This is a genomic window from Streptomyces lincolnensis (genome assembly GCF_021173675.1).
Taxonomy (GTDB): domain Bacteria; phylum Actinomycetota; class Actinomycetes; order Streptomycetales; family Streptomycetaceae; genus Streptomyces; species Streptomyces lincolnensis_B.
The window spans coordinates 57,672-114,292 of the sequence record NZ_JAIHON010000011.1 but is presented as its reverse complement, the minus strand read 5'-3'; the positions used below and the strand labels follow the sequence as shown (position 1 = coordinate 114,292).

The following is a 56,621-nucleotide window of genomic DNA, read 5'->3' as shown; positions in this document are numbered from 1 at the left end:
GAGCTGTACGGCGTCAACCCCGAGGTCGGCCACGAGCAGATGGCCGGGCTGAACTTCCCGCACGGCATCGCGCAGGCCCTGTGGGCGGGCAAGCTCTTCCACATCGACCTCAACGGCCAGTCCGGCATCAAGTACGACCAGGACCTGCGCTTCGGCGCCGGCGACCTGCGCTCCGCCTTCTGGCTGGTCGACCTCCTGGAGAGCGCCGGCTACGCGGGCCCGAAGCACTTCGACTTCAAGCCGCCGCGGACCGAGGACCTCGACGGCGTGTGGGCGTCGGCCGCGGGCTGCATGCGCAACTACCTCATCCTCAAGGAGCGCGCGTCCGCCTTCCGCGCCGACCCGGAGGTCCAGGAGGCCCTGCGCGCCTCCCGCCTGGACGAGCTGGCACAGCCCACCGCGGCCGACGGCCTCAAGGCGCTGCTCGCGGACCGCGCGGCCTTCGAGGAGTTCGACGTGGAGGCGGCCGCCGCGCGCGGCATGGCCTTCGAGCGGCTCGACCAGCTGGCGATGGACCACCTGCTGGGCGCGCGCGGCTGACACGCGCGCGTGTACTCGGTTTGCTCGGTGCGCTCGGTTCGTGAGTGATCGCGCTTCGCGACCCCCGTACGGAATGTTCCGGAATCATGCGGTCCACGGCATGAGCCCGTATCAACTCCCGTACGGGGGTCGCGGCATGACCGCTTCGAGGCGACTCTGGACGGTATGGGCATCCCGCCGGTACCCCCTCAGCCGCCCGGCCCACCGGGTGACACGCCGCCTCAGGGCGGCGGTTTCGGACCGCCTCCCGACGATCACGGACGCACCTCCTACGGCGGCACCCCGCCGACCCGGCCGATGGGCCCCGTGGGTGATCCGGGCCCCGACGGTCCCAGAAGGCGCCGGAGCCCGCTCTTCGCCGTGCTGGCCCTGATCGTGGCCGCGGTGGCGATCGGCGCCGTGGTCCTGATGTCGTCGGGCAGCGAGGACTCCAAGGACGACAAGCCGGCCCCGGAGAGCACCAGCGGCTCTCCCAGGCCGTCGTTCAGTCTCCCGACCGAACTCCCCAGTGAGCTGCCCTCGCAGTTCCCCACGGAGCTGCCGAGCGGCTTCCCCAGCGACCTGCCCAGCGATCTCGAATCCCTGATCCCGTCGCTGCCGGAGGAAGTGTTCCCGTAGGGTCCCGTCCGCCGCACGCCCGCCGGCCGCGCGCCGGGGTCAGATGCCGTGCGGCAGCCGCACGTACGTCACCGTCGTCTCCACCCCGCTGTCGACCAGCCGGCCCCGGGCGTCGAACGCGCCCGCGCCGTCCGTCATCCCGAAGTCGTTGTCGTTGATCACAGCGAGCGTGTCATGGTCCACGCGCGCGACACCCTCGATCTTCCCGGGCACCCCGGCGACCGTCCCCAGGTCGACGACGAGCCGCTTGCCGAGCATCGGGACGCCCGAGGCCGCCGGGTCCTCGAGCTGCTCCAGCGACGGCGACGTCGTGTCGTCGTCCCAGCGGCTGCCGAGGATGTCCGCGGTCCTCTCCAGCCGCACGAGCTGAAGCCGTGCCGCCTTGTCGGTGCGCTCCTCGACCAGCAGCCGGTCACCGCCCACGGCGACCACGGAGGAGATCTTGAGCTCGGAGGTGTCGTCCTCGCCCGGATCCACCACGTCCACCGGGTCGAAGCGGTACGCGTACTCCGCGGTGACCGCCTTCTTCTTCGGCGAGAAACGCAGCAGCCGCGTGGTCCGGGAGGCCTCGCCGGAGCCCGTGTCCGGCACCGACAGCGGGCTCTGCAGAGCGATCACCAGATCGCCGCCCGGCAGCTGGGCGAGCCCCTCGAAACCGCGGTTGATCTTCCGATGCAGGTAGACGGACGGCAGGGCCTCCACCACCGGGTAGTCGGTACCGGTGAGATCGAGTCCCTCGGGCACGTACCGCGTGAGGACCCTCCCGCGCGCGGAGACGTGGACCAGGCTGGGGCCGTACTCGTCGACGAGCCAGAAACTCCCGTCCCCGGCGCGCACGATGCCCTCGGTGTCCAGCCCGTTCGGGTTGTACGCCACCGAGGCCGTCGCGTTGTAGTCGTAAGGCGCCTCGTCACGCCCCGCCTGGTTCGACAGGCCGGTGACCGCCGTGCCGGAGGCCGTGGTGACCGGAATCGCGTCCAGCACCCTCACCGTGTCGCCGGACACTCGGATCCTCACGATCGCCGGGTCGAAGCCCGGCACCGGGAACGTGCGGCGCTTGGTGCCGTCCACCTTGATCTGGCCGTTTGGGCCGCGGTCGGTCACCGTCCAGAACTCGCCCTTGCGGCCCGCCGGGTAGATATCGCTGCCGATGCCGCCGAGGTCCACGCCCCGGTCGTCGCCCACCGTGCCGGGCAGCAGCGCGTTGCTGAACGCGCCCAGAGGGATGTCGCCGAGCGTCGCCGTCCGCACGACGTGCGCCTTCCCGGCGGGCGCGGCCTCGGCGGGGCCCGCCGCGATCAAGGCGGCGATCAGGGCGAGGGGCACGCCCGCCGCGGCGACGCGTCCGGCGGGGCGTCGACCGGTGGCATACGGGGACATCGGGCCTCCTGAGGGGCAAGTTCGGTGACAGCGGCCAGATTTGGGCCCCGCGCGAAACGCCGTACGACCGCCGGGTGAACGCGGGGCGTCGACCGCTCGGCGAGCACAACTCGCCGGTTCAGCGGAACTCGTCGGTTCAGACGCCCTCGTCGTGCCCGGCGGCGGTCTCCACACAGGCGAGCGCGGTCGCGGGATCCTGGGCCGCCCCGCCCGCCGGGACCCAGTGCCCCTGTTCCTTCCGGTACGGCCACCAGCGGCCGTCGCGGCCCAGGCGGAGCTGGCCGGGCGCGCCGACCACCGTCCACCGGTTGCCGGTCGCCCGCAGGACGGGCCGTTCGTCCTCCTCCCAGGCCGCGTCCAGAGCGGCACGCGCGCGTGCGAGCGTTTCGCCCTCGACGCCCCACTCCTCCTCGCACACCGCCAGCGCAGCTACTCCGCCGAGCCGCCACGCACGCACGGCCAGGGCGAGTTGGTCCCGGCCGCGTCCGGAGCCGTCGGCGAGCCGGACGGTCACGGCCTCCTCGGGGTCGCCGGCTGCCAGGCGGACGGCATCCTGGGCCACCGTCAACCCCGTTTCCGGCGCCGTTTCGGCCCGCAGCGCGTCGGCGAGCAGCCGGCGAGCCTCCACGGCGGTCCGCGCGGCCAGGAACTCCAGCGCGGCCGGGTCGACACCGGGTGCGGGCGAGGCCTCGGTGTCCAGGGACGGCGGTACGCCCGGCCTTTCGGGCAGCCCGGCGAGGGCGGGCAGCGGAGGCAGGATGCCGCCGGCCGCGTAGGCCTCGGCCGCGTCCACGCCCGCCGGCCCGGCCGTCGACGGGTCGGGCGTGGCGCTGCGCTCCTGGAGGGCGTCCAGCAGGGGACGCTCGGCGCGTCCCCGCATCAGCAGCAGGACGAAGGGATCCTGGTCCAGCAGCCGCGCCACCTGATGGCACAGGGCGACCGTGTGCCCGCAGTGGTCCCAGGTGCCGCAGTCGCACTCCGGCTCCAGTTCGCCCATGCCCGGCAGCAGGTCGATGCCGGCCGCCGCCGCGTCCTCGACCAGGTGCGGCGGCATGTCGCGGTCCAGCAGCGCCGCGACATGCCCGGACCGCTCCACCGCCATGCCGAGGAAGCGGTCCCACTGCTCGTCGGACAGCTCCGCGAGCAGCACATCGGCCCGGTGCGCCGCGCCGTCATGGTCCTGGACCACGGCGGTGATCCGCCCCGGCCGCACCGACACCGCGCCGACCGCTCCCGCGCGCGCGAGCCTGCGGCCCGCCTTAACCTGCACCGAGTCCAGCGCCGTGTCCTCCAGCGCCTTCAGCCAGGCCCGGCCCCACCACGTCTGCGCGAAGGCCCGCCCCTGCGCGGGCGGCAACGCGGCGAACGTCCGTTCTGCTTCTGTATCCGTGTACTCGTTCATCGCTCTCCCCCTCGCAGCGCGACCAGATCGGCCAGCTCCGCGTCCGTCAGTTCCGTGAACGCCGCCTCGCCCGCGCCCAGGACGGCGTCCGCCAGCTCCCTCTTGCGGTCGAGCATGGCGGCGATGCGGTCCTCGATGGTCCCCTCGGCGATCAGCCGGTGCACCTGCACGGGCCGGGTCTGGCCGATGCGGTACGCGCGGTCCGTGGCCTGTGCCTCGACGGCCGGGTTCCACCAGCGGTCGTAGTGCACGACATGTTCGGCCCGGGTGAGGTTCAGCCCCGTGCCCGCGGCCTTCAACGACAGCAGGAAGACCGGCACCTCACCGTCCTGGAACCGTCGCACCATCGCCTCCCGCCGCGGCACCGGCGTCCCGCCGTGCAGGAACTGCGAGGCCACGCCACGGGCCGACAGGTGCCGCTCGATCAGGCGGGCCATCGCCACGTACTGCGTGAAGACCAGGACGCCCGCGCCCTCGGCGAGGATGGTGTCGAGGAGTTCGTCCAGGAGCTCCAGCTTCCCCGAGCGCCCGGTGATGGTCGGCCGGTCCTCCTTGAGGAACTGCGCCGGGTGGTTGCAGATCTGCTTCAGCCCCGTCAGCAGCTTCACGATCAGTCCGCGGCGGGCCATGGTGTCCGCGCCGGAGATCTCCGCGAGCGTCTCGCGCACCACCGCCTCGTACAGCCCCGCCTGTTCGGGGGTGAGCGAGACGGCGCGGTCGGTCTCGGTCTTCGGCGGCAGCTCCGGGGCGATCCCCGGATCCGACTTGCGGCGGCGCAGCAGGAAGGGGCGCACGAGCCGGGCGAGCCGTTCGGCGGCGGCCGGGTCCTGCCCGCTCTCGACGGCCTGCGCGTACCGCGTGCGGAAGGTGCCGAGCCGTCCCAGCAGTCCCGGGGTCGTCCAGTCGAGGATCGCCCACAGTTCCGACAGGTTGTTCTCCACCGGCGTGCCGGTGAGCGCCACGCGTGCGCGTGCGCCGATGGAACGCAGCTCTCGGGCGGTCGCCGAGTACGGGTTCTTCACGTGCTGGGCCTCGTCCGCCACGACCATGCCCCACGGCACCCCGGCGAGCCGGGCCGCGTCCAGGCGCATCGTGCCGTACGTGGTGAGCACGAACTCCCCGTCGGCCAGGGCGTCCAGGCCGCGCCGCGCCCCGTGGAAGCGGCGCACCGGCGTGCCGGGCGCGAATTTCTCGATCTCGCGCTGCCAGTTGCCCATCAGGGACGTGGGACACACCACGAGGGTGGGACCGGCGGACGCGGCCTCGGTCTGCCGGTGCAGATGCAGCGCGATCAGGGTGATCGTCTTGCCCAGGCCCATGTCGTCGGCCAGACAGCAGCCCAGACCCAGGGACGTCGTCCGGACCAGCCAGCTCAGTCCGCGCCGCTGGTAGTCCCGCAGCGTGGCGTCGAGAGCGGCCGGCTGACCGACCGGCTCCTGCGCCTCGGGGTCCTCAAGACGCTCCCGCAGGGCCGCCAGCCAGCCCGTGGGCTCCACCTCGACCCGGCCGCCGTCGACCTCCGTCGAGCCCGTCAGCGCGGCGCTCAGCGCGTCGATGGGGGTCACCTTGCGGTCCTGCCGGGCGCGGGCCCGGCGCACCTCGTGGGGATCGACCAGGACCCACTGGTCGCGCAGCCGTACGACGGGACGGTCGGCCTCGGCGAGACGGTCCAGTTCCCCGCGGGTGAGGTGCCGGTCGCCCAGGGCGAACCGCCAGTCGAAGGCGATGAGCGCGTCGACGGACAGGAACGACGGCGTGTCCGAGGAGACGCTGTCGGGCCTCGCCTTCTCGTCGGGGGGACCGACCACCGCGCGGGTGGTCAGTTCGCGGGCCAGCTCCTTGGGCCAGTGCACCGCCACCGCGGCCCCCGACAGGGCCCGGCCGCCTTCTCCGAGCAGGTCGGTGACCTCCTCGTCGGCCAGGTCGACGGCATCGGGCACGGCCGCCGACAGCAGCGGCGCGAGCGGTGGCCAGGCGCGGGCGGCGCGGCGCAGCGCGAGCAGGGCGTCCATCCGCGCGCGTGGGCCGAAGCCCCCGCTCGCGGCCACGGAGCCCCGCCACACCTCGGCGGCGTCCGCGACGAGCGTCGGATCGCTCACGCTGTGCACCTGGAGCACCGCCCGGAACGCGAGCGCCGGGGCGTCGGGTGCCTCTTCCGCCGCCTCCTCCGCCTCGTCGGGCAGGCCCGTCACCTCGACCCGCAGCGAGAGCCGTACGCCCACGTCGTGACCGGCGGCGACGTCGGCCGCCCAGGCGCGCTGCTCGGGCAGCCGACGTGGTTCCGGGGCCGCGTAGGCGGGGCCGCCCGTCGCCAACGGGGCGGCGGGGGACCGGGGCAGGGCGTCGGCCACCGCGTCCAGGAAGGCGCGCAGCAGCTCCTCCGGCTCGCGCAGCCGCGGCGGCCCGGCGCCGTCCAGGGGCACGGCGTGCGCCTCGGGAGGCATCGCCGCGGCCAGTCGCCGCAGGGCCTCGACGTCCTCCGGCCCGAGGGGACCCACCCGCCAGGCGTCGTGGTCCTGCGCGGACAGGCCGGGCAGCAGCAGCCCGCGGGCGACGAAGTGCAGCGCCAGCACGGCCGCGGCACCCCAGAAGGCCGTGCTGCGGTCCGCGTGATCGAGGGCACGCGTGCGCGTGAGGATCGGCAGGGCGGCGCGCGCGGGTACCAGGACGGCGGGCACGCTCACCCGGTCGGCTCCGTCGTCGCCGGGCACGACGACGGTCAGCTCCGCACCCGTCCCGGCCGCGACAGCGGGCGGCGGGTCGCCGTCGGGCCGCCAGAAGGCGACGGTGCCGGTCCGGGCCGGATCGCCGGGCACGAACACGGCACAGCATGCGGCGAGTTCGGAGAGCTCGTCCGGCGTTGCCGGGGGAATCCTCTGCACAGGGATGCCCTACTCCTCAAGTTTGACTACTGTGGGACGGAGTCGCCGAGGGTACAGCAGTCCGGCGGCACGTTCGGCATGGCTGGGATGTGATCCGCGTCATGGCGCGGGTGGGGTGTCGTCAACCCCCCTGTCGCACGGTGCTGGCCCCAGCCCGCACACGGGGGGTGCCCTCATGGTCGCGGCAGGTCACCGGTCCGTACGTTTCCTCAGGTCAGCGCATTTTCCTGAGAGAGCCGGAGCCCGGACATGTCCCAGACCACCCCAGCCCTCGCCGTCCGCCCAGGCGGAGCATCCGGCTCACCGGCCGGCGGCAGCGAGTTCAGCCCTCTGCTGCGCGCGGTCAGGAGTCAGGGCCTCCTGGAGCGCCGCCACGGCTGGTACGCGCGCGTCATCGCCCTCAACACGCTCGCTCTGGCCGCCGTCGCCACGGGAATCGTCCTCATCGGCAACTCCTGGTGGACGTTACTGCTCGCGCCCGTGCTGGCGGTGTTCGGCGCACGCACGGCCTTCATAGGCCACGACGCCGGCCACGCGCAGATCACCGGCAACAAGGCGGTCGGCCGTCTCATCGGCCTCGTCCACGGCAACCTGCTGCTGGGAATGAGCTACTCCTGGTGGAACCACAAGCACAACCGCCACCACGCCAACCCCAACCACATCGACAAGGACCCCGACGTCGCCGCCGACGTGCTCGTGTTCACCGGAGAGCAGGCCAAGGCGCGGACGGGCTTCCGGCGCTGGCTCACCCGTCACCAGGCATGGCTGTTCTTCCCGCTCACCCTCCTCGAAGGCATCGCCCTGAAGATCCACGGTTTCCGGGACCTGCGTCGGCAGTCGCCAGGGGAGCGCTCCGTCGAGGCCCTGCTGCTGATCGGCCACGTCGCCGGCTACGCGGTGCTCCTGCTCACAGCCATGTCTCCCGGCAAGGCCCTGGCCTTCGCCGCCCTCCACCAGGCCCTCTTCGGCCTGCATCTGGGGCTGTCCTTCGCGCCCAACCACAAGGGCATGGAGATGCCCGATCCGGACGGCGTCCCCTGGGGCCACCTGCGCCGCCAGGTCCTCACCTCGCGCAACATCCGCGGCGGCGCCGTGACCGACTGGTTCCTCGGCGGCCTCAATTACCAGATCGAGCACCACCTGTTCCCCAGCATGCCCCGACCCCATCTGCGGCTCGCCCGTCCGCTGGTGCGCTCCCACTGCCGAGAACTGGGTATCCCCTACGCGGAGACCGGGCTCGTCGACTCCTACCGACAGGCCCTGGGCCACATGCACGAGGTGGGGGAGCCCCTGCGTGCCGGATAGGGGCGGACCTCGGGGATGTCTCAGGGGTGTCTCAGGGTCGCGATCCGGAACCGTGGGAGGCGCGGACCCGTTTTTCTGGACAGAGAGCGGCAGTGGCCGCGAAGGAGGCGACGCACATGTCGAAGAACGCGAAGATCGCCGCAGGAGGTGTGGCTGCCGGACTGCTCCTGTGGATCTGGCTGCCGTGGTGGGCGGCGCTCCTGATAGTCGTGGGAGTCCCGGCCGCCGCGTACCTCACGCTCGACCCCTCGCAGCGGCGCAGGCTGCGCCGTGTCACACGCAAGGAGCTCGGCCGCTGACGCACCACCGTGGCGGAACGCCCCGGCCCGCGAGGTGCAACACCCTCCCGGGCGGGGGCGTGCGGCGCCGCTCCTCAGGGCGTCACAGCGGACGTACGGCCATCTTGTCGAGTGCCTCCAGCAGGCCCGGAAGCTCCGGCCCCCGGCCCACCGGCAGGACCTCGCCGGGCTCGTCGTCGAGCAGGACGAACGCGATGTCGTCGGTCCTGGCCACGAGTGACCAACCGGGACCGTCGGCACGCAGGGTCCGTGCGTCCCCCGGCGCGAAGGACGACCTGACCCGGCCGAGCGGCGGCGGCGCGTCCACATAGGCGCGGGCCTCCGCCAGAACCCGTCGGATACCGCTGTGACCGCTCGTGGGCGCCTCCTGCTCGCCCTCCCGCCCCATGGTCCCGGTGGAGTCGCCGGCGGCGGCTGTCCCCGAGGCGGATCCACCGGACGGAGTCGCGAACGCCGAGTCGTCGATCTGCTCCCGCCACACCGCCCACTGGAGCGCGATCTCGTCGGCCCCCAGCCGCCGCTGGGCCGGGCCCCACGTCGAGGTGTCCGGTGGGGTCAGCGGATCGCACTCCGCGATCTCCGGGGCGGGGTCGTGCGGCGCCGGCACGCCCGGGGCCGCGACGGCCACGTCGAGAGGCCAGCCGGGCAGGGCGGCGACCACCGTGCGCTCGTCCGGCGACAGATCGTGCTCCATGCCGCAGTCCCACGACGCGATGGCGACGGCGACCAGGGAGACGTCGTCCACGACGACCGTCCAGCGGGCACCCTCACCGTCCTGGCCGAGCACCAGGCCGTACCCGTCGGCCAGAGGCGCGAGCCCCAGTGCCGCGCAGGCCTCCGGATAGTCGTCGCCCAGCACGCTCGGGAACTTCGCCGGCGTCAGCAGCGCCGCCGTCAGCACATAGAGCGCGTCCTCCGCGGCGGCGACGGTGTCCTCGTCCGTCCCGGCCATCCCAGCCTCCCCATCGGTTCGTCCAACGGCGCGCACCCTAGTGCGCCCGGAAGGAGCTTGTCACGGCTCCCCAGCCCACCCGGAGCTGCCGTTTTCCGGCCGGTCGGGGCGAAAGCGGCCATCTCGCCGCGGTCCGTCAGGCCGCCGGAAGCCCGAGCAGCGCCCGCGCCACCGTCCGAGGTGACTCGTCGCGCTCCCGTGCGAGGGCGATCACGGCCCGGCACGCCAGCTCGTTCACCCCGAACGACAGGGCCTCCGGCGACACCCAGCCGGCGGCCTCGTCGATCCGCTCCTGGTCGTCCTCCGCGCAGGCCGAGACATACGCGGCGGCGGCCTCGAAGAGATTGTGCGGGCGGGCCTCCCGGCCGGTCTTCGTCTCGGAACGCAAGGAGTTGAGGAATCTGGTACCGGACTTGCGGACCCTGCCGAACATGCTGACCACCTTCCCCCTGTGTGGTTGCCATGGCTGACCGTCATCTCGTGCTACTCAACGTAGAGTTGGAGCCCGGACGGCAGAAGGGGGAGCGGGCCGGGAAGCGCCTCCGACAGCCCGCGCCACGCGCGCGTGCCGGAGAGCGTCGGCCCCCCTGTCAGCCCTCGCGGACGGCCAGCGCCAGGAAGCGGTCGTCCTCGTCGACGTACGACGTCAGACGCCACCCGGAACCGGCCAGCAGCGGACGGAGGTTCGGCTCGGCGCGCAGGTCGTCCGGGGTGATCCGCCGGCCCTGGCGCGCGGCGAGGGCGGCCCTGCCGATCGGGTGGAACAGGGCCAGGACGCCGCCGGGACGTACCACCCGGGCCAACTCCCGCACGTTCTCGGCCGGGTGGGCCAGGTGGGAGATCAGCCCGGCACCGAACACCGCGTCGAGCGATGCGGAGCGCAGCGGAAGGGCCGCCACGTCTGCCAGCACCAGCCGCCCGTCGCGGTCCCGTCCGGCCCGTACGGCGGCTTGCAGCATGGCCGGCGTCAGATCGGCCCCGACCACCACCCCGGAGGCCCCCACGGCCGCGCGCAGCGGCGTCAGGGCCCGCCCGGTGCCGCAGCCGGCGTCGAGCACCCGGTCGCCCTCGCGCAGCCCGAGCTCGGCGACCGCGGCGGCGTAGGCCGGGCCGTCGTCGGGAAATCGGCTGTCCCAGTCGGCGGCGCGGGCCGCGAAGAACTCCTGCACACGCGTGTGGTCGTCGCTCATGTTCCGCATGATCCCTCACCGGCACGGATGACGCCCGGGTGCACACGTTCGAGCGTGACGCGATCGTTCCGGTACCTCTCTACGTCATATTCCAACACCTTTCGAAATGCGCCCCCTTTGCGCGCCCTTGCCCGGACTAGCGTCCCGGGGTCATGGGACACCTGGACCACGCCGCCCTGGGGTGGCTGACCCCCGCGCTCTCGTACGTGATGGCCTGCATAGGGGCCGCGCTCGGGCTGCGCTGTACCGTCCGCGCGCTCGGCGCGACCGGACGCTCGCGCCGCAACTGGCTCATCACGGCGGCCTCCGCGATCGGCACCGGCATCTGGACCATGCACTTCGTGGCCATGCTCGGCTTCAGCGTCACCGGTACCGACATCCGCTACGACGTACCGCTCACGATCGTGAGCCTCCTCGTCGCCATGATCGTCGTCTGTGCCGGCGTCTTCGCCGTCGGCTACGGGCGCGACCGCACCCGCGCCCTCTTCCTCGGCGGACTCACCACCGGACTCGGCGTGGCCAGCATGCACTACCTCGGCATGGCGGCGGTCCGCCTGCACGGCGACGTCGGCTACGACCCCGTCCTCGTCGGACTCTCCGTCCTGATCGCCGTCGTCGCGGCCACCGCCGCCCTGTGGGCGGCCCTCAACATCAAGTCACCCGTCGCCGTCACCATCGCCTCCCTGATCATGGGGGCGGCGGTGAGCAGCATGCACTACACCGGGATGTTCGCGGTGAGCGTGCGGGTGGCGCCCTCGGACGCGGCCCTGTCCGGGGCCACGGCCATGCAGTTCATCTTTCCCCTCGCCGTCGGCCTCGGGTCCTACCTCTTCCTGACCTCCGCCTTCGTCGCGCTGTCGCCCACGACGGGGGAGCGCCGGGCCTCCGCCTCCGCCCAGCGTCCGGTCGAGAGCACGGCCCGCTAGCGGCGGCCCGCACCCGGCACTGCCCGGACCACCACCGCCCGGACGACATCCCCGACCCACTCCCGAGCGAGGAGGCCATGCGTACACCGCGTAGGACCCCCACAGCAGGCGCCCCGACGCCGCTCCAGCCCACCGCGCGCGGCCGCCGCGCCCACGCCGGACCACCGGCCGAGGAACACCCGGACGAGCCGGTCGACGCGGCGGCGCAGGACACGCCCACGCCCGCGGGACCGTGGCGGCTGCGGCCGCGGACCGTACGGGCCAAGATCGTCTGCCTGCTGATGGTCCCGGTCGTCTCCCTGCTCGCCCTGTGGGCGTACGCGACCGTCACCACCGCCCAGGACGTCTCCCGGCTGCGCCAGCTCCAGCGCGTGGACTCCATGATCCGCACCCCCGTCGCCGAGGCCGTGGCCGCGCTCCAGAACGAGCGGGCGGCCGCCGTCCGCTACGCGACCGACCCGTCCACCACACGGAGCGGCGACCTGAAGACCCTCGCCCGGCGCACGGACCGCGCGGTGGCCGCGCTGCGGCTCGGTGACGACAGCACCGTCGCCGACAGCGAGGAACTGCCCGCCGGAGTGGCCCAGCGGCTCGAGACGTTCGTCACCGGCGCCGAGCAACTGCGCCCGCTGCGGACCGCCGTACTCGACCACAGGGCGGGCTGGGACGAGACGTACGGGCGCTACACCGTGACCATCGCGAGCGCCTTCGGGGTGGGCGGTGCCCTCACCGGCATCCAGGACGCCGAACTCGGCTCCGACGCGCGCGTACTGCTCGAATTCTCCCGCGCGAGCGAGGCGTTGGCCCAGGAGGACGTCGTCCTCGGCAGCGCGCGCCTCACCGGATCCCTGTCGGGCGAGCGACTGCGGCTGTTCACCGGCGCCGTGGACACCCGCCGCACCCTGACCCAGTCGGCCGTGGCCGACCTGCGCGGCTCCGAACGCGCCGCCTGGACCGGCCTCGCCGACGGCAGCGCCTATGCCGCCGTGCGCACCGCGGAGGACAAGATCCTCGCGGTCGGCTCGGGCAGCCGGGCGGTCCAGGCCGTACCGGAAGCCACCTGGGCGGGCGCCCACGCGCGCGTGCAGGACGGCATGCGGACGATCGCGGAGGACGCGGGACGAGGCGTCGCCGACCGGGCCGACCCCTTCACCCGGGGGCTGCTCACCCCGGCCGGTGCCGCCGTGCTCCTCGGCCTCGTCGCCGTGGCCGCCTCCCTCGTGATCTCCGTACGCATCGGACGCGGCCTGGTCGTCGAACTGGTCAGCCTGCGCAACAGCGCGCTGGAGATCGCCCGGCGCAAACTCCCCGAGGCCATGCGGAAACTGCGCGCGGGCGAGGAGATCGACGTCCGCGCGGAGGCCCCGCCGGGGACACCGGCGGAGGACGAGGCCGGGCAGGTCGCCGAGGCGCTCGGCACCGTCCACCGAGCGGCCCTGCGCGCCGCCGTCGAACGCGCCGAACTCGCCAGCGGCATCTCCGGCGTCTTCGTCAACCTCGCCCGCCGCAGCCAGGTCCTGGTCCACCGGCAGCTGAGCCTCCTCGACAGCATGGAACGCCGCTCCGACGACCCGAACGAGCTCAGCGACCTCTTCCGGCTCGACCACCTCACCACCCGGATGCGGCGCCACGCCGAGAGCCTGATCATCCTCTCCGGGGCCGCGCCCGGCCGTGCCTGGCGCATGCCGGTCTCCCTGACGAACGTGGTCCGCGCGGCCGTCTCCGAAGTCGAGGACTACGCGCGCGTGGAGGTACGGCAACTGCCCGACGCGTCCGTCGTCGGCGCGGCCGTCGCCGACCTCACCCACCTCCTGGCGGAGATCATCGAGAACGCCGCCCAGTTCTCGCCTCCCCACACGCGCGTGCGCGTCACCGGCGAACCCGTGGGCAACGGCTACGCCGTCGAGGTCGAGGACCGCGGCCTGGGCATGGGCAAGGAGACCCTCGCCGAGGCCAACCGGCGCATCGAACAGTCCGAGACGCTCGACCTGTTCGACAGCGACCGACTCGGCCTCTTCGTGGTCAGCAGGCTCGCGGCCCGGCACGACATCAAGGTGCACCTGCGCACCTCGCCCTACGGCGGCACCACCGCGGTCGTGCTGCTGCCCACGGCCCTGCTGCACGCCGGCGCGGCGGAACGTTCCCTCCGCAAACCGGCGGACGCGGAACGGGAGTCGGAACACGTGTACGCGCGCGTGTCCGCCGCCCAGCACCAGGAGTCCGTCCCCTCGGCGGCCGAGCGCCCTGCCCTGGTGGCTCCCGCCCCGGGCGCGGCGGCCGGCGGCAGGGACGAGCACCCGCCCCCCGGAGTCGCCACCCTGCGTCTGCACCGTCCCCCGGACAGCTCCCCGGACCCTTCCGGCCCCGCGGACCCGCCCGAGGACGCCGAGGACTCCATGGACTCCGAGGACCTGCCCCGCCGGGTACGGCAGGCCAGCCTCGCTCCCCAGCTGCGCGAGCGGCCGTCGGAGGAACCCGCCCAGGCACCCGCCGCCGGCGACGACGAGCGCACCCCCGAAGTCGTACGGGACCGCATGGCGGCGTACCGGGACGGCTGGGCCCGCGGCGGCGGGCGGCAACCAGGACGCGGCGCCACACCGGATGCCCCAGCGGGCAGAGACAGCATCGAAGGAGACCGCGGATGATCCAGGACCCGAGCATGAGGGCCGCCGGGCGGTCCGGCGAACTCGACTGGCTGCTGGACGACATGGTGCTGCGGGTGCACGAGGTACGGCACGCCGTGGTGCTGTCCAACGACGGGCTGGCCGTCGGCGCGTCGACCGACCTGCGCCGCGAGGACGCCGAACACCTGGCCGCGGTCGCCTCCGGCTTCCACAGTCTGGCCAAGGGCGCCGGCCGCCACTTCGGGGCCGGAGGCGTACGGCAGACGCTGGTGGAGATGGACGACGGCTTCCTGTTCGTGGCCGCCGCGGGCGACGGCTCCTGCCTGGCCGTTCTCACCTCGGTGACCGCCGACATCGGCCTGGTCGCCTACGAGATGGCACGACTGGTCAAGCGCGTCGGCGAGCACTTGTACACCCCGACGCGCGTCGGCGCGCGGCCGCCCGCCGCCGGATGAGGCACGAAGGCGATCCACGCTCATGACCGATGACATGACAGGCGCCCCGCGCGAGCCGGGCAGCCAGTGGTACGACGGCGAAGCCGGCCCCCTGGTGCGTCCGTACGCCATGACCGGCGGACGCACCAAACCGGGCCCCACCGGGGTGCGCTTCGACCTGATCGCCCTCGTCACGCTGGACGCCGGCGCGCCCGGCGTCGACGACGACACCGGCCTCGGGCCGGAACACCGGTGCCTGATCGACCTGTGCCGCACGGAGACGCAGTCGGTCGCGGAACTCGCCGCCGGAGCCGACCTGCCCGTGGGCGTGGTCAGGGTGCTCCTCGGCGACCTCCTGGAGATCGGCTGCGTCACCGTCAGCCGACCCGTGCCGCCCGCGCAGCTTCCCGACGAACGGATTCTGCGCGAGGTGATCGAAGGACTGCGGGCGCTGTAGATGAACGTTCAGAACCAGGAAAACATCAGAACCAGGAAAAAAGCGGTCCAATGCCCCGAAGGGGAGCCCCAGTTGCCATGATGCTGCCTTCGCACACCGACGTCGACCGCTGCCGGCCCTCACGAGAGAAGTGAACGATGGTCTCCGAGCACTCCGACGCCCCGGGCGGCGACACGACCGCCCTCGCGCTGAAGATACTGGTCGCCGGCGGGTTCGGCGTGGGCAAGACCACCCTGGTCGGCGCCGTCAGCGAGATCCGGCCGCTGCGCACCGAGGAACTCCTCAGCGAGGCCGGGCAGTCGGTGGACGACACCGACGGCGTGGACCAGAAGGTCACCACGACGGTCGCCATGGACTTCGGCCGCATCACCATCCGCTCCGGACTCTCCCTGTACCTCTTCGGCACCCCCGGTCAGGACCGCTTCTGGTTCCTGTGGGACGAGTTGTCACAGGGAGCTCTCGGCGCCGTGGTCCTCGCCGACACCCGTCGCCTGGAGGACTGCTTCCCGGCGGTGGACTACTTCGAGCACCGGCACATCCCGTTCGTGGTCGCCGTCAACTGCTTCACCGGCTCCCGGACGTACGGCGCGCACGACGTCTCCCGCGCCCTCGATCTCGACCAGGGCACACCCGTCGTGCTCTGCGACGCACGTGACCGCGATTCGGGAAAGGAGGTACTGATCCGGCTGGTCGAGTACGCCGGGCGGATGCACACCGCCCGGCTGCTCGACTCGGTGGGCTGACCACAGGACTCGGGGGCCGGCCCACCTCCCGGTGTCCGCCGGACGGTTCCTAGTCCGCGACGGCCTTCTGTGCCAGCACCTTGTCGATCTTCACGCGGACGAGGAGTTCACCCGGCACGCCGTTGCGGGCGCCGAACTCCTCGCCCCGTTCCTCGCCCATGTACCGCGCTCCTATCCGGCCCGCCCAGTGGCGGACCTCGTCGAGATCCTCCGAGATCCGCGCACTGCCCTGCAGTACCACGTAGTCGAAGGGCGGCCGGTCGTCGTCCACGCACAACGCGACCCGGCCGTCCCGGATCAGATTGCGCCCTTTGACCGTGGCCTTGCCGGTGTTGAACACCAGGTCGTCCCCGTCCAGCAGGAACCAGATCGGAGCCACGTGCGGACTCCCGTCGGCCCGGACGGTCGACAGCTTCCCGGTGCGGGTGCCCTGCGAGACGAACTCGCGCCATTCCGTGTCGGTCATCTTCTGTGCCATGCCCCCATCCTCCTTGCCCGGACGCCGGTCGTGGGGAAGGCTTGCGGGGGGTGATCCTCCGGACAGGAGGAGACGTCACACGGGGAGCAGGGGAAACATGACGCAGAACCAGGGGCTCGACTGGCTGCTGGACGACCTGACCGAGCGCGTCGAACACGTGCGACACGCACTGGTCCTGTCCAACGACGGGCTGGTGACGGGAGCGAGCACAGGACTGCGCCGCGAGGACGCCGAACATCTCGCGGCCGTCTCGTCCGGACTGCACAGCCTGGCCAAGGGCTCGGGACGGCACTTCGGCGCGGGCCGGGTGCGCCAGACGATGATCGAGTTCGACGACGCGGTCCTGTTCGTCACCGCCGCGGGCACCGGCAGCTGTCTGTGCGTGCTCAGCGGCGCGGAGGCCGACATCGGCCAGATCGCCTACGAGATGACCCTCCTGGTCAACCGCGTCGGCGAACACCTCGACGTGGACGCCCGACAGCCCGAGCGAAACCCGGTCGCGGACATCTGACCTGCGCCTTCGTCGCCCCGAGCGGAGTTATCCACAGGCTCGCCACGCGATTCGCCGAACCGGCTACGGTTTTTGTCACGGCGAACGCACACAGCGTGAGCACTCACTTCACTCCACGGGGGAGACGACCATGTCGACCGGCACCATCACCACACCGCACCTCGCTTCCCGCACACCCAGTCGTGCCGCCCGCGAACTGGGGCTGAAGCGAGGCGAGTTCGACCTCGCCGTACATCTCGGCCTCGTCCGGACCCTGCCCGACGAGGGAGGCGGAGGCCGCCGCGTCCCACGCTCGGAGATCGAGCGCCTGCAAGCCGACAAGAACTTCCCCGACTCCTTGCGGGCCCGCGTGAAAACGGTGGGCACCACGGAGGGCGCGACCCTCATGGACGTCCCCGTCGGCAGGTTCGCCCGCCTCGCCCGACTGGGCCTGGTGACACCGGTGACCTACTACCTCAACCGCTACCGCGCCGTGGTCTGGCTGTATCTGGCCGAGGAACTACGGCAGTTCGCGGCCGACGAGAAGAACACCCCTCTGCTGAACGCCCGGATGCCCGAGAACCTGCGCGGCCAACTGGAGGCGGGCGTGGACCTGCGCCCGCGCAACTGGCGCGGACGCCACCTGGGTTTCCTGCTGCGGCAGGCGGACGACGCGTGGCAGCGCGCCGGGATCCTGGCCGGATTCCTGGAGCCGGCGCACATCTCCCAGGTCGTCCCGGACCCCTACGAACGCTCCCACCTGAACCGCTTCCGCCCAGCGCCGCCGGCCCATGGCGCGCCCGGCTCACCTGCCGCCAACCTCGCCGTGCGGATCATGACGGCGGACGACCCGGACGAGATCGCCTGGCTGAGGGCCGAACTGGCCGCGACGCTGGAGGAAGCACGCAGAAACCGCCCGGCGCCTCGTCCCGCGCCGAAGGAGGCCCGTGCCGCGGTGGAGCCGGCGGCATCGGTACCGCAGCTGCCTGCGGTACCGATGCCGCCGCGCCGACTGCTGGGCTGGCTGCGGCGCCGCAGCCACCGTGCCACCAGCCTCTGAACGAAGGTGACGGGCCGCCGTGTCCCCCTACAGCTCCCTGAAGAGCCCCTCCTGGACGACCGATACGAGCAGCCGCCCCTCCAGGTCGTAGATCCGGCCGCGGGCCAGCCCCCGGCCGCCCGTCGCGATCGGTGACTCCTGGTCGTACAGGAACCACTCGTCCGCGCGGAACGGCCGGTGGAACCACATGGCGTGGTCCAGCGAGGCGATGTCGAAGCTCCGCGGGCCCCACAGGGGCTCTACCGGGATGCGGACGGCGTCCAGGAGGGTCATGTCACTGGCGTACGTCAGCGCGCAGGTGTGCACGACCGGGTCGTCGCCGAGCGGCCCGACCGCGCGCATCCACACCGCGCTGCGCGGCTCGGCGTCCTCGACCTCCTGCGAGGTCCAGCGCAGCCGGTCCACATAGCGGATGTCGAAGGGCTGGCGGCGCGCCATCCGCTCCAGGTGCTCGGGCAGCGCGCCCATGTGCTCCCGGATCTCCTCCGTGACCGTCGGCAGCGACTCGGGGTCCGGGACCTTCCGGGCCGGCGGCAACTGGTGCTCGAAGCTCCCCTGTTCAGGCTTGTGGAAGGAGGCGGTGAGATTGAAGATCGTGCGGCCCTGCTGCACGGCGGTGACCCGGCGCGTGGTGAACGACCTGCCGTCCCGCACCCGTTCGACCTGGTACACGATCGGCACGCCCGGCCGGCCGGGACGCAGGAAGTACGCGTGCAGCGAGTGCACCGGCCGGTCGCCCTCGGTGGTGCGGGCGGCGGCGACCAGCGCCTGTCCGGCCACCTGGCCGCCGAACACCCGCTGCAGCGACTCCTGGGGACTGCGGCCGCGGAAGATGTTGACCTCGATCGGCTCCAGGTCGAGCAGGTCGACCAGCTTCTCCGCCGGGTTCGTCATGGGTGGGATTCTCCTGTGCTCACAGCTGGCCGACATCGGTGACACGGACGACGGCGCGGCCCTCCGCGTCGGAGGCGGCGAGGTCCACCTCCGCGCTGATGCCCCAGTCGTGATCGTCGTTCGGGTCGTCGAAGATCTGGCGGACGCGCCACAGGCCGTGCTGCGGCTCCTCCTCGATCACCAGCAGCTTGGGGCCACGGGCGTCGGGTCCGGTGCCGAGGTCGTCGTACTCGTCCCAGTACTTGTCCATCGCCTCGCCCCAGGCATCCGCGTCCCAGCCGGACTCGGAGTCCATCTCGCCCAGCTCCTCGACCTGGTCCAGGGCGGCCAGCTCGACGCGGCGGAACAGGGCGTTGCGGACCAGGACACGGAAGGCGCGCGCGTTGGCGGTGACCGGCTTGACCTCGTCGGCCTTCTCCTGGGCCTCCTCGGCGGTCATCACCTCCGGGTTGGCGAGCTGCTCCCACTCGTCCAGCAGACTGGAGTCGACCTGGCGCACCATCTCGCCCAGCCACTCGATCAGGTCCTGCAGGTCCTCGGACTTCAGGTCGTCCGGGATGTTGTGGTCCAGGGTCTTGTAGGCGCTGGCCAGGTAGCGCAGGACAATGCCCTCGGTGCGGGCGAGCTCGTAGAAGGAGACCAACTCCGTGAACGACATCGCCCGTTCGTACATGTCGCGGATGACGGACTTCGGGGAGAGCGGATGGTCGCCGACCCAGGGGTGGCTCTTGCGGTAGGTGTCGTAGGCGTGGAAGAGCAGCTCTTCCAGGGGCTTGGGGTAGGTGATGTCCTGGAGGCGCTCCATGCGCTCCTCGTACTCGACGCCGTCCGCCTTCATCGCGGCCACGGCCTCGCCCTTGGCCTTGTTCATCTGGGCGGCGAGGATCTGCCGGGGATCGTCCAGGGTGGATTCCACGACGGACACCATGTCCAGGGCGTAGGACGGCGACTCGGGGTCGAGCAGCTCGAACGCGGCCAGTGCGAAGGTGGACAGCGGCTGGTTCAGCGCGAAGTCCTGCTGGAGGTCGACCGTGAGACGCACGATGCGGCCGCTGGCGTCCGGCTCGTCGAGCTTCTCGACGATGCCGCCGTCCAGCAGCGAGCGGTAGATCGCGATGGCCCGCCGGATGTGCCTGAGCTGCTGCTTGCGCGGCTCGTGGTTGTCCTCCAGCAGGTGCCGCATCGCCTCGAAGGCGTTGCCGGGGCGGGCGATCACCGACAGCAGCATCGTGTGTGTCACCCGGAAGCGCGAGGTCAGCGGCTCCGGCTCGGAGGTGATGAGCTTCTCGAAGGTGTTCTCCGTCCACCCCACGAAGCCCTCGGGCGCCTTCTTGCGGACGACCTTGCGGCGCTTCTTGGGGTCGTCTCCGGCCTTGGCGAGCGCCTTCTCGTTCTCGACCACGTGCTCGGGAGCCTGCGCGACCACGAATCCCGCCGTGTCGAAGCCCGCGCGTCCGGCACGGCCCGCGATCTGGTGGAACTCCCGCGCGCGCAGGGTGCGCACGCGCGTTCCGTCGTACTTGGTCAGAGCGGTGAACAGCACGGTCCGGATAGGGACGTTGACGCCCACACCGAGCGTGTCCGTGCCGCAGATGACCTTCAGCAGACCCGCCTGGGCGAGCTTCTCCACCAGGCGCCGGTACTTGGGCAGCATGCCGGCGTGATGGACGCCGATGCCGTGCCGCACGTAACGGGAGAGGTTGCGGCCGAACTTGGTGGTGAAGCGGAAGTTGCCGATCAGCTCGGCGATCTGATCCTTCTCCTCGCGCGTGCACATGTTGATGCTCATCAGCGCCTGCGCCCGCTCCACGGCCTGCGCCTGCGTGAAGTGCACGATGTAGACCGGCGCCTGCCTGGTCTCCAGCAGCTCCGTCAGCGTCTCGGTGAGCGGAGTGAGCTTGTACTCGTAGGAGAGCGGCACCGGACGGGTCGCCGAGCGGACCACCGAGGTCGGTTTGCCGGTGCGTCGGGTGAGGTCCTTCTCGAACATCGAGACGTCGCCGAGGGTGGCCGACATCAGGATGAACTGCGCCTGCGGCAGCTCCAGGATGGGGATCTGCCAGGCCCAGCCGCGGTCGGCCTCCGCGTAGAAGTGGAACTCGTCCATGACGACCTGGCCGACGTCGGCGTTCCTGCCGTCGCGCAGGGCGATCGAGGCGAGCACCTCGGCGGTGCAGCAGATGACGGGGGCATCGGCGTTGACGGACGCGTCACCGGTCAGCATGCCGACGTTCTCCGTGCCGAAGAGCTTGCACAGCTCGAAGAACTTCTCCGACACCAGCGCCTTGATCGGCGCCGTGTAGAAGGTGACCTCGTCACGGGCGAGCGCGGCGAAGTGGGCACCCGCCGCGATCATGCTCTTGCCGGACCCGGTGGGCGTCGACACGATCACGTTCGCACCCGAGACGACCTCGATCAGCGCCTCCTCCTGGTGCGGGTAGAGCGTGAGCCCGCGCTCCTGGGCCCACCCCTCGAAGGCTTCGTAGAGGGCGTCCGGGTCGGCGGTCGGCGGCAGCTGATCGATGAGGGTCACCCACCCATCTTGCCTGCCCCGACGCCCCACAGGGGAATCGGCTGCGGGCACGAAGATCGCGAACGCTACGCTGTGTCGCCGACGACACGTCAGCGAACCCGGTCAACTGGACAGCGGCACACGAGGAATGGGGCGGGCAACGGCGATGATGGGACCAGCGCACTCACTGTCGGGGGCCGCCGCCTGGCTCGGCGTAGGAGCGGCGGCAGCCGCGGCCGGGCACACCATGCCCTGGCCGGTTCTGCTGGCCGGAGCCCTGATCTGCGCGGGCGCCGCGCTCGCCCCCGACCTCGATCACAAGGCGGCCACCATCTCGCGGGCCTTCGGTCCCATCTCCCGCGGCCTGTGCGAGATCGTCGACAAGCTCTCCTACGCCGTCTACAAGGCCACCAGGAAGCAGGGCGACCCGCGCCGCTCCGGCGGGCACCGCACCCTCACGCACACCTGGCTGTGGGCCGTACTGATCGGCGCGGGCGCCTCGGCGGCGGCGGTCACCGGTGGCCGCTGGGCGGTTCTCGCGCTCCTGTTCGTGCACATGGTGCTGGCCATCGAGGGCCTGCTGTGGCGGGCGACCCGGGGCTCCAGCGCCGACGTCCTGGTCTGGCTGCTGGCCGCGACCAGCTCGTGGATCCTCGCCGGTGTCCTGGACAAGCCGGGCAACGGCTCGGACTGGCTGTTCACGGCGCCGGGGCAGGAGTACCTGTGGCTGGGGCTGCCGATCCTGCTGGGGGCGCTGGTCCACGACATCGGGGACGCCCTGACGGTCTCCGGCTGCCCGATCCTGTGGCCGATCCCGGTGGGCCGCAAGCGCTGGTACCCCATCGGCCCGCCCAAGGTGATGCGGTTCCGGGCGGGCAGCTGGGTGGAGCTGAAGGTGCTGATGCCGGCGTTCATGCTGCTCGGCGGGGTGGGCTGCGCGGCGGCGCTCAACTTCATCTGAGCGGCCCGCCCGGTCAGGCCCGTTCCGCACGGCGCCCCACGCGAGCAGGCTGCACGCCGGCGGGCCGCCGCGGCCGCTCACGAGCCGCCGGAACCCTGTCAGCCGCCGGAGCCCGGGCTTCCGCCAGAACCCTGGTTTCCGCCGGAGGCCTGGCCCGATCCGTCGCCGTATCGACGCTCGAACCGGGCGACGCGGCCCTCGGAGTCCACGGTGCGCGCCTTGCCGGTGTAGAAGGGGTGGCTCTCGGAGGAGATCTCCACGTCCACCACGGGGTAGGTCTCGCCGTCGTCCCAGTCGATGGTCTGATCGCTGGTCGCGGTGGACCGGGTCAGGAAGGCGTAGCCGGCGGCCCGGTCGCGGAAGACGACGGGGCGGTAGTCGGGGTGCTTGTCCTGCTGCATACGTGCTCCTCGTGCGGCCTCGGCGGCGGGTTCGGTGGCGTGGGCGTGGGGCGGGGCAGGTCAGCCGGACAGGGCGTCCTCGTCGACGATGTGCATCGCGGCCTCCTCGGCGGAGGCGGCGGCGCCGTCGATGCCCACGTCCGTGGCGACGAGCGCGCTCTCCTCGTCCTCGTGGGCGCCTTCGTCGGGGGCGACGAGGCGGCCGGAGCGGACGCTGCCGACCTCGTTGTCCAGGAGCTCGCCGTCGGTGCCGTCGCAGTCGCCGATCCCGTCGCCGTCGGGTGCGACGAGGTCCGGCTGCTCCTCGGCGAGCCGCTGGTCGAGTGTCTCGCCCTGCCTGCGTTCGGCGGCGGTCACGCCGGTGTGCTCCACCGCCCACGGCCGTTCCGGAGGGGACCAGCCCCGGTCGAGGGGGTCGTCGACGCCGTCGTTGTCCAGGGTGTCCTCCGCGTCGAGCAGACCGGCGTCGTCCTGGATCTCGGATCCGTCGGGCTGGTAGACGTCGTCTCCCCAACCGTCGGCGCTGTTCACGGGTACCTCCAGGTGGTGGGGACGGGCCCGGTGTCGCCGCGCTCGACGGTGGACCGCCGGGGCACGGGGCACAGACCGCACCCGGGGAACCCGACCGTCCCCGGGCACTCCCCGAGCCGGTGCCGATATCCAGCCTTCCACCCCTTTTCGGGACCGCGCAACGGCACGGCACGAGGAGAGACCCGGCACCGTGAGGCCCGGCCCGGGCCCACCATGCCCGGAGCGGGGCCGGGACCGAGGTCAGGCGTCTGCGGGTGGTCGGGGACCACGGTCCTTCTCCACTCCGGTCGCCGGCCCGCCCCACCAGCGGCCGACGGCCGGCGGGCGTCCCCAGCCGCCGGCCGCCGCCAGACACCCTCCGCCGGCTGCCGCCAGACACCCTCCGCCGGCTGCCGCCAGACACCCTCCGCCGGCTGCCGCCAGACACCCTCCGCCGGCTGCCGCCAGACACCCTCCGCCGGCTGCCGCCAGACACCCTCCGCCGGCCGCCGCCAGACACCCTCCGTCGGCCGCCACTGTGAGACGTCCTCCGCCGCCTGTCACCTCGCGAAGGCCCCGGCAAGGCGTGGCCGTCCGGCGACACCCGACCCGACAGCCTCCGCACCACACACCCACCCGACAGCTGCCCGAAGCGAAGGCTCCGCTCGGCAGTCACCCCCGAGCCGAGCCCCCGCTCACCCCGAGCCGAACCCTCGCTCACCCCAACCCAAGCCCTCCCTCATCCCGAGCCGAGCCCCGCTCACCCCCGGCCCCCACTCACCTCACCCGTGCCACGACCGCCACAGCGCCGCATACGCGCCGTCCGCCGCGACCAGCTCGTCGTGGCTGCCCAGCTCGCTGATCCGGCCGTTCTCGACGACGGCGATGATGTCGGCGTCGTGGGCGGTGTGGAGGCGGTGGGCGATGGCGACGACTGTGCGGCCGTCGAGGACGCGGGCGAGGGAGCGTTCCAGATGGCGTGCGGCCCGGGGGTCGAGGAGGGAGGTCGCCTCGTCCAGGACGAGGGTGTGCGGGTCGGCGAGCACCAGCCGGGCCAGGGCGATCTGCTGGGCCTGGGCCGGGGTGAGGACCAGGCCGCCGGAGCCGACCTCGGTGTCCAGACCGTCGTCCAGGGCGCGCGCCCAGACGTCCGCGTCCACCGCGCCCAGCGCGGCCCACAGCTCGGCGTCGGCCGCGTCCGTGCGGGCGAGGAGCAGGTTGTCGCGCAGGGAGCCCACGAAGACGTGGTGCTCCTGGTTGACCAGGGCGACGTGCGAGCGCACGCGTTCCGCCGGCATCCGGGAGAGTTCGGCGCCGCCCAGGGTGATCCGGCCGGTCCGGGGTCCGTAGATCCCGGCGAGCAGCCTGCCGAGGGTGGACTTGCCCGCGCCGGAGGGCCCGACCAGCGCCAACCGGGTGCCGGGGGCGACCTCCAGGGACACCTTGCGCAGCACGTCGACCCCTTCGAGGTAGCCGAAGTGCACCTTGTCCGCCTGCACATGGCGCCCGTCGGGGGCCAGCGTGTCGTCCCCGGCGTCGGGCTCGATGTCCCGCACGCCGACCAGCCGGGCCAGCGACACCTCCGCCACCTGGAGCTCGTCGTACCAGCGCAGGATGAGCCCGACGGGGTCGACGAGCATCTGGGCGATCAGCGCGCCCGTCGTCATCTGCCCGATGTCGATCCAGCCCTGGAGCACGAACACGCCGCCGACCATCAGCACCGAGGTGAGGACGGTGACATGGGTGATGTTGACGACCGGGAAGAGCACCGACCGCAGCCAGAGGGTGTAGCGCTCCCAGGCCGTCCACTCCTTGATGCGGCGCTCCGAGTGGGCGATGCGGCGCGCGGCGAGGCGGTGGGCCTCGACGGTGCGCCCGGCGTCCACGGTCTCCGTGAGCGCGGCCGCGACGGCGGCGTACCCGGCGGACTCCGAGCGGTAGGCCGACGGCGCCCGCCTGAAGTACCAGCGGCAACCGACCACCAGCAGGGGCACGGCGAACAGCACCGCGCCCGCCAGCGGTGGTGCGGTGATGACGAGCCCGCCCAGCAGGAGGGCCGCCCACACCACGCCGATGGCCAGCTGGGGCACGGCCTCGCGCATCGCGTTGGACAGCCGGTCGATGTCCGTGGTGATCCGGGACAGCAGGTCACCGGTGCCGGCCCGTTCCAGGACACCCGGCGGCAGGCCGACCGACCGGACGAGGAAGTCCTCGCGCAGGTCGGCCAGCATCCGCTCGCCGAGCATCGCCCCGCGCAGCCGCACCTCCCGGACGAACACCGCCTGGATGGTCAGTGCGAGCAGGAACAGCCCGGCCGTCAGGCCCAGATGGAGTTCACGGGCCTCCTCCGACACCCGTTCCACGAGCCCGCCCAGCAGCCACGGACCGGCCATCGAGGCGATGACGGCCACCGTGTTGACACCGACGAGGAGCAGGAAGGCACGCCGATGCCGGCGGAACAGTTCGGCCACGTAGACGCGTACGGTCGCGGTGGCGCCGACGGGCAGGGTGTTCGCCGTCGTCGGGGCCGCCGGGTCGTACGCCGGTGGCGCCACGCCGATCATGCTGTCTCCTCGATCTCTTCCAGTTCGTCCATCTCGTCCATGTCGCTCATGTCGTCCAGTTCCACCAGTGCGCCGCTCACGGTGGCCTCCTCGTCGGTCTCGCGGGTCACGACCGCCCGGTACCGCGGGTCCTTGCGCACCAGGTCGCGATGCACGCCGACCGCCGTGACCTCGCCCTCGTGGACCAGCACGACCCGGTCGGCGCGGTCCAGGAGCAGGGGCGAGGAGGTGAAGACGACGGTCGTGCGGCCCTCGCGCAGCTCCCGCACTCCGGCCGCGATCCGGGCCTCGGTGTGCGAGTCGACGGCGGAGGTCGGCTCGTCCAGGACGAGCACCCCCGGGTCCGTGATCAGCGACCGGGCCAGGGCCAGGCGCTGGCGCTGGCCGCCGGACAGGGAGCGCCCGCGTTCGGTGATGCGGGCGTCCATCGGGTCCGCGGCGCCGACCGAGCCCTGGGCGAGAGCCGCCAGCACGTCGTCGCACTGCGCGGCCGCCAGCGCCTCCTCGGCACCGACCTTGCCCGACGCGGGCACGTCGAGCAGCTCACGCAGGGTGCCGGACAGCAGCACCGGGTCCTTGTCCTGGACGAGGACGGCGGTACGGGCGGAGTCGAGCGGCAGGTCGTCCAGCGCGACTCCGCCCAGCAGTACCGACGTGCTCTGCTCCGAGGGATGTCCGCCCAGTCGTTCCGCCAGCCGTCCCGCCGCGTCCGGGTCGCCGCACACCACGGCGGTGAGCCGGCCGGCGGGCGCGAGCAGACCGGTCGCGGGGTCGTACAGGTCCCCGGTCGGTACCTCGGCGGCGAGGGTCCCCTCCGTGTCGGTGGCCCGCTCCAGGGCCAGCACCCGCGCGGCCCGCCGGGCCGAGGGGCGCGAGAAGGAGTAGGCCATCGCGATCTCTTCGAAGTGCCGCAACGGATAGGTGAGGATCATGACCGAGCTGTAGACGGCGACCAGCTCGCCGACGCCGATCCGGCCGTCGCGGGCCAGGTTGACGCCGTACCAGACGACCGCGATCAGCAGCAGTCCCGGCAGCAGGACCTGGATCGCGGAGATCAGGGACCACATGCGGGCACTGCGTACGGCCGCGTGGCGGACCTCCTGGGAGGCGCCGCGGTAGCGGTCGAGGAAGAGCTCCTCGCCGCCGATGCCGCGCAGGACCCGCAGACCGGCGACGGTGTCCGAGGCCAGTTCGGTGGCGCGTCCCGCCTTCTCCCGCTGGAAGTCCGCGCGCCGGGTGGCGCGGGGCAGCAGCGGGAGCACGGCCAGCGCGAGGACCGGGAGGCCCACGGCGACGACCACGCCGAGCGAGGGCTGGTAGACGACCAGGCCGACGCAGACCAGCACGAGGGTGAGAGCCGCCGCGGTGAAGCGGGAGAGGGCCTCCACGAACCAGCCGATCTTCTCGACGTCGCCGGTGGAGACGGCCACCACCTCGCCGGCGGCCACCCGTCGGGTCAGCGCCGAGCCGAGCAGAGCCGCCTTGCGGGCCAGCAGTTGCTGGACGCGCGCGGCCGCCGTGATCCAGTTGGTGACCGCGGCGCGGTGCAGGAAGGTCTCGCCGACCGCGTTGCCGACGCAGCACAGACCCAGCAGACCGCCCGCGAGGGCGAGCCGGGAGCCGGAGCGCTCGACGACCGCCTGGACGGCCAGGCCGACACAGAACGGGATCAAGGAGATGGACCCGAAGTGCAGCACTCCCCAGACCAGCGATCTGAGCTGTCCGCCCAGTTGGTTTCTGAACAGCCACCACAGGAATCGGGGGCCCGAACGGGCGTCCGGCACACCCGGGTCGGGATACGGAAGGTCTTGAATCTGCATGACGTCCCAGTGGCTCGTGTCAGGGGGGGTGGGAGGAACCGCGAAAGGGCGGCAACAAACCGTGACAGGTTCGCGTCGGACAGTGCTCCGGAGCAAACGGTTTTCTGCTCCACCGCACAGAACCGGCCCAGGCCTCATTGCGGACGGTGCCCGACACGCCGTAGAACACGGCCATGAAGAGACGGATCATCATGTCCATGCTCGCCGGAGCGACCCTCCTGGCGAGCACCCTGCTCGGGGCGGCCCCGGCCCCGGCTCTGTCCGCCGACGCCGTGGCCGACGTGCCCGCCGAGTTCGGCAGCGACTGGCACGACCCCGTCACGGCCGCCCCGCCGGTCACCAGGCCCGCCGGCAGGCCCTGCCACGTCACCCTCGCGGAGGCGCGGTTCCGTGACTTCACGCCGTACAAGGGCACGTACACGCCACCCGGGGGATGCGGCGACGACTGGAGCAAGGTCGTGCTGCGGCTGGACGGCAAGGTCAAGGGACGGCAGTTCGACCGGCTCGGATACGTGCATGTCGGCGGCGTCGAGATCTTCCGCACGTCGACTCCGCAGCCCTCGCCCGACGGCATCGAGTGGTCCGTCGAGAAGGACGTCACGCGCTACAGCGACACCTTCCGCCGGGCCCAGGACGTCGAGATGCTCATCGGGAACGTCGTCGACGACACGTACACGGGGATCATCGACGTCAAGGTCACGCTGACGTTCTACGCCGGACACCGGGCCGCCACCCCGGACCGGGTGCTGACCCTCGGGGGCGACGCCATCCTGACCACGCCCCGCAACAGCGAGCGCATCGTCGCCGAGGTGTACGCCACCGGCTCCGGCGGCGGCTGCGAGGAGTACTGGTATCTGACGGTGCCCGCCACGGCCCCCTACTCCTGCAAGGCCGACGAGGGCCCCTACCGCGAGGTGCAGATCAAGGTCGACGGACAACTCGCGGGCATCGCGGCCCCGTTCCCGACGGTGTGGACCGGCGGCTGGTCCAACCCCTTCCTCTGGTACGTCGTTCCCGGACCGCGCGCCTTCGACATCAAGCCGATCGAATACGACCTGACCCCCTTCGCCGGACTCCTCAACGACGGCCGCCCGCACCGCGTGGAGGTCTCCGTGGTCGGCGTGCCCGAGGGGCAGAGCGGCTGGAGCGCCCCCGTCAACGTGCTCGTCTGGCAGGACGCGCGGAGCGCGCACGTCGGCGGGAAGCTCACCGCGCACAGGAACGGTGCCCTGGCCGACACCTCGACGTACACGCCCGGTTCGGAACACCGTGTGGACACCGAGGGTGACCACCGGCTGACCGTCGCGGGCTATGTCGACACCTCGCACGGTCGAGTGACGACCACCGTCACGCGTGCGCTGGCGAACTCCTCCGTCCACCGGTGGACGGACGGCGAGACGACGGACGCGCTGGACGCGGTGTGGACGGACGAGGAGTCGGTCACCGTCGACGGGCGCGGTCCGGCCCGGACGACCCGCACGCAGCGGACGTACACGATGGACGGCACCACCACGCTCGGCGCGGCCGACCGGCTGCGGACCGAACTGACCCTCGGTGACCGCGCCGTGGTCACCGAGTCGCGCGACGGGCGGCGCACGGCCTGGCGGCGGCTCGACGACACCTACGCGGGGGACGCCACGTACACCGTCAACGTCCCGCGCGACCAGCGGCACGCGGTCGGCACGTCGAGCGAGCGCTACCGGATCCGCGGTTCGGGCGGCTGCTACGACCGCACGCTGGCCACCGCCCAGGGGGTGCTGACGGAGGACCGCCGCGCCTGCTGAGGGAGCTGTGTGCGATGCGTCACACGTGGCGTGATTTACCTGGCTGAAACGCGGCGGTCTTGTGCGGGATCAACGTCCACTCCAAAGTGATCGACACGGAAGCCGCTTTCCGTATCGCAGAAGTCCCCGTTCAGGCTTCTGTGCGTTCACCGTCCCCTAGGAGTGCCCGTGCCGCCGTCCGTCGTTCCGTCCCTGCCACGACGCGTCGCACGCATCTTGCGTACCTCTCTCTTCGCGCAGGTCGCCTGCGCGCTCGTGCTCGGCATCGTCGTCGGGAAGCTGTGGCCCGGCTTCGCCTCCGACCTCCAGCCGCTCGGCGACGGCTTCACCCGGCTCATCAAGACGATCATCTCGCCGCTCGTGTTCTGCGTGGTGGTCGTCGGTATCGCCAAGGCCGGTGACCTGAAGGCGTTCGGCCGGATCGGGCTCAAGGCCCTGATCTGGTTCGAGGTGGCGAGCACGCTCGCCCTGATCATCGGGCTGCTCGCCGCCAACGTCGTCCAGCCGGGCTCGGGCATGAACGTCGACCCGGCCACGCTCAACACCGCGGCGGTGGACGCGAAGACGGGCGGCGGCTCGCTGCCCTCGACGACCGAGTTCGTCCTCAACGCGATTCCCACCAGTTTCATCGGCGCCTTCGCCGAGAACGAACTCCTCCAGGTGCTCATCCTGGCCTGCCTGGTCGGTGCCGCGCTGCTCCACCTCGGTCACACCAAGGTGCCCAAGGTGCTGCCCGCCATCGAGCAGGCCCAGGAGATCATCTTCGCGGTCGTCGGCTTCATCATGCGACTCGCCCCGATCGCGGTGTTCGGCGCCATGGCCGTCCTGATCGGCAACTACGGCCTCGGCGTCATCGAGACCTACGCCAAGCTGATCATCCTGTGCTACGCCGCCGCGGCCTTCTTCATCGCGCTGCTCGCCGTCGCCCTGAAGATGGTCACCGGGCTCAGCCTCTGGAAGTTCCTGCGCTACATCCGCGAGGAGATGCTGCTCGCGCTGGGCACCGCCTCCACCGAGTCCGTGATGCCGCGGGTCATGCAGAAGCTGCGCAAGGCCGGTGCCCGTGACGACGCCGTCGGCCTGGTGCTGCCCACCGGCTACTCCTTCAACCTCGACGGCGCCTCGCTCTACCTTTCCATCGGCACGCTGTTCATCGCCCAGGCGGTGGGCGTCGACCTGAGCCTGAGTCAGCAGATCACCGTGATCCTGGTGCTCATGCTCACCAGCAAGGGCATGGCGGGCATCCCCGGCTCGGCGTTCCTCGCCCTGTCCGCGACCGCCTCCTCGCTGGGCGCCATCCCCGCCGGAGCCGTCGCCCTGCTCCTCGGCGTGGACCGCATCATGGACTCGATGCGCGTCGTGACCAACCTGCTCGGCAACTGCGTCGCCGTCTTCGCCGTCTCCCGCTGGGAGGGCGCGCTGGACACCGACCGGGCGAAGAAGGTCCTGGACCGCGAGATCGTCCCGACGGACGAGGCCGATGACGCCGACGGTGCCGACAAGGCCGATGACGCCGCCAAGGCCGTCGCGAGCGGCAAGGGCGGCGACAGCGGCGAGGCCGGCGGGAGCGAAGGCGGGCGCGAGAAGCTCGGCGCCGTTCCGGCTCAGGCCAAGGAACCCGCCCCCGAGGTCAGTTGACGGACACAGAAACGGGCCGCGGCCCCCGCTCCTCCTCACGGAGCGGGGGCCGCGGCCCGTCGTCGTGTCGGACGGCCGCCGTTCAGACGCCGCGGACCCGGGCCGGCGGCCCGTCGACCAGGGTGTCCAGCAGCCCGCCCAGCACCGCGCGCTGTTCGTTCGTCAGCGGGGCGAGGATCTCCTCCGCGGCCGACCGGCGCGCGGCGCGCAGCTCCTGCAGGGCCTTGTGGCCGTCGTCGGTGACCTCGATCCGGATCACGCGGCGATTGGCCGGGTCGGGCACCCGCCGCACTTTGCCGCTCGCCTCCAGCCCGTCGACCAGGGTCGTCACGGCCCGGGGGACCACCTCCAGGCGTGCCGCGAGATCGGCCATGCGGGGCGGCGAGTCGCAGTGCGCGAGGGTCCGCAGCAGCCGGGACTGCGCCGGGGTGACGCCGAGGCCGCGCCGCTCCAGATGGTGCTTCTGGATGCGGTGGACGCGGCGGGTCAGCCGCAGCAGCTGCTCGGCGAGCAGGCCGTCCGAATCGGGGGTGGTCATGCGGGAACAATATCAGGACGATGTTCATTGTGAACATAGGTAACAATGAGCTAAGCTCCCTAAGTTCCCATCGCCTCACCCTCCGTAGGAGCCATGCCCCGCGACCACATCGAATGGACCCCATCGTCCGGCACCTCGCCCGAGCCACCCCGGCAGGTGCGCCGCATCCTCCGACTGTTCAAGCCCTACCGGGCCCGGCTCGCCGTCGTCGGCGTACTGGTCGGCGCCTCGTCCCTGGTCACCGTCGCGACCCCGTTCCTGCTGAAGGAAACGCTGGACGTCGCCATTCCCCAGGGCCGCACCGGACTGCTCAGCCTGCTGGCGCTCGGCATGATCCTCAGCGCCGTCCTCACCAGCATCTTCGGCGTCCTGCAGACCCTGATCTCCACGACGGTCGGCCAGCGCGTCATGCACGACCTGCGCACCGCGGTCTACGGCCGCCTCCAGCGCATGTCGCTCGCCTTCTTCACCCGCACCCGCACCGGCGAGGTGCAGTCCCGCATCGCCAACGACATCGGCGGCATGCAGGCCACCGTCACCTCGACCGCCACCTCCCTGGTCTCCAACCTGACCAGCGTGGTCGCCACCATCATCGCGATGATCGCCCTCGACTGGCGGCTGACCGTCGTCTCCCTGCTCCTGTTGCCGGTCTTCGTGTGGATCAGCCGCCGGGTCGGCAGGGAACGCAAGAAGATCGTCACCCAGCGCCAGAAGCAGATGGCGGCGATGGCGGCGACCGTCACCGAGTCGCTGTCGGTCAGCGGGATCCTGCTGGGCCGCACCATGGGCCGCTCCGACTCGCTCACCCGGTCCTTCGCCGACGAGTCCGAGCAACTGGTCGGCCTCGAAGTGCGGTCGAACATGGCCGGGCGCTGGCGCATGGCCGTCATCTCGATCGTCATGTCCGCCATGCCCGCGTTCATCTACTGGACCGCCGGTCTCGCCCTCCAGACGGGCGGCCCGGACATCTCCATCGGCACCATCGTCGCCTTCGTCTCGCTCCAGCAGGGCCTGTTCCGCCCGGCCGTGAGCCTGCTGTCGACCGGTGTCCAGATCCAGACCTCGCTCGCGCTCTTCCAGCGCATCTTCGAGTACCTGGACCTGCCCATCGACATCACCGAGCGCGAGCGGCCCGTCCACCTCGACCACGTCAGGGGCGAGGTCCGCTTCGAGGACGTCGAGTTCCGCTACGACAGCGACGACAAGCAGATCCCCGTCCTCGACGGCATCGACGTCACCGTCCCCGCGGGCGGCAGCCTGGCGGTCGTCGGCCCGACCGGCGCCGGCAAGTCCACGCTCGGCTACCTCGTGCCCCGGCTCTACGACGTCACCGGCGGCCGTGTCACGCTCGACGGCGTCGACGTGCGCGACCTCGACTTCGACACGCTCGCGCGTGCCGTCGGCGTCGTCTCCCAGGAGACGTACCTCTTCCATGCCTCGGTGGCCGAGAACCTGCGCTTCGCGAAGCCGGACGCCACCGACGAGGAGCTGCACCAGGCGGCGCGGGCGGCCCAGATCCACGAGCACATCGTGTCCCTGCCCGACGGCTACGACACGGTCGTCGGCGAGCGCGGCCACCGCTTCTCCGGCGGGGAGAAGCAGCGCCTGGCCATCGCCAGGACCATTCTGCGAGACCCGCCCGTCCTCATCCTGGACGAGGCGACCAGCGCCCTGGACACCGGTACGGAACACGCCGTCCAGGAGGCGATCGACGCGCTCTCCGCCCACCGCACCACTCTCACCATCGCGCACCGCCTGTCCACCATCCGCGGCGCCGACCAGATCGTGGTCCTCGACTCCGGCCGGGTGGCCGAACGGGGCACGCACGAGGAACTGCTGGAGCGGGACGGCCGGTACGCGGCTCTCGTGCGGCGGGACGCGCGGCTGGAGAGGGCCGGAACCGACCGCGAGCCTCTTACGGAGGCGGTCGGCAGCGATCGTGAGCCTCGTCCGGAGGCGGCCGGAACCGACCGCGGGTCTCATCCGGAGCCGACGGGAGGCGACCGCGTGCCTCACCTGGAACCGACCAGCTGAACCGAAACCGACAAACTGAAGATATGCCGGGTTTGTGACGATATGCGGGTTACCGTGCCCGCATGTACACGAACACTCCGCCACGGAGCACGATTCGACTGACGCGCCGGGGCCGCCTCGCCCTCATCGCGACCGGGGCCGTCGTGGCCGGCACCGCCGTGGCGGTGCCGCTGCTGAGCATGGACAGCGACGTCGAGAAGAAGCCCACCACCCTGGTGATCCCGGAGGGCTGGCGCGCCGGGCAGGTCTACGAGGCCGTCGACAAGGCCCTCGCCCTGCCCGACGGTTCCACCAGGAAGTCCCTGGGCAAGGCGGGCCTGAAGCTGCCGAACGACGCGGAGGGCAACCCGGAGGGGTATCTCTTCCCGGCGACGTACCCGCTCGAACAGCACGGGAAGAAGGCCATGCCCGAGTCGCTGCTGTCCTTCATGGTCGACACCGCGAACCGGAAGTTCAACGGCGCTCCGATCGCGGCCGGCGCGCAGCGCAACGCCATGAACGTCTATCAGGCGGTCACGATCGCGAGCATCGTGCAGGCGGAGGCGGCCACCAAGGCCGACATGGGGAAGGTGGCCCGGGTCGTCTTCAACCGTCTGGAGCGCGGCATGCCGTTGCAGATGGACTCCACCCTCAACTACGCCCTGAACCGCGCCACACTGCGGACCACGACCGCCGACACACGGATCGACAACCCGTACAACTCCTACCAGCGCATGGGTCTGCCGCCCACGCCGATCTCCAACCCGGGCGAGCAGGCCATGCGGGCCGCGATCAGCCCGACGCCGGGCGACTGGCTGTACTTCGTCACGGTGAAACCGGGCGACACCCGCTTCACCGCCGACTACGCCGAACACCAGCGCAATGTCGCCGAGTTCAACCGCAACCAGCAGAGCCCGGCGAAGGCGGGATGACCCGAGGGGACGTCAGGCGGCGACCGGCGCGGCCGGCCGAGCCGTGTCGACCCGCCGGTCGGCGCGGGCCGGCTCTCCGGCCAGCAGCCGCCTGATGTCCCGTACGGCCGCGCGGCCCGCCCGGTTGGCGCCGATGGTGCTCGCCGACGGGCCGTAGCCGACGAGATGGATCCGCGGGTCGGTGACCGCGCGAGTGCCCTCGACGCGGATCCCGCCGCCCGGCTCGCGCAGCTTCAGCGGTCCCAGATGGCCGACAGCCGGCCGGAATCCGGTCGCCCACAGGATGACGTCGGCCTCGACGTGCCGCCCGTCGTCCCACTCCACGCCGTCGGGCGTGATCCGGTCGAACATGGGCCGCCGGTCCAGGATCCCGTCCGCGATCGCCTGCCGTACCGCGTCGTTGAGCGGCAGCCCGGTCACCGAGACCACGCTCCGCGGCGGCAGCCCCTGCCGTACCCGTTCCTCCACGAGCGCGACGGCCGCCCGGCCCACGTCCTCGGTGAAGGGTTCCTCGCGGAACACCGGCGGCCGCCTGGTGACCCATGTGGTGGCGGCCGCGTACGGGGCGAGCTCCATGAGGTGCTGTGTGCCGGACGCGCCGCCGCCCACGACGACCACCCGCCGCCCGGCGAAGTACTCGGGCCCGGGGTAGCGCGCGGTGTGCATCTGCCGTCCCCGGAAGGTCTCCCGGCCCGGGTAGTTCGGCCAGAACGGCCGGTCCCAGGTGCCGGTCGCGTTGATCAGCGCCCGCGTCGACCAGGTGCCGTCCGAGGTCTCGACGAGCAGCCGCCCGCCCTCGCCCTCGCGCACGGCCGTCACGTCGACGGGCCGCCGTACCCGAAGGTCGAAGGCGCGTTCGTACGCCGTGAAGTACTCGGCGACGACCTCCGACGACGGCCGCGCCGGATCGGCGCCCGTGAGCTCCATGCCGGGCAGCGCGTGCATGCCGTGGACCTTGCCGTACGTCAATGAAGGCCACCGGAACTGCCAGGCGCCGCCCGGCCCGGGGGAGTGGTCCAGCACCACGAAGTCCCGCTCCGGCTCGAAACCGGTGCGGCGCAGGTGATAGGCGCTGGACAGCCCCGCCTGCCCGGCGCCCGTGACGACGACCTCGACCTCGCGCGCATTGTTCACGTTTCTACCAACCGTACGGCGGTCGGGGATCTTCCCGGGCATGCGGCCGGGTCAGTCCACCTCCGAAGGGCGCGGCGCGGTCGTCGACGGCGGCAGGTCGCCGTTGAACCGCGTGTCGGTGAAGCGGCCGAAGTCGACCTTGTTCGGGATGAGCTTCAGCTCGGCGAAGGTGTCGGCGATCTCCTGCTCGGACGCGATGAGCGGCTTGTCCACGGCCACCGCGACCCGGGTGGCGTTGGTCCGCTGCACGGCGTCCAGCGCGACGTCCTCGGGCAGCCCGGTCTCCTTCGCCCAGACCTTCGCCCACTCCTCCTCGTGGGAGGACACCCAGGTGTAGGCCCGCCGCAGCCGCTCCAGGTAGTCCTTGATCGCGGCGGCCTTCTTCCCGTCCTTGAGCGCGCCCGGCGCCGCCACCTGGAAGGTGAGCCCGTTGGTGACGCCGTCACCGGTGGTCAGGATGCGGCCCTGCTTCGCCTTGAGCACCTGCGAGGTGTACGGATCCCACACCGCCCAGGCGTCGACCTTCCCGGAGGTGAACGCGGCCAGCGCGTCGGCCGGCTGGAGGTACTTGACCTTCACGTCGCTCAGGCTCAGCCCGGCCTTCCTGAGCGAGGCGACCAACTGGTAGTGGGCCGAGGACCCCTGGGCCACGGCGACGGACCGGCCCTTGAGCTGCGCGGTCGAGGTCAGCTTCGAGTCGTTCGGTACGAGGACGGCGTCGGACTTGGACGTGCCGTGCCAGGCGGCCACCACCGTGATCTTCGAGCCCGCGCCGGCGGCGAAGACCGGCGGGGTGTTGCCGACCCCGCCGATGTCGACGGCCTTGGCGTTGACGGCCTCCAGCAGGGGCGGGCCGGAGGTGAAGGTGGACCACTTGATCCTGTAGTCGAGGTTCTTCAGCTCTCCGGCGGCCCGCAGGATGGCCTCCGAACCGCCCTTCTGGTCACCGACATTGAGCGTGAGGGAGCCCGAGCCGTCCGTGTCGCCGCCGGTCGAGGCCGACGAGCTGCCTCCGCAGGCGGACAGCAGCAGGGCGAGGGGGAGGAGCAGTGCGGCGGGGGCGAGGCGACGTCGCATGGCGGATCCGTTCTTGTGCGCGAGGCTTGGGTGCGAGGTGGGTGACAGGGGGGTCAGGTGCGAGGTGAGTGACAGAAGGATCAGGTTCGAGGTGGGTGACCGGGGGGATCAGGCGGCTTCGGCGGCCGGGTCGACACCGAGCCGTTCCAGGAGTCCGGCGCGCAGTTCGGCGAACCGGGGGTCGGTGATGTCCCGCGGCCGGTCGAGGTCGATCTCCTGCTCGTACGCGATGACTCCGTCGTCCATCACAAGAACGCGGTCGGCGAGCAGGACGGCCTCCTCGACGTCGTGCGTGACGAGCAGGACCGCGCAGCCGCGGCGCTGCCACAACTCGCCCACCAGGCGCTGGGCGTTGATCCGGGTCAGGGCGTCTAGCGCGCCGAACGGCTCGTCGAGCAGCAGCAGATCGGGCTCACGGACCAACGCCCGGGCCAGCGAGGCGCGTTGGGCCTCACCTCCGGAGAGGGTCTTGGGCCAGGCGTCGGAGCGTTGGCTGAGGCCCACCTCCTCCAGGGCCCTGTCGGCGAGAGCGCGTTCGGGTTTGCCGGGCAGGCCCAGCAGGACGTTGCGCCAGACCTTCTTCCACGGCATCAGCCGGGGCGCCTGGAAGGCCACCGCCTTGCGGCGCGGCACCAGGACGGTGCCCTCGATGTCCCGGTCGAGGCCGGCGAGGATCCGCAGCAGGGTGGACTTGCCGCAGCCGCTGCGGCCCAGCAGGGCGACGAACTCGCCCTGCCGGACGTCGAGTCGGAGGTCGTCGATGACGGCACGGCCGTCGAAGGCCCGGGTCAGCCCCTCGACCCGGACGGCCGAGGAGGTGGTCACCGGGGAGGTGGTCACCGGCCGGTGAACGTCGGTCGCCATTGCAGCAGCAGCCTTTCGAGGGAGCGGACGATGAAGTCGGCCAGCAGGCCGAGGAAGGCGTACACGATCAGGCAGACCACGATCACGTCGGTGCGCAGGAAGTCCCGGGCCTGCACCATCAGGAAGCCGATCCCGGAATCCGCGTTGACCTGCTCGGCGAAGACCAGCGCCAGCCAGGCGATGCCGAGGGAGTAGCGCAGCCCGGTCATCGCTCCGGGCAGCGCGCCCGGCAGGATCACATGCCGTACGAGCCCCCACCGCGAGAGCCCCAGGGACTCCCCGGCCTCGATCAACTGGGCGTCCACGCCGCGGATACCGGCGTAGACATTGAGGTAGAGCGGGAAGGTCACACCGAGCGTGATGATGGCTGTCTTGGGCGCCTCGCCGATGCCGAACCAGATGATGAACAGCGGGATGAGCCCCACGAAGGGCACGGTCCGCAGCATCTGCACGGGGGCGTCCACGAGGTCCTCACCCACCCGGAACAGCCCCGACAGCAGGGCGAGCCCAGTGCCGATGACGGTCCCGAGCACCAGCCCGCCCGCCACGCGGCGCAGCGAAGTGGCCATGGCGTCGGGCAACGAACCGTCGGCGACGAGGTCCCGTCCGACCTCGGCGATCCGCCCCGGCGAGGCGAGCACGTCCGGAGTCAACACACCGGTGCTGCTGAGGAGTTGCCACAGGGCGAGGAGCACAAGGGGGCCGGTGGTGCGGCGCAGCCAGCGGGGGACGCGGGCGCGGCGGGAGGAGACGGGGGCGATGGGTTCGAGGCCGAGATGTTGATCGTCGGCGCCGTCGGGTGGTGAGATACCCGGAATATCATCTTTTGTCGATCCGGGCGGGGCATGGCTGATGCTCATGAGGACTCCACGGCGGGTGAGGGTCCGGTGACGGGGGAGGGGGCCGGCGTGCGTCGGAGACTCGTGACGCCGGGGGTCAGCCCCGGGATGTCATCGACACTTCGGACGCACGGGTGCGCCGGGTGAAGGAGAGGGAAGAGAAGGGGAGAAGAGGGGCGTCAGCAGCCGCGGCGACACGCGGCGGAGGCCACCCGCAGCAGGTCGATGTGACCGCGCGTGGTGAGCAAGGCTGAACGCAACATGCGGCTGAACGTAGCGATGTGGCGTGGCCATGGTCAACGGGTGTCTCGCGGAGTGGACCCTCGTCCGAGACGGCGGGCCGGGGGTTCGTGGCCGAGGAGTGATCCGTGCGTCAGGATGGAAGGCATGTCAGACGCCTTCACCACCCGAGTCCTGAACGTGGCCACCGGCTCCACGGAACGGGTCGTCGACCTCACCGGCGACTGCGAGGCCTTCCTGCGGGAAGCCGCCGCCGGCCGCGACGGCCTGCTGAACATTTTTGTGCCCCACGCAACAGCCGGCGTCGCGATTCTGGAGACCGGCGCCGGCAGCGACGACGACCTCCTCGCCGCCCTCCACACCCTCCTCCCCGCCGACGACCGCTGGCAACACCGCCACGGCAGTCCGGGCCACGGCCGCGACCACGTCCTCCCGGCCATCGTCCCGCCCCACGCGACCCTGCCGGTGGTGGGCGGACGGCTGGAGCTGGGGACGTGGCAGTCGGTGTGCCTGGTCGACACGAACGTCGACAACGCCAACCGTCAGGTGAGGTTGAGCTTCCTGGGGTGAGCGAGATCGTCCTGACGGGGTGCCTCGCTGCTCGTCGAGCGCGTCGAAGACCTCGTCGATCGGTCGGGCGGCCATGCGCGGGGCCCTGGGCCGGATCACCTCAACGAGCCTGCGGCGTCCGGCCTTTCGCAGCGCGGCCGGGGATCCGTGTCGTTCCAGCAGCCAGGTCACGGCCTGATGGTCCAGACGCGGCCCGAGAACGCGCTCCGGGCTGGGGTGGAACTGGGTGAGCAGGCCGCGTATCCGGCTGGAGGTGCGGGTCGGAGATCCGCCGCATCGCGAGTCCGGGCAGGTAGGTGACCTTGCAGCGGGCGTCCCGGACGACGGTGTGGTGGTGGGCCTTGCCGATGTCAGTACCCGCCCGGTGCCAGGCCATGGGGCTCCTCGGGTCGTTCGGCGTACTGTGTGCATCCGGACGAACCCGCCAGCATGGTCCTACTCAGCGACACCCGTGGGTTCGCAGCTCCTCATCAGTGGTCGAGTCGTCGTGCGGTCCCGGGCGGCCAGGTGTCACAGGAACCATCGAAGGCAACCACCCCCAAGCCATACCCGGGGCCACCGGATCCTCCGGACCGTACGACAGCCCATCCGACCCATCAACAACGTAGGACCACCCCCGCCAGGTCATCCGTTCGACAGGGGGGAGCAGCCATGCCGGGCCGGAGGCCAGCGGCCCTCTTGCAGGACCGCGGAAAACATCAACAGGGGAAGAGCTGGGAGGCGTCAGCCGGTGAAGACGCGCTCGGCTTCGTCGCGTTGGGTGTGCAGGTCCCAGTAGAGAGGGGCGATGTCCTCGGCCTCGGCGGTCGGGATTTAGGGAGGGCCGCCCGCGCCGACCCACACGCCGATGGCGACGTGCGCGGCCTGGATACCGGTGCCGGCCAGCTCCTTGTGCAGGTTGAGCGCCCAGTTGCGCAGCGCCGCCTGGGCGGGGTTGACGTTGCCGAGCATCGGGATGGGGTCGACCGAGCCGGCACCGTTGGTGAAGAGCAGGGTGCCCGCGCCGGCCTCACGCATCGCGGGCAGCACGGCCTGGGTGGCGGTGATGGCGCTGCAGAGCAGGAAGTCGATCCATCCCTGTACATCGGAGGCGCTGGTCTGGGACGGGGAGGTGAGGCCCACGGAGTCGATGCTCGGAGCGGGGGAGTGCTCCAGGACGTCGATGCCGCCGAAGCGGGTGGCGGCGTCCTTGAGGGCCTGGGTCAGCGCGTCGTGGTCGCGCACGTCCGCCGGGAACGCCGCGGCGGTGATGCCCTCGGCGGTGAGCCGGCCGACGAGGTCGTCGAGCTTGGCGCGGTTGCGGGCGATGAGAGCGACGTCGTAGCCGCGCGAGCCGAAGGTGCGGGCAATGGCGAGGCCCATTCCGGGGCCGGCTCCGACGATGGCGATGCTGGGCATGGTGATAGTCCTTTCGTGGGGGAAGCGTCTGGGATACGGACTGGTCGGGCGACGGTGATCGCGATCTTGCCGAGGGCGTCGGCGCCGAACGCGGCGATTGCCTCGGGGGCATGCTCCGGGTCGAACTCCGAGTTCACCGACTCCTTGGGGCGCCGGAGGTGACCTGCCCGGCGAGCGTGGACAGGGTGTCGGCGTCGGGTTGGACTGGATCGTGGCGGTGTGCAGCTCGCGGTCCTCCGAGGCATCGGGGACGGTGAGGGCGGAGGCGATGGCGCCGCCGTCGCGGGTGACCGCGGTGAGCTCGGCCGCGTCGCCGGCGAGGTGCAGCACCGCGTCCACGCCGTCTGGGGCGATCGCCCGGACCTGCGCGGTCACGTCGTGGGTGTAGTCGATGACGGTCACCTCGGCGTCGGTCAGCGTCGAGACGAAGTCGCTCTCGGAACCCGGCTCGGCCGTGGCGCTCACCCTCGCGCCCCGGGCCGCGGCCAGTCGCACGGCGATGGCACCGACGCCGCCGGTGGCACCGGAGATCAGCGCCGTGCTGCCCTCCAGCGGGCCGAGCAGGGCGAGACCGTCGAAGGCGGCGGTGCCCGCCGGCCCGAGCGCGCCGGCGTCACGCGCCAAGACTCACTCGGGCCGGTGGGCGATGCCTTCGTGAGTACAAGAGGTGGTAGGCGCTAGGGGGTGGCGCGACAGGGAAGCCTTGCGGCTTTCACGAACGCTCCGGACGTGGTCCCGAGCACGCCGTGGCCTTGGTTCGTTGCCGCGCATCCCGTCGACACCTTGCGGGAGAAGAGGTGCCAGGAGGCGCTCCACCGCCCCGCGCTCGGCGGGGAGGTGGCTGCCGCCTCAGCGCCGGTGAACCGAGTCGGCCGAAGGCCTCCACCGCCGCATGTGCCAGGTCTGCCGCCGCTTGCGGATCGCTGAGGCGGGCGGGCACGACGTGGGCCCTGCGGCCGGTCTTCGCCACCCGCGCGGCCACCTCGGCCAGATCCCCCTTTCGTGCGCGGGGCGATGACCACGTCGGCGCCTGCTTCGGCGAGTGCCACGGCCGTCGCGGCGTCGATGCCGCGGCCGGACCCGGTTATCACGGCGACATTGTCCTTGATCTGGACAAGGTTGCTTGTCATGCCGGGACCGTAGCATCGTTTACCCGGCAAGTGTTAGTCACCTTTCACTTATTTGGCGATCAGGCCAGAGCGGAACGGCCAGGCGCTGTCGGACGACTGCTGGAGTGCACGCGGTCATGACGCCTGGAGACGCGTATTACTGTGCAGTCATGGCGACGGACGGACGGACCTTGAGGGCGGACGCTGCTCGTAACTACCAGCGGATCGTCGGTGTCGCGGTCACCGCGTTCGAGGAACTCGGGCCGGAGGTCACCCTTGAGGAGATCGCTCGGCGCGCGGATGTGAGTGTGATGACGGTCTACCGGCGTTTTCGCGCGCGCGACCAGTTGGTCCGGGCCGTCCTGGACTACGTCCTCACCACAGAGATCCAGCCCATGGCAGCGGCACACACCGACGATCCGTGGCGAGATCTCGTCGACGTGCTGGAGGCCGGCATCGATGTGCTGGCTCGACGGCAGGTCATCCTCTCCATCGCCCGGGAGTCCGACGCGTTCGATGTCGAGGGCGTGCGCCACTACCTGTCCTCCCTTGAGCGGTTGCTGCGCCGCGCCGTCGAGGCGGGAGCGGTGCGACCGGAACTGGAGGTTCGTGACCTGGCGGCGGTGATCGTCATGGTTCTGGCCACGGTGCGTCCGAGCGATCCCGATGGCGCGGACCGCAGACGCAATCTCGCCCTGGTCGTCGATGGGTTGCGCGTCTCGCCGACCACCCTTCCCCCAGCAGCACGGCAGGCGCCTGGGTCTTCTGTCTGCGAGCAGTGACCGGGAGCCCGATTTCCGTGTGGGTACGGCAGGCGTTCGGCCTCCGCCGGGTCGGTTCCGCAGGTCTTCGAGCGCTTGCAGGCGGCGTCGGCGAGCGTCACGGCACAGGGCAGTCGGACGCCGATGCCGCCGGGCACGGGTACTGTCCCGGCACTGTCCCGGCGGTGGGCCGGTACACCGTCGCCACCGAGGGTTCGTACACCCAGATCCCCTCGGCAGTGCGGCCGGGGCGGGCACTCCGGGCCCGTCCATGACCGTCGACGACCGGAATCCTGGGGAGTGGCGAGTTCGCCTGACGTTCATCGACGCGGCCAGTCAAGATGGCTGACATCCGATGTATTGGTGAGTTTCTCGCTGACCTCTACTACTTCCGAGCCCGGTTGCCGCGCGGGAAGCTCTTTATCTCATCACGCCAGAGTGGCCTGCCGAATTGCCTGACCTACTCGCGTGAGTTGATGCTGCAGCCCTCTAGACATCCGATCTATGCCGTGGCAAAGATGACGTGTCCCTCGGAGGATTCGAAGAGGCTGCACTTCCCCTCGTGTCGCACACCCATGGCTGGGAGATCTTGCTGTGCCCCAAGCATCGCAACCGCAGCGAAGAAGCGTCCTGAAGCTGGGCGGCGCCCTCGCCCTCGCACCCCTGATCACTCAACTGGCCGGCGGCACCCCTGCGGGGTCGGCCTTCGCCGCCACTTCCGCCGCGTCGGCGGCCGTCCGGTGGCCGACCCTGTCGCGCAAGGCGCTGAAGTACTCGGTCCCCGCCCTGGACTGGCAGTCGCAGGCCCTGCCGATCGGCAACGGACGACTCGGCGCCATGCTGTTCGCCGACCCCGACCAGGAGCGCATCCAGTTCAACGAGCAGAGTCTGTGGGGCGGGGTCAACAACTACGACAACGCGCTCGCGGGCAAGCCCGACAGCGCGTTCGACACCGGCATGACCGGTTTCGGCTCGTACCGGAACTTCGGCGACGTCGTCGTCACCTTCGCCGACCGTGCGAAGGTCACGGCCCCCGGAGGGCCGTACCGCACCTCCTCGTCGGAGGGCGTGGAGAAGTCGTACGACGGGAACGCGAGCACCAAGTGGTGCATCGAAGGGCCCGGTTCGAGGGTGCAGTGGCAGGTCGAGCTCCCCGAGCCCGTCGAGGTCCCCTCCTACCGTCTGACGAGTGCCAACGATGTGCCCCAGCGCGACCCGCAGGAGTGGACGCTGTCCGGTTCCGCCGACGGATCCGCCTGGACCACGCTGGACAGCCGCACTTTGCCGGCGCCCTTCGAGAGCCGTTTCCAGACGAAGGAGTTCACCTGCGCCACCAGCGGGTCGTACCGCTTCTACCGGTTCGATTTCGTCCCGAAGGCAGGGGTCAGCCACTTCCAGGTGGCCGAGATCGGTCTGTCCGGCGTCGACCTCGGCGGCGCCGCGCTGTACCTGTCGTCGCCGAGCGGTCACTCCGAGGGATCGGGTGCCGGGGTCGCGGCCCAGGCGATGGACATCTCGTGTTCGGTGGACCGCGATGCCGCCACGGTCTGGCGGGTCGACGCCGCCGCACCGGAGATCGTCTGGCAGGCCGACCTGCCCCGCGCGGTCGCCGTCACCTCGTACACGCTGACGGCGGCCCCGGACCGTCCGCAGGACGACCCACGGCGATGGACGCTCGAGGCGTCGCAGGACGGGCAGGCCTGGGTGACCCTCGACACGCAGAACCCCGGCGCGCCCTTCGCCGACCGCGGTGAGAGCCGGACCTTCCGGATCACCAACAGCACCGCCTACCGCACCTACCGGCTCACCTTCACCCCCGGCGAGTCGTCCACCGGCTTCCAGATCGCGGAAGTCGCCCTGGGAGGCGGGGGGTTCGACACGCGCACGCAGCGCACGTTCGTCGACTACCAGCGCGCCCTGGACTTCTTCGACGGTATCCATGTCACCCGGTTCGGCGCGCCGGGACGGCGCGTCCTCAGGGAGGCGTTCGCCAGCCGGTCCGCGGACGTCATGGTCTTCCGATACACCTCGGACAGTGACCGGGGATTGTCCGGAGCGATCTCCTTGACGTCCGGACAGCAGGAGGCTCCGACGACCGTCGACGCCGCCGCCCGGCGGGTCGCCTTCCGCGGAGTCATGGGCAACGGCCTCAAGCACGCGTGCACCGTCCAGGTCGTGCACACCGACGGCGACGTCCGCGCCGACGGGTCGGCCCTCCGGTTCAGCGGCTGCACAAGCCTGACCCTGCTCCTCGACGCCCGCACGGACTACAAGCTCGACGCCGCGGCCGGGTGGCGCGGAGCCGATCCCGAACCGGTCATCACCAGGACACTCGACAAGGCGGCCGCCCGCTCCTACGGGGAGCTGCGCGAGAAGCACACGGCCGAGACGCGCGCCCTCATGAACCGCGTCTTTGTCGACTGGGGGACCTCCGACGACGCCGTCGTAGCCCTGCCGACCCACGCCCGGCTGGCGCGTTACGCGGCGGGCGGTGAGGACCCCACCCTCGAACAGACGATGTTCGACTACGGCCGGTACCTGCTGATCAGTTCCTCGCGCCCGAAGGGCCTGCCCGCCAACCTCCAGGGTTTGTGGAACGACAGCAACTCACCGGCCTGGGCCTCCGACTACCACACCAACATCAATGTCCAGATGAACTACTGGGGAGCGGAGACCGCGAACCTGCCGGAGTGCCACGAGGCGCTCGTCGGGTTCATCAGGCAGGTGGCGGTGCCCAGCCGCGTGGCGACCCGCAACGCCTTCGGCGAGGACACACGCGGCTGGACCGCCCGCACCAGCCAGAGCATCTTCGGCGGCAACGCGTGGGAGTGGAACACCGTCGCGAGCGCCTGGTACGCCCAACACCTCTACGAACACTGGGCGTTCACCCAGGACATGAAGTACCTGCGTACTGTCGCGTACCCGATGATCAAGGAGATCTGCGAGTTCTGGGAGGACCACCTCAAGGAGCGCGAGGACGGACTGCTCGTCGCGCCGAACGGCTGGTCCCCCGAGCACGGGCCGCGCGAGGACGGCGTCATGTACGACCAGCAGATCATCTGGGACCTGTTCCAGAACTACCTCGACTGCGAGGCCGCGCTCGGGGCCGACCCCGCCTACCGGGCCAAGGTCGCGGACATGCAGGGGCGCCTCGCGCCGAACAAGATCGGCAAGTGGGGCCAACTACAGGAATGGCAGGAGGACATCGACAGCCCCACCGACATCCACCGCCACACCTCACACCTCTTCGCGGTCTACCCGGGCCGCCAGATCACCCCGAAGGCACCCGACTTCGCGGCCGCCGCCCTCGTCTCGCTCAAGGCGAGGTGCGGCGAGAAGGAAGGCGTCCCGTTCACGGCCGCGACAGTGTCGGGCGACAGCCGCCGCTCATGGACCTGGCCCTGGCGGGCGGCCCTCTTCGCCCGCCTCGGCGACGGGAGGCGCGCCCAGATCATGCTGCGCGGACTGCTCACCTACAACACGCTGCCCAACCTGTTCTGCAACCACCCGCCCTTCCAGATGGACGGCAACTTCGGCATCACGGGCGCCGTCGCGGAGATGCTCCTGCAGAGCCACGACAACGTCATCCACCTGCTGCCCGCCCTGCCCGACGCCTGGAAAGCCAGGGGTTCCTTCACCGGACTGCGCGCCCGCGGCGGCTACGAGGTCAGCTGCGCATGGCGGAACGGGAAAGTCACGTCCTACAAGATCGTGGCCGACCGGGCACGGAACCAGGGGCACATCACCGTGCGGGTGAACGGCGCCGACAGGAAGGTGAAGCCGACCAAGCCCTGAAGGCGACAAAGCGCAGACGGCGGTCGCGGGGCCATGACGGCGAACACGGATCCGTTCCCGTCCCGCGTCGCCGCCGTCGCCGCCGAAGAACGCCTCGCTGCGTTGCCAGGCGCGGCCTGGACCTGTTGCCGCCATCGAATGGTGAACCCACAGGCAGGCGGCAGAGGCACCTCGCAGCGCGGCCCAGGTGCCGACCGGCGTCTGGTCACCGAACCGAGCTCAGCGGCATGACCCTGTAGTACGTCGATACTGCGATCACCGCGACCGCGACGTGCATCAGGAGCAGCGCCACCACACCGGTCACCTCGCCCTCGCCGAACAGGAAAAGGTCCGGGACGAAGGACAACACGACGACCGACGGGACCAGTCGGCGGAGCAGCCGTTCGGGATCGGGGGAGAACCTGCGGACGAGGGCCCACCCGACGGATCCTCCCAGCACTCCCAGTGCGGTCAGAAAGACGTACGCCGAGGGCTCCAACGGGCCGAAGTTGTCCGGCGCACCGAACGCGTGCGACAGCACGGTGATCAACGCGTTCACCAGAGAGGACAGCAGGAAGGCGACGAACACACCTCCCGCCACCATGATCGGACCCGGACGAGAGGGGAGCGTCTGTTCCTGGGGCTACTGGTGGCATTCACCTGTTGAAAGAGACGGCCGACGTCGACGCGTCACGCCTGCCGGCTGCGCGCCGCGTCGTAGCCACGAGGTAGGGGACGGCGACAGCGACAACCAGCAGCGCGGTCCAGTCGTTGAGGCGCAGGCCGAGGATGTGGTGGGCCTCGTCCACCCGCAGGTACTCGATCCAGAAGCGACCTGCGCTGTACGCGGCGGCGTACAGCGCGAACGCCCGCCCCCGGTCGAGACGGAAACGGCGATCCGCCCACAGGACCAGGGCGACCACGCCGAGACACCACAACGACTCGTACAGGAACGCCGGGTGATAAGCGGCAAGGTTCGGGGTGTCCTCAGGCCGGTGCGCGGGGTCGATCTCCAGGGCCCAGGGGAGGGCGGTGGCCCGCCCGTAGAGCTCCTGGTTGAACCAGTTGCCCCAGCGGCCGATGGCCTGCCCCAGTGCGATGCCGGGAGCGACGGCGTCGGCGTACGCGGACAGGGGAACGCCGCTACGGCGGCAGCCGATCCAGGCTCCGACGGCACCGCCGGCGACGGCGCCCCAGATACCGATACCGCCGTCCCAGATGAACAGGGCCTTGGCCGGATCACCACCCTTGCCGAAGTACGCCTCGCTGGAGGTGATCACGTGGTAGATGCGGGCGCCGACCACGCCGAAGGGGACCGCCCACAGAGCGACGTCTGTCACCACGGCCTTCTCTCCGCCGCGTGCGGCCCATCGACGGCCACCCAGCCACACGGCGGCGGCGATGCCGAGGATCAGCATCAGTGAGTAACCGCGCAGGGGCAGCGGCCCCAGCTGGACCTCGCCGACGGACGGGCTGGGGATGAAGGCCAGGGTCACGGGTAGTTCCTCACGAGGGGCGGTGGAACAGCCGGCCATCGGCTGCGGGGCTGATCGTCGCCGCCCGCGCCCCTCCCGCACATCGACCGATCGACGCGCCCTTCGTCCACCGATCGGTGAACCCGCCCCGCTGGTCGGCTGATTCTGCCGCTACGCGGCTGCACCTACTCTGTGGGCCATGGCACTGCAACAGGCGTGGGACCGGCAGCGGTGGAAGACCATGGGGCAGCACGCCTTCTTCGTCACCGTGCTCGCCCTGTCCGTGCCGGGTGCGCTGGCCGGGGCGAACATGACGACCGGCGCCGCGCTGTCGCGGATCGGCCCGGCAGTGGGGCTCGCCCTTTGGTACGTGTACTGGATCGTGCTGCGCGGTGGCGCCGACCGCCCGCCGCTGCCCTACCTCGTGGGGGCCTTGTCCGGGTGGGCGGTCATGGCCGTGGTGGACCCCGCGTTCCTCCCGGTCGCCATGGCGGTGCTGAGCCCGTACTTGCTGCGGCGGGCCTGGTGGTCGGCCGGCGGGGTGCTGGTGCTGGGCGCCGGCTGGTCGTGGCAGAGCCTGACCACGGACGGCCCCGTCGACGTGCGGGCGCTCACGGGATGCGTACTCGGTACCGCCGTGGCGGTCACGATCACCTGCTACGTCGCGACCCTCGATCACGAGAGTCACAAGCGGCAGCGACTCCTCGACGAGCTCACCGCCACCCAGGCCGAACGCGCGGCAGCGGAACGCCAGGCGGGCACCCTGGCCGAACGCCAGCGCCTGGCCCGCGAGGTCCACGACACGCTCACCCAGGGGTTCGCCTCCATCGCCATGCTGCTGGACGCCGCACGCGACGACCTGCCACCCGACTCCCCTGCGGGCCGCCGCGTCGAGCAGGCCATGCGCACCGCCCGGGACAACCTCGCGGAGAGCCGCCGCCTCGTGCACGCTCTTCGCCCGGCGCCACTGGACCGCACGCACCTGGCAGAGGCGGTCCGTGAACTCACCGCCCGGCTCGCGGAGGAGACCGGCACCGAGGCCTACACGGTGGTGACCGGCCGCCCGGACGCCCTGCCTCCCAGTACCGAGGGCGAGTTGCTGCGGGTCGTACAGGAGGCACTGACCAACGCCCGGCGGCACGCCCGAGCGATGAGTGTCTCGGTCACGCTGTCGTACCTCGGTGACGTCCTGGCGATCGACATCCAGGACGACGGCACCGGGTTCGCACCCGCTGCCCGGCATACGGGCGTCGGCCTGATCACCATGCGGGAGCGCGTTGCCGCTGTGCACGGCACGTTCGCGGTCGAAAGCTCCCCTGGCGAGGGGACGACCGTCGCCGTCACGGTGCCCCTCCCGGTCGAGCCTTCCGCCTCCGACCTCTCAGTCGTGTCGGGCACCGAGCGGATGGCCACGACGTCATGAGGACGTCGGCCCGTCCCACGATCCGAGTCCTCCTCGCCGACGACCACCCCGTGGTCCGTGACGGGCTTGCCGCCATGCTCTCCACCCAGCCCGATCTCACGGTTGTCGGCGAAGCCGCCACCGGCGCCGAGGCACTGCGCCAGACCGCCTCACTCGCACCCGACGTCGTGCTGATGGACCTGCAGATGCCCGGCATGGACGGCACGACCGCGACCGCCGCCATCCGTGCCGCCCACCCCGAGGTGCGGGTACTCGTCCTGACCACCTACGACACGGACGCCGACATCACTGCCGCCATCGACGCCGGCGCAGTCGGCTACCTGCTCAAGGACACCGGACGACACGAGCTCTGCGAGGCCGTTCGGACCGCGGCCCGGGGAGGCGCGGCACTGTCGCCCACCGTGGCCGCCAAGGTCCTCGCCCATATGCGCGGCGACCGGGGCGCCGGCTTGTCCGGCAGGGAACTCGAAGTCCTGTCCGCCGTGGCCCGCGGGCAGAGCAACAGACAGATCGCCCGCGTCCTGCGCCTGTCGGAGGCCACCGTCAAGACCCATCTGCTGCACATCTACGCCAAGCTCGACGTCCGCGACCGAACCGCCGCCGTCACCGCCGCACTGGGCAGGGGAATCATCCGCATGGACTGAAGGCCTTGCTGAAGGCACAGGGGGCCTGGGGCAGTCCGGCGGGAGACAGGCCGAGGAGATCGCGGCGTCGCGCGCCGCTCGAGAACACGAACCACCCCACAACCGTGGGCTTGCTCGGCAGCCAGGCCGGCGAGACCGAGCAGAACGCCGGAGACCAGCAGTCGTGTGGTGACGATACTGCCTTCACCGACTGGTCATGGAATTACTACAGTTGACTCCTGCGCCTCGGTATCCCGCCAGCACTCAGGACGAGCACGGCGACGAGCCGCTCGTCGTCGCCAGGCGGGCCGCGCGGCCTCACATGAGGGATCTGAGTACGTCGACCTCGCAGCCCGGCGCGAAGGGGTCGAAGCCGTGTTCGCTCAGCCAGCGGACCGCCAGCAGGCTGCGCAACGACCACCACGCGCGGATCACGTCGAGGTCGATGTCGATATCGGTGCCGTAGCCGGCGATGACGTGGTCGAGATGCTTCTCGTGTCCGAGTGTGAAGGTGGCGAGGTCGTACAGGGGGTCCCCTTGTCCCGCTTCGGACCAGTCGATGATGCCTGTGACCTCGTCGCCGTCCACGAAGACGTGCGCGATCTGCAGGTCGCCGTGGGTGAACGCCGGAGTCCACGGCCGGAGGGCGGCCTCGGCGACCCGGCGGCTGTGGGTGACCAGGTCGGCGGGCAGCAGGCCGTGGGTCACGAGCCGGTCGCACTCCTCGTCGAGTTCCGCCGTCAGCGCGGCGGTGCTCCGGCCGGCCCGGCCGGTCCGGGGCGGCAGCGGTGCGTCGTGCAGGGTCCGGATGGCCGCGCCCGCCGCGGCCCACGCCGTCGGCGACCCGGTCGACGGCCCGCCCAGGCGGCCGAGCGTCGTCCCGGGGAGGGCGGCGATCGCGAGCACGGGCGGCCTGCACCACAGAACCTCCGGCGTCGGGACCGGCGCGAGGGACATCGCCTCGACCTCGACGTCGAGGCGCGCCTGATCGGCGTCCACCTTCAGGAACACGTCGCCGACACGCAGGGTCGTGCGCTCGGCATGGGCGACTACGACTTCGACCTCATCCATGGGCGACCAGTATCCCGGGGGTGATCGCCGACGTCGCCGGATTTGTGCTCGGGGCCGGTCATCAGGGCGCGGGCGGCGCCGGTCCGCCCGTGGGAGTGGCGGCCGTCGCCGCACAGGCACAAGCGGCTGTCAGGGTGCGGATGGTGGACCTGGGTGCTCGGCGTTGGACCGCCTGTGGTCCGAGGGGCCGGGATCGGCGACGACGGTGCCGCCCGGTCCGCCGAGCGTGAGCATCGCCTCGGCGACCTCGTCGACCGCCGCATCGGGGATCGCCGTGGCGGCCTCCTTGAGGACGAGCAACCGGGCCCCGGGGATCTCGCGCGCGATCGCCTCGCCGTTGCCGACGGGGAAGAACGGGTCGCGGTGGCCGTGGACGACCAGCGTGGGGACCTCGATCTCGGGCAGGCGCTCGCGCCAGCGGGGTGTGCAGTCGAGCCCGGAGAACACCATGCCCAGCTGGTTGGCCATCTGGACCGCGGGCGCGGTGCCGGGCGTGCGGTCCCAGACGCGCGCGGCGACGGCACGCGCGGCGGCGGGGTCGTCGCCGCGGATCTCCGCGCCGCCGGCGGCGAACTCCGCAACCGCCTCACGGTCGGTCCAGTCGGGCATCGGACGCGCGAACAGCCGGCTCATCGTCGCCCGGTCGTGGTCGGGGAGGTCGTCGTCGGGCGGGCCGGGGGCCACCGCGCGGGTGCCGACCAGGGTGAGCGCCGAGAACGCGCGCGGATGGTCGAGTACGGCCACCTGGGCGACCATCCCGCCGACGCCGATCCCCGCGAGGTGCGCGGGTCCGCCACCGAGCGCGTCGGCGAGGGCGGCCGCGTCGGCGGCGAGGTCGCGCAGGGTGTAGGCGGGCGCCTCCGGGTCCGCCCCCGTCGACTCCCCGCTGTCGCGCAGGTCGTAGCGCACCACGCGGCGCCCGCCGGCGGCGAGGCGCTCGCACAGTGCGTCCGGCCAGGAGAGCATCGTCGTCCCGCCCACGAGCAGGACGAGCGGTGCGTCGTCGTCTCCGAACGACTCGATGCCCAAGGTGATCTCATTGGCCTTGACAGTGGTGATTCGCGTCATGCCAGGACGGACCCGATCCGCCGCCCGAACTCATCGCTCGCGCATCAGGCATCACACGCATCAGGCGGCGCGAGGCTCCGGGCCTCTGGCTGAGAACGTTCCTTGCGTTGAAGCGCGCTTCAACTCCTACCGTCCTCGTGTGGCGACCGAACGGATCGACGGGACTCTGACCATCGCCGAGACGTCCGAACTGACCGGACTCAGCCCTTCCACTCTCCGCTACTACGAACGCATCGGGCTGATCGACAGCGTGGAGCGCGGGCCGGACGGACGGCGCCGTTATCAGGCGGCGGATCTGGCGTGGATGGCGTTTCTGCTGCGGTTGCGGACGACCGGGATGCCCATCCAGGGGATGTTGGCGTTCGCGGAACTGCGCCGGGGTGGAGACGCCACCGTGCGGGCGCGGCTGGAGCTGTTGGGGAGGCACCAGGCACAGGTCAGGAAGCAGTACGAGGCCGTCATGCGCAGTCTCGACGCCATCGACGACAAGATCGCGCACTACGAGCGACTGGTGGAGGAACAGGATGGGGACAGCGGACGACAGGCGTGACGCGCGGCGGGAGGGCGAGGCGGGCAGGAGCAGGCGGGCCCTCCTGCGGTACGGAGCTGTCGGAGGGGTCGGTGCGATGGCGGCTCCCCTGGCGAGACCGGGCGTGGCGGTGGCCGACAGCCCGGATCGTGGGCGGCCCGAGCAGTCCGAGCGGTCCGAACAGGACCGGCAGTCCGCGCGGTACGTGCGGGGCGCCGCCCGTATGAAGCAGATCGCCGGCGAGGACGCCCTCGCCACCGTGGAGGCGTTGGAGGACATCGCCCCGGATCTGGGTCGCTTCGTGGTCGAGTTCGCGTACGGGGATGTGCACGCGCGGCCCGGACTGGACGTGGGACAACGGCAGTTGGTGACCATCGGCGCTCTGACGGCGGCCGGGGACACCGCCCCGCAGCTGCGGTTCCACATCGGCGCGGCGCTGCATGTCGGACTGGAGGCGGCGCAGGTGGTGGAGGCGCTGGTCCATCTGGTTCCGTTCGCGGGGTTCCCGCGGACGCTCAACGCGCTGGCCGCCGCACGCGCCGCGTTCGAGGAGCGAGGGGTGCGCGTCGAGCCGATCGCGGTGGCGCCCGGCGGGGACCGTTACGCGCGGGGCGAGGACAAGCTGCGGGAGGTCGACGGCGAGCACGGCATCGAGGTGATCGAGTCCCTGAAGGACGTGGCACCCGATCTCGGCCGGTACATCGTCGAGTTCGCCTTCGGGGACGTCTACCCTCGGCCGGGGCTCGACCTGCGGCAACGGCAGCTCGTCACTCTGGGCGGACTGATCGCCTTCGGTGACACGGCACCCCAGCAGAAGGTGCACTTCAACGCCGCGCTCAGGGTGGGACTCTCCCCGCGGCAGGTGATCGAGACGGTCGTCCAGGCCGTCCCGTACACCGGATTCCCCCGCGCGCTCAACGCCGTCGGTGTCCTGCGCGAGGTCTTCGAGGAGCGCGGGATCCGCCCCGTCTGATCCGGACCTCGCAGTCGACCTCGCTGCTGTCTGTCTGCCCGGCGTCCCGGGAGGTAGTTTGGTGGGGAAGGCCCCTCGAGGAGGGCGGTTCGATGGCGTGGTTCGCATGGCTGCTCGCCGCCGCAGCGCTGGGTGTCGCGGAGTTCTTCACCCTGACCTTGGTCTTCGGGCTGATGGCGGGTGCCGCGCTGGTCGCCGCCGTCGTGGCCGGTGTGGGCGTCGGTGTGCTGGGCCAGTTCGTGGCACTCGGGGTGGCGGCGGCCGCAGGGCTCGTCATCGTCCGGCCCGTCGCGCTGCGGGCCATGGCGCAGCAACCGCTCACACTCGACGGCACGGATGCGCTGATCGGCAAGCGGGCGGAGGTCATGCAGGAGGTCACCGCGACCCGCGGACTGATCAAGCTCTCCGGCGAGGAGTGGTCCGCCCGGGCCCTTGACGAGACACTGGTGATCCCGGTGGGAGCGCTGGTGGACGTCATGGAGATCGAAGGCGCCACGGCCATCGTCTACCCCCGCGAGCTCCTTCCGTAAAGCAACGGAGGCACTGTGGATCCAGTCGTCGTCCCCCTTCTTGTGGCGGCCATCGTCGTCGTCTTCCTCGTGGCCTCCACTGTGCGGATCGTCCCGCAGGCACGCCGCTACAACATCGAGCGGTTCGGCCGGTATCGCCGGACGCTGCAACCCGGCCTGAACCTGGTCCTGCCGGTGGCCGACCGCATCAACACCAAACTCGACGTGCGCGAGCAGGTCTATTCGTCGGACCCCAGGCCGGTGATCACCGAGGACAACCTCGTGGTGAACATCGACACCGTGCTCTACTACCAGATCACGGACCCGCGGGCGGCGGCCTACGAGGTCGCCGACTACCTCCAGGCGATCGACCAGCTGACCGTGACCACGCTGCGCAACGTCATCGGCAGCATGGACCTGGAGGAGACGCTCACCTCGCGCGAGGAGATCAACTCCCGGCTCCGTGCCGTCCTCGACGACGCGACCGGCAAGTGGGGCATCCGGGTCAACCGCGTCGAGATCAAGGCCATCGATCCACCGCACACCATCAAGGAAGCGATGGAGAAGCAGATGCGGGCCGAGCGTGACAAGCGCGCGGCCATCCTGCATGCCGAAGGGGAGCGGCAGGCCAAGATCCTCACCGCGGAAGGCACGAAGCAGAAGGACATCCTGGAGGCCCAGGGCACGCAACAAGCCATGATCCTGCGGGCGGACGGCGAGGCGAAGGCCGTGGAGCTGGTCTTCCAGGCCGTCCATCGCAACAACGCCGACGCGAAGATCCTGGCCTACAAGTACCTGGAGACGCTCCCGCACCTGGCGAACAGCGACAACAACACGTTCTGGGTGATCCCGGGCGAGCTGACCGAGGCGATCCGGACCGTCACCACCGCGTTCGGTGACCAGTCGACAGCCGGTCCTGCCCGGCCCGCGCAGCCGGAGGAAGCCGGGGAGGCCGCCACCGCCGACGCGGCCTCGGACGACGGCCGGACTCCGGAGCTGGCCGCCGGCTCGGCGGTCTCCCTGGAGGCCGCCGCGGCCGCCGACGAGGCCGAGAGGCAGGCCGCCGAAGCGGTGAGCGACGCCAAGGCGGAGGCCGCGGCCGCGACGTCCCCCCAGGTGCCGCACCTCGGACGGGCGTCCGGAGACTGAACCCCACCGCCGGGTGTCTCCGGGGTGAGGACGCCGTCCCCGGAGGCGTGGTTGGCTGCCCCGACCGGCTTAGTCGTTGACAGGTCAACAGTCATGGGAGTAATTTAGTTGATGTATCAAGCAGGTCTGTGGCGGCTCGCGCTCGCGTCCCGTCGCCCATCCGCCGGCTTCAAGGAGAACAGGTGACAGTCAAGGTCGTCGACGTACCCGAGGAGCGCCGTTACGAGGCACGGGCCGACGGGACGGGCGAGGTCGCGGGCTTCGCGCAGTACATCCGGACGGCCGAGCTGATCGCGTTCCTGCACACCGAGGTGGCGCCGGAGTACGAGGGGCAGGGGATCGGCTCCGCGCTGGCCCGGACCTCGCTCGACGAGGCGCGTGCCGCCGGACTCCGGGTGCTCGCCACCTGCCCCTTCTACGCGGGTTGGATCGCCCGCCACCCCGAGTACGCCGACCTGCTGTACCAGGCCCGGAGCAAGGTCACGGACTGAGCGGCCGCGGAGGCGGTGGGAGAGCTCTCTCTGGAGACGGAGGAGGGCCGCCGTAGCGAGACCCGGGCCGTGCTGTGTGGCTGTTCGCGCAGCCGGCTCCAGCCGTACTGCGACCACTCGGGCCCGTACGGCCGGTGACCCGTCAACGACCCCACCCGCCCGTCGCGCCAGACCCCGACATCACGCTGATCCCGATCTCACGCTGACCCCGACCCCACGCCGCTCGCCACCCCGGCAGCGCCCCCCTGAGCAAGCGCACCCCCGAAGGAGGGGCCGATGTCCGCCGAAACCCTCGCCCCGCCGCGCGGAGGGGCGGAACCCGAGCGAGGAGCGGGCGGCGGTGGGCACGCGACCGTCGTGGTCATAGGCGGCGGCCAGTCCGGGCTCTCGGCCGGCCACCACCTCAAGCGGCGCGGCTTCACCAGCGCCCTGACCGACCCGGACGGCGACCGCACCTTCGTGGTGCTCGACGCCGAACCGGCCGCCGGCGGGGCGTGGCGGCACCGCTGGGAGTCGCTGCGGATGAGCACCGTGAACGGCATCTTCGACCTGCCCGACTTCCCGCAACCTCCCGTCGACCCCGACGAGCCCAGCCGTACGGCGGTGCCGCGCTACTTCGCCGCCTTCGAGGAGGCGAGTGACCTGCCGATCCTGCGGCCGGTGACCGTCAGCGCGGTACGGCCCGTGGACGCCCGGCCCGACGGGGACCTGCTGGTGGAATCCAGCGCGGGGACCTGGACCGCCCGGGCTGTCATCAACGCCACCGGCACCTGGACCAACCCCGTCCGCCCCCACTACCCGGGACAGGAGACGTTCACCGGGATCCAGCTGCACACCCGCGACTACGTCTCGGCCGACCGGTTCGCCGGTCTGCGGGTCGCCGTGGTCGGCGGCGGCATCTCGGCGCTTCAGCAGCTGGAGGAGATCTCGCGCGTGGCCACCACGTTCTGGTACACGCGCCGTCAACCGGTCTTCCGCGCCGGGGGGTTCGCCCCCGAGGTCGAGGGCCGTGAGGTCGTCGCCAAGGTCGCCGCCGACGTCGAGGCGGGCAGGCCCACCGGCAGCGTCGTCTCCTACACCGAACTGGCCTGGACACCGTACGCGTTGGCGGCGAAGGAGCGCGGGGCACTCGAACGGCGTCCCATGTTCACCGCCGTCGAGCCGGGCGGCGTCCGCGAGGCGGACGGCTCCTTCACA

The 56,621-nt window shown here is 71.4% G+C and carries 52 protein-coding genes and 1 pseudogene (2 of these 53 cut by a window edge); 28 read left to right on the top strand and 25 right to left on the bottom strand.

Annotation, left to right across the window (positions count from 1 at the left end; all coding sequences use genetic code 11):
- Both xylA and K4B79_RS31350 read left to right on the top strand, forming a co-directional pair.
- Nucleotides 1–540: the 3' portion of a xylose isomerase gene (xylA, locus tag K4B79_RS31355; RefSeq protein ID WP_232030672.1), read on the top strand. The gene continues 627 nt to the left of window position 1, outside the view; only the last 540 of its 1,167 coding nucleotides appear in the window; its start codon lies off the left edge, out of view; the stop codon is at nt 538–540.
- Nucleotides 541–705: 165 nt separating this feature from the next.
- Nucleotides 706–1,158: a hypothetical protein gene (locus tag K4B79_RS31350; RefSeq protein ID WP_232030671.1), complete on the top strand. Its 453-nt coding sequence runs from the start codon at nt 706–708 to the stop codon at nt 1,156–1,158.
- A gap of 39 nt (nt 1,159–1,197) precedes the next feature.
- On the opposite strand, the gene K4B79_RS31345 is transcribed toward K4B79_RS31350, so the two are convergent.
- The 3 genes from K4B79_RS31345 to K4B79_RS31335 all read right to left on the bottom strand — a co-directional run bounded on the left by K4B79_RS31345 (nt 1,198) and on the right by K4B79_RS31335 (nt 6,822).
- Nucleotides 1,198–2,538: an esterase-like activity of phytase family protein gene (locus K4B79_RS31345; RefSeq protein ID WP_232030670.1), complete on the bottom strand. Its 1,341-nt coding sequence runs from the start codon at nt 2,536–2,538 to the stop codon at nt 1,198–1,200.
- Nucleotides 2,539–2,674: 136 nt separating this feature from the next.
- Nucleotides 2,675–3,940, bottom strand: a complete 1,266-nt coding sequence (locus K4B79_RS31340) for an SWIM zinc finger family protein (protein ID WP_232030669.1) — start codon at nt 3,938–3,940, stop codon at nt 2,675–2,677.
- Nucleotides 3,937–6,822: a DEAD/DEAH box helicase gene (locus K4B79_RS31335; RefSeq protein WP_232030668.1), complete on the bottom strand. Its 2,886-nt coding sequence runs from the start codon at nt 6,820–6,822 to the stop codon at nt 3,937–3,939. Before K4B79_RS31335 ends, K4B79_RS31340 begins: the two co-directional genes overlap by 4 nt.
- Nucleotides 6,823–7,071: 249 nt before the next feature.
- On the opposite strand from K4B79_RS31335, the gene K4B79_RS31330 reads away from it, so the two are divergent.
- The gene (locus K4B79_RS31330; RefSeq protein WP_232030667.1) at nt 7,072–8,127 is read left to right on the top strand and encodes a fatty acid desaturase family protein; all 1,056 of its coding nucleotides are present in this window, start codon (nt 7,072–7,074) and stop codon (nt 8,125–8,127) included.
- 116 nt (nt 8,128–8,243) lie between these two features.
- On the top strand, nt 8,244–8,426 hold the full coding sequence (locus K4B79_RS31325; RefSeq protein ID WP_232030666.1) for a hypothetical protein: 183 nt from the start codon (nt 8,244–8,246) through the stop codon (nt 8,424–8,426).
- Between the two features lie 82 nt (nt 8,427–8,508).
- Here the strand turns inward: K4B79_RS31325 and K4B79_RS31320 are convergent, their stop codons facing one another.
- From K4B79_RS31320 to K4B79_RS31310, 3 genes are all read right to left on the bottom strand, one after another.
- The gene (locus tag K4B79_RS31320) at nt 8,509–9,378 is read right to left on the bottom strand and encodes a hypothetical protein (RefSeq protein WP_232030665.1); all 870 of its coding nucleotides are present in this window, start codon (nt 9,376–9,378) and stop codon (nt 8,509–8,511) included.
- 136 nt (nt 9,379–9,514) lie between these two features.
- Nucleotides 9,515–9,811, bottom strand: a complete 297-nt coding sequence (locus K4B79_RS31315; protein ID WP_067427952.1) for a hypothetical protein — start codon at nt 9,809–9,811, stop codon at nt 9,515–9,517.
- Between the two features lie 157 nt (nt 9,812–9,968).
- The gene (locus K4B79_RS31310; protein ID WP_232030664.1) at nt 9,969–10,568 is read right to left on the bottom strand and encodes a class I SAM-dependent methyltransferase; all 600 of its coding nucleotides are present in this window, start codon (nt 10,566–10,568) and stop codon (nt 9,969–9,971) included.
- Between the two features lie 152 nt (nt 10,569–10,720).
- Between K4B79_RS31310 and K4B79_RS31305 the strand changes: the two genes are divergently transcribed.
- The 5 genes from K4B79_RS31305 to K4B79_RS31285 all read left to right on the top strand — a co-directional run bounded on the left by K4B79_RS31305 (nt 10,721) and on the right by K4B79_RS31285 (nt 15,752).
- Nucleotides 10,721–11,494 carry an MHYT domain-containing protein gene (locus K4B79_RS31305; RefSeq protein WP_232030663.1) on the top strand — a complete coding sequence of 258 codons (774 nt, stop codon included), beginning with the start codon at nt 10,721–10,723 and terminating at the stop codon, nt 11,492–11,494.
- Nucleotides 11,495–11,571: 77 nt separating this feature from the next.
- On the top strand, nt 11,572–14,139 hold the full coding sequence (locus tag K4B79_RS31300; RefSeq protein ID WP_232030662.1) for a sensor histidine kinase: 2,568 nt from the start codon (nt 11,572–11,574) through the stop codon (nt 14,137–14,139).
- Nucleotides 14,136–14,573 carry a roadblock/LC7 domain-containing protein gene (locus tag K4B79_RS31295; RefSeq protein WP_232030661.1) on the top strand — a complete coding sequence of 146 codons (438 nt, stop codon included), beginning with the start codon at nt 14,136–14,138 and terminating at the stop codon, nt 14,571–14,573. Before K4B79_RS31300 ends, K4B79_RS31295 begins: the two co-directional genes overlap by 4 nt.
- A 22-nt stretch (nt 14,574–14,595) precedes the next feature.
- Entirely contained in the window at nt 14,596–15,009 is a 414-nt protein-coding gene (locus K4B79_RS31290) for a DUF742 domain-containing protein (protein WP_232030660.1), read from the top strand.
- Nucleotides 15,010–15,146: 137 nt separating this feature from the next.
- Nucleotides 15,147–15,752, top strand: coding sequence for a GTP-binding protein (locus tag K4B79_RS31285; protein WP_232030659.1), 606 nt, complete (start codon nt 15,147–15,149; stop codon nt 15,750–15,752).
- A gap of 49 nt (nt 15,753–15,801) precedes the next feature.
- On the opposite strand, the gene K4B79_RS31280 is transcribed toward K4B79_RS31285, so the two are convergent.
- Nucleotides 15,802–16,230 carry a PPOX class F420-dependent oxidoreductase gene (locus tag K4B79_RS31280; protein ID WP_232030658.1) on the bottom strand — a complete coding sequence of 143 codons (429 nt, stop codon included), beginning with the start codon at nt 16,228–16,230 and terminating at the stop codon, nt 15,802–15,804.
- A 97-nt stretch (nt 16,231–16,327) separates the two neighbouring features.
- Here K4B79_RS31280 and K4B79_RS31275 point away from each other — a divergent pair, with 97 nt between their 5' ends.
- Both K4B79_RS31275 and K4B79_RS31270 read left to right on the top strand, forming a co-directional pair.
- Nucleotides 16,328–16,741: a roadblock/LC7 domain-containing protein gene (locus K4B79_RS31275; RefSeq protein WP_232030657.1), complete on the top strand. Its 414-nt coding sequence runs from the start codon at nt 16,328–16,330 to the stop codon at nt 16,739–16,741.
- 130 nt (nt 16,742–16,871) lie between these two features.
- A complete protein-coding gene (locus K4B79_RS31270) occupies nt 16,872–17,780 on the top strand; it encodes a DUF6397 family protein (protein ID WP_232030656.1) in 909 nt (302 codons plus the stop codon).
- Between the two features lie 27 nt (nt 17,781–17,807).
- Here K4B79_RS31270 and K4B79_RS31265 read toward each other — a convergent pair whose 3' ends face one another.
- Both K4B79_RS31265 and K4B79_RS31260 read right to left on the bottom strand, forming a co-directional pair.
- Nucleotides 17,808–18,674 carry an acyl-CoA thioesterase gene (locus K4B79_RS31265; RefSeq protein ID WP_232030655.1) on the bottom strand — a complete coding sequence of 289 codons (867 nt, stop codon included), beginning with the start codon at nt 18,672–18,674 and terminating at the stop codon, nt 17,808–17,810.
- A 19-nt stretch (nt 18,675–18,693) separates the two neighbouring features.
- Nucleotides 18,694–21,207: a DEAD/DEAH box helicase gene (locus tag K4B79_RS31260; protein ID WP_232030654.1), complete on the bottom strand. Its 2,514-nt coding sequence runs from the start codon at nt 21,205–21,207 to the stop codon at nt 18,694–18,696.
- Between the two features lie 145 nt (nt 21,208–21,352).
- Between K4B79_RS31260 and K4B79_RS31255 the strand changes: the two genes are divergently transcribed.
- A complete protein-coding gene (locus K4B79_RS31255) occupies nt 21,353–22,147 on the top strand; it encodes a metal-dependent hydrolase (RefSeq protein ID WP_232030653.1) in 795 nt (264 codons plus the stop codon).
- 98 nt (nt 22,148–22,245) lie between these two features.
- On the opposite strand, the gene K4B79_RS31250 is transcribed toward K4B79_RS31255, so the two are convergent.
- From K4B79_RS31250 to K4B79_RS31235, 4 genes are all read right to left on the bottom strand, one after another.
- Nucleotides 22,246–22,548, bottom strand: a complete 303-nt coding sequence (locus K4B79_RS31250; protein ID WP_232030652.1) for a type B 50S ribosomal protein L31 — start codon at nt 22,546–22,548, stop codon at nt 22,246–22,248.
- A gap of 60 nt (nt 22,549–22,608) precedes the next feature.
- Nucleotides 22,609–23,079 carry a DUF5709 domain-containing protein gene (locus K4B79_RS31245; protein ID WP_232030651.1) on the bottom strand — a complete coding sequence of 157 codons (471 nt, stop codon included), beginning with the start codon at nt 23,077–23,079 and terminating at the stop codon, nt 22,609–22,611.
- A gap of 761 nt (nt 23,080–23,840) precedes the next feature.
- A complete protein-coding gene (locus K4B79_RS31240) occupies nt 23,841–25,622 on the bottom strand; it encodes an ABC transporter ATP-binding protein (protein ID WP_232030650.1) in 1,782 nt (593 codons plus the stop codon).
- Nucleotides 25,619–27,442: an ABC transporter transmembrane domain-containing protein gene (locus K4B79_RS31235; RefSeq protein WP_232030649.1), complete on the bottom strand. Its 1,824-nt coding sequence runs from the start codon at nt 27,440–27,442 to the stop codon at nt 25,619–25,621. The genes K4B79_RS31240 and K4B79_RS31235 overlap by 4 nt, the downstream gene beginning before the upstream one ends.
- Nucleotides 27,443–27,615: 173 nt before the next feature.
- Between K4B79_RS31235 and K4B79_RS31230 the strand changes: the two genes are divergently transcribed.
- On the top strand, nt 27,616–29,226 hold the full coding sequence (locus K4B79_RS31230) for a peptide-N4-asparagine amidase (RefSeq protein WP_232030648.1): 1,611 nt from the start codon (nt 27,616–27,618) through the stop codon (nt 29,224–29,226).
- A gap of 168 nt (nt 29,227–29,394) precedes the next feature.
- Nucleotides 29,395–30,864, top strand: a complete 1,470-nt coding sequence (locus K4B79_RS31225) for a cation:dicarboxylate symporter family transporter (RefSeq protein WP_232030647.1) — start codon at nt 29,395–29,397, stop codon at nt 30,862–30,864.
- Nucleotides 30,865–30,946: 82 nt separating this feature from the next.
- Here the strand turns inward: K4B79_RS31225 and K4B79_RS31220 are convergent, their stop codons facing one another.
- On the bottom strand, nt 30,947–31,402 hold the full coding sequence (locus tag K4B79_RS31220) for a MarR family winged helix-turn-helix transcriptional regulator (RefSeq protein WP_232030646.1): 456 nt from the start codon (nt 31,400–31,402) through the stop codon (nt 30,947–30,949).
- Nucleotides 31,403–31,495: 93 nt separating this feature from the next.
- Between K4B79_RS31220 and K4B79_RS31215 the strand changes: the two genes are divergently transcribed.
- Together K4B79_RS31215 and mltG are read left to right on the top strand one after the other, a co-directional pair.
- Nucleotides 31,496–33,436: an ABC transporter ATP-binding protein gene (locus K4B79_RS31215; RefSeq protein ID WP_232030645.1), complete on the top strand. Its 1,941-nt coding sequence runs from the start codon at nt 31,496–31,498 to the stop codon at nt 33,434–33,436.
- A 62-nt stretch (nt 33,437–33,498) separates the two neighbouring features.
- Nucleotides 33,499–34,347, top strand: coding sequence for an endolytic transglycosylase MltG (gene mltG, locus K4B79_RS31210; RefSeq protein WP_232030644.1), 849 nt, complete (start codon nt 33,499–33,501; stop codon nt 34,345–34,347).
- A 12-nt stretch (nt 34,348–34,359) separates the two neighbouring features.
- Here the strand turns inward: mltG and K4B79_RS31205 are convergent, their stop codons facing one another.
- From K4B79_RS31205 to K4B79_RS48690, 5 genes are all read right to left on the bottom strand, one after another.
- A complete protein-coding gene (locus K4B79_RS31205; protein ID WP_232030643.1) occupies nt 34,360–35,481 on the bottom strand; it encodes an NAD(P)-binding domain-containing protein in 1,122 nt (373 codons plus the stop codon).
- A 51-nt stretch (nt 35,482–35,532) separates the two neighbouring features.
- Nucleotides 35,533–36,558 carry an ABC transporter substrate-binding protein gene (locus K4B79_RS31200; RefSeq protein ID WP_232030642.1) on the bottom strand — a complete coding sequence of 342 codons (1,026 nt, stop codon included), beginning with the start codon at nt 36,556–36,558 and terminating at the stop codon, nt 35,533–35,535.
- A gap of 108 nt (nt 36,559–36,666) precedes the next feature.
- A complete protein-coding gene (locus K4B79_RS31195; RefSeq protein WP_232030641.1) occupies nt 36,667–37,422 on the bottom strand; it encodes an ABC transporter ATP-binding protein in 756 nt (251 codons plus the stop codon).
- Nucleotides 37,395–38,282, bottom strand: coding sequence for an ABC transporter permease (locus K4B79_RS31190; protein WP_232030640.1), 888 nt, complete (start codon nt 38,280–38,282; stop codon nt 37,395–37,397). Before K4B79_RS31190 ends, K4B79_RS31195 begins: the two co-directional genes overlap by 28 nt.
- Before the next feature lie 158 nt (nt 38,283–38,440).
- The gene (locus K4B79_RS48690) at nt 38,441–38,524 is read right to left on the bottom strand and encodes a putative leader peptide (RefSeq protein WP_349817350.1); all 84 of its coding nucleotides are present in this window, start codon (nt 38,522–38,524) and stop codon (nt 38,441–38,443) included.
- 124 nt (nt 38,525–38,648) lie between these two features.
- On the opposite strand from K4B79_RS48690, the gene K4B79_RS31185 reads away from it, so the two are divergent.
- The gene (locus K4B79_RS31185; RefSeq protein ID WP_232030639.1) at nt 38,649–39,071 is read left to right on the top strand and encodes a YjbQ family protein; all 423 of its coding nucleotides are present in this window, start codon (nt 38,649–38,651) and stop codon (nt 39,069–39,071) included.
- Between the two features lie 27 nt (nt 39,072–39,098).
- Here K4B79_RS31185 and K4B79_RS31180 read toward each other — a convergent pair.
- Together K4B79_RS31180 and K4B79_RS48370 are read right to left on the bottom strand one after the other, a co-directional pair.
- Nucleotides 39,099–39,335 (bottom strand): annotated as a pseudogene (locus K4B79_RS31180) (IS110 family transposase); the annotation flags it as partial.
- A 549-nt stretch (nt 39,336–39,884) separates the two neighbouring features.
- On the bottom strand, nt 39,885–41,093 hold the full coding sequence (locus tag K4B79_RS48370) for an SDR family oxidoreductase (RefSeq protein WP_308280541.1): 1,209 nt from the start codon (nt 41,091–41,093) through the stop codon (nt 39,885–39,887).
- A 655-nt stretch (nt 41,094–41,748) separates the two neighbouring features.
- Here K4B79_RS48370 and K4B79_RS31170 point away from each other — a divergent pair.
- Nucleotides 41,749–42,360, top strand: coding sequence for a TetR/AcrR family transcriptional regulator (locus tag K4B79_RS31170; protein WP_232030638.1), 612 nt, complete (start codon nt 41,749–41,751; stop codon nt 42,358–42,360).
- 573 nt (nt 42,361–42,933) lie between these two features.
- Nucleotides 42,934–46,134, top strand: coding sequence for a glycosyl hydrolase family 95 catalytic domain-containing protein (locus K4B79_RS31165; RefSeq protein WP_232030637.1), 3,201 nt, complete (start codon nt 42,934–42,936; stop codon nt 46,132–46,134).
- A 205-nt stretch (nt 46,135–46,339) separates the two neighbouring features.
- On the opposite strand, the gene K4B79_RS31160 is transcribed toward K4B79_RS31165, so the two are convergent.
- Both K4B79_RS31160 and lgt read right to left on the bottom strand, forming a co-directional pair.
- Nucleotides 46,340–46,717, bottom strand: coding sequence for a DUF6069 family protein (locus tag K4B79_RS31160; protein ID WP_232030636.1), 378 nt, complete (start codon nt 46,715–46,717; stop codon nt 46,340–46,342).
- A gap of 52 nt (nt 46,718–46,769) precedes the next feature.
- A complete protein-coding gene (gene lgt / locus K4B79_RS31155) occupies nt 46,770–47,609 on the bottom strand; it encodes a prolipoprotein diacylglyceryl transferase (protein ID WP_232030635.1) in 840 nt (279 codons plus the stop codon).
- A gap of 178 nt (nt 47,610–47,787) precedes the next feature.
- Here lgt and K4B79_RS31150 point away from each other — a divergent pair, with 178 nt between their 5' ends.
- A complete protein-coding gene (locus K4B79_RS31150; RefSeq protein ID WP_232030634.1) occupies nt 47,788–49,011 on the top strand; it encodes a sensor histidine kinase in 1,224 nt (407 codons plus the stop codon).
- Nucleotides 49,008–49,655, top strand: a complete 648-nt coding sequence (locus tag K4B79_RS31145; protein WP_232030633.1) for a response regulator — start codon at nt 49,008–49,010, stop codon at nt 49,653–49,655. Before K4B79_RS31150 ends, K4B79_RS31145 begins: the two co-directional genes overlap by 4 nt.
- 297 nt (nt 49,656–49,952) lie before the next feature.
- Here K4B79_RS31145 and K4B79_RS31140 read toward each other — a convergent pair whose 3' ends face one another.
- Nucleotides 49,953–50,705: a phosphotransferase family protein gene (locus K4B79_RS31140; RefSeq protein ID WP_232030632.1), complete on the bottom strand. Its 753-nt coding sequence runs from the start codon at nt 50,703–50,705 to the stop codon at nt 49,953–49,955.
- Nucleotides 50,706–50,834: 129 nt separating this feature from the next.
- A complete protein-coding gene (locus tag K4B79_RS31135) occupies nt 50,835–51,773 on the bottom strand; it encodes an alpha/beta fold hydrolase (RefSeq protein ID WP_232030631.1) in 939 nt (312 codons plus the stop codon).
- A gap of 139 nt (nt 51,774–51,912) precedes the next feature.
- Between K4B79_RS31135 and K4B79_RS31130 the strand changes: the two genes are divergently transcribed.
- The 7 genes from K4B79_RS31130 to K4B79_RS31105 all read left to right on the top strand — a co-directional run.
- A complete protein-coding gene (locus K4B79_RS31130) occupies nt 51,913–52,323 on the top strand; it encodes a MerR family transcriptional regulator (RefSeq protein WP_232030630.1) in 411 nt (136 codons plus the stop codon).
- 76 nt (nt 52,324–52,399) lie between these two features.
- Nucleotides 52,400–53,275: a carboxymuconolactone decarboxylase family protein gene (locus K4B79_RS31125; RefSeq protein WP_232030629.1), complete on the top strand. Its 876-nt coding sequence runs from the start codon at nt 52,400–52,402 to the stop codon at nt 53,273–53,275.
- A 92-nt stretch (nt 53,276–53,367) separates the two neighbouring features.
- Nucleotides 53,368–53,805, top strand: a complete 438-nt coding sequence (locus tag K4B79_RS31120) for an NfeD family protein (protein ID WP_232030628.1) — start codon at nt 53,368–53,370, stop codon at nt 53,803–53,805.
- A gap of 15 nt (nt 53,806–53,820) precedes the next feature.
- On the top strand, nt 53,821–54,933 hold the full coding sequence (locus K4B79_RS31115; RefSeq protein ID WP_232030627.1) for an SPFH domain-containing protein: 1,113 nt from the start codon (nt 53,821–53,823) through the stop codon (nt 54,931–54,933).
- Nucleotides 54,934–55,115: 182 nt separating this feature from the next.
- Nucleotides 55,116–55,424, top strand: a complete 309-nt coding sequence (locus K4B79_RS31110; RefSeq protein ID WP_232030626.1) for a GNAT family N-acetyltransferase — start codon at nt 55,116–55,118, stop codon at nt 55,422–55,424.
- A gap of 15 nt (nt 55,425–55,439) precedes the next feature.
- The gene (locus tag K4B79_RS48685; RefSeq protein WP_374208529.1) at nt 55,440–55,562 is read left to right on the top strand and encodes a hypothetical protein; all 123 of its coding nucleotides are present in this window, start codon (nt 55,440–55,442) and stop codon (nt 55,560–55,562) included.
- A 138-nt stretch (nt 55,563–55,700) separates the two neighbouring features.
- Nucleotides 55,701–56,621, top strand: the 5' portion of a protein-coding gene (locus K4B79_RS31105) for an NAD(P)-binding domain-containing protein (RefSeq protein WP_232030625.1). Its footprint extends 240 nt past the window's final position; 921 of the gene's 1,161 nt are visible here — the first part of the coding sequence; it begins with the start codon at nt 55,701–55,703; the stop codon falls past the right edge of the window.

Coding starts and splice junctions, on each gene's coding strand:
- K4B79_RS31350 (WP_232030671.1), top strand. CDS start 706: ATGGGCATCCCGCCGGTACCCCCTCAGCCGCCCGGCCCACCGGGTGAC.
- K4B79_RS31345 (WP_232030670.1), bottom strand. CDS start 2,538: ATGTCCCCGTATGCCACCGGTCGACGCCCCGCCGGACGCGTCGCCGCG.
- K4B79_RS31340 (WP_232030669.1), bottom strand. CDS start 3,940: ATGAACGAGTACACGGATACAGAAGCAGAACGGACGTTCGCCGCGTTG.
- K4B79_RS31330 (WP_232030667.1), top strand. CDS start 7,072: ATGTCCCAGACCACCCCAGCCCTCGCCGTCCGCCCAGGCGGAGCATCC.
- K4B79_RS31325 (WP_232030666.1), top strand. CDS start 8,244: ATGTCGAAGAACGCGAAGATCGCCGCAGGAGGTGTGGCTGCCGGACTG.
- K4B79_RS31320 (WP_232030665.1), bottom strand. CDS start 9,378: ATGGCCGGGACGGACGAGGACACCGTCGCCGCCGCGGAGGACGCGCTC.
- K4B79_RS31315 (WP_067427952.1), bottom strand. CDS start 9,811: ATGTTCGGCAGGGTCCGCAAGTCCGGTACCAGATTCCTCAACTCCTTG.
- K4B79_RS31310 (WP_232030664.1), bottom strand. CDS start 10,568: ATGAGCGACGACCACACGCGTGTGCAGGAGTTCTTCGCGGCCCGCGCC.
- K4B79_RS31305 (WP_232030663.1), top strand. CDS start 10,721: ATGGGACACCTGGACCACGCCGCCCTGGGGTGGCTGACCCCCGCGCTC.
- K4B79_RS31300 (WP_232030662.1), top strand. CDS start 11,572: ATGCGTACACCGCGTAGGACCCCCACAGCAGGCGCCCCGACGCCGCTC.
- K4B79_RS31295 (WP_232030661.1), top strand. CDS start 14,136: ATGATCCAGGACCCGAGCATGAGGGCCGCCGGGCGGTCCGGCGAACTC.
- K4B79_RS31290 (WP_232030660.1), top strand. CDS start 14,596: ATGACCGATGACATGACAGGCGCCCCGCGCGAGCCGGGCAGCCAGTGG.
- K4B79_RS31285 (WP_232030659.1), top strand. CDS start 15,147: ATGGTCTCCGAGCACTCCGACGCCCCGGGCGGCGACACGACCGCCCTC.
- K4B79_RS31280 (WP_232030658.1), bottom strand. CDS start 16,230: ATGGCACAGAAGATGACCGACACGGAATGGCGCGAGTTCGTCTCGCAG.
- K4B79_RS31275 (WP_232030657.1), top strand. CDS start 16,328: ATGACGCAGAACCAGGGGCTCGACTGGCTGCTGGACGACCTGACCGAG.
- K4B79_RS31270 (WP_232030656.1), top strand. CDS start 16,872: ATGTCGACCGGCACCATCACCACACCGCACCTCGCTTCCCGCACACCC.
- K4B79_RS31265 (WP_232030655.1), bottom strand. CDS start 18,674: ATGACGAACCCGGCGGAGAAGCTGGTCGACCTGCTCGACCTGGAGCCG.
- K4B79_RS31255 (WP_232030653.1), top strand. CDS start 21,353: ATGATGGGACCAGCGCACTCACTGTCGGGGGCCGCCGCCTGGCTCGGC.
- K4B79_RS31250 (WP_232030652.1), bottom strand. CDS start 22,548: ATGCAGCAGGACAAGCACCCCGACTACCGCCCCGTCGTCTTCCGCGAC.
- K4B79_RS31240 (WP_232030650.1), bottom strand. CDS start 25,622: ATGATCGGCGTGGCGCCACCGGCGTACGACCCGGCGGCCCCGACGACG.
- K4B79_RS31235 (WP_232030649.1), bottom strand. CDS start 27,442: ATGCAGATTCAAGACCTTCCGTATCCCGACCCGGGTGTGCCGGACGCC.
- K4B79_RS31230 (WP_232030648.1), top strand. CDS start 27,616: ATGAAGAGACGGATCATCATGTCCATGCTCGCCGGAGCGACCCTCCTG.
- K4B79_RS31220 (WP_232030646.1), bottom strand. CDS start 31,402: ATGACCACCCCCGATTCGGACGGCCTGCTCGCCGAGCAGCTGCTGCGG.
- K4B79_RS31215 (WP_232030645.1), top strand. CDS start 31,496: ATGCCCCGCGACCACATCGAATGGACCCCATCGTCCGGCACCTCGCCC.
- mltG (WP_232030644.1), top strand. CDS start 33,499: ATGTACACGAACACTCCGCCACGGAGCACGATTCGACTGACGCGCCGG.
- K4B79_RS31200 (WP_232030642.1), bottom strand. CDS start 36,558: ATGCGACGTCGCCTCGCCCCCGCCGCACTGCTCCTCCCCCTCGCCCTG.
- K4B79_RS31195 (WP_232030641.1), bottom strand. CDS start 37,422: ATGGCGACCGACGTTCACCGGCCGGTGACCACCTCCCCGGTGACCACC.
- K4B79_RS31190 (WP_232030640.1), bottom strand. CDS start 38,282: ATGAGCATCAGCCATGCCCCGCCCGGATCGACAAAAGATGATATTCCG.
- K4B79_RS48690 (WP_349817350.1), bottom strand. CDS start 38,524: ATGTTGCGTTCAGCCTTGCTCACCACGCGCGGTCACATCGACCTGCTG.
- K4B79_RS31185 (WP_232030639.1), top strand. CDS start 38,649: ATGTCAGACGCCTTCACCACCCGAGTCCTGAACGTGGCCACCGGCTCC.
- K4B79_RS31170 (WP_232030638.1), top strand. CDS start 41,749: ATGGCGACGGACGGACGGACCTTGAGGGCGGACGCTGCTCGTAACTAC.
- K4B79_RS31160 (WP_232030636.1), bottom strand. CDS start 46,717: ATGGTGGCGGGAGGTGTGTTCGTCGCCTTCCTGCTGTCCTCTCTGGTG.
- K4B79_RS31150 (WP_232030634.1), top strand. CDS start 47,788: ATGGCACTGCAACAGGCGTGGGACCGGCAGCGGTGGAAGACCATGGGG.
- K4B79_RS31145 (WP_232030633.1), top strand. CDS start 49,008: ATGAGGACGTCGGCCCGTCCCACGATCCGAGTCCTCCTCGCCGACGAC.
- K4B79_RS31140 (WP_232030632.1), bottom strand. CDS start 50,705: ATGGATGAGGTCGAAGTCGTAGTCGCCCATGCCGAGCGCACGACCCTG.
- K4B79_RS31135 (WP_232030631.1), bottom strand. CDS start 51,773: ATGACGCGAATCACCACTGTCAAGGCCAATGAGATCACCTTGGGCATC.
- K4B79_RS31125 (WP_232030629.1), top strand. CDS start 52,400: ATGGCGGCTCCCCTGGCGAGACCGGGCGTGGCGGTGGCCGACAGCCCG.
- K4B79_RS31120 (WP_232030628.1), top strand. CDS start 53,368: ATGGCGTGGTTCGCATGGCTGCTCGCCGCCGCAGCGCTGGGTGTCGCG.